The following is a 57,671-nucleotide window of genomic DNA, read 5'->3' as shown; positions in this document are numbered from 1 at the left end:
AAGGAAGCCTTGTCCGATTTAATGGGAAGGTGTCATCCGTAGCTACATCTGGTGCAAACTGGAATGTTACGTTTGTTGACGAAAACAACAAGTCAACAACTGTACGTGTAATGGATAAAACAGGCATCAAGGCTGATGAAGTGTTTGAGTCCGGCAAAAGCTATGCGTTAACCGGAATCGTTGGCCAGTATACAACTAATGCGACTCATGTCAGCGGATATCAGGTATTCCCGCGCGATATGAAGGATGTTACTGCACAGCTGGCTATCGATCATGAGCCAATAACAGAGGTATACAAAAATACTAATGTTGAGTTTGTAGCTAAGGCAAGCGGAGCAGAGAATGTTACTGTTTACTACCGCGCTGCAGGAACTGCAGATTATGTCACTCTTGAGATGACAGCAGGAAATGAGTCACGATATACTGCCGTGCTTCAGGCTGGAACTGTACCAGCTGATGGCTTCGACTATTATATTGAAGCAAAGGCTGGGGAAAAAGTTCAGAGTTCTGGTACGAAAGAAACACCACATCAGGTTAAGCTGATTGATGATGAAGTCGGACCACGTATCTATGGTGAAGCACCTGTTGGCGGAACGAAGGTTGAAAGTCCGCGTCCGGAGATTTCTGTTCTGCTTGAAGACCCAAGCGGTGTGAACCAGGAGAGCGTTAAAGTATGGCTAGACGGCGATGAGCTTACTAATGCTCAAATCAGCCAAAGCCAGGTGAAATTCACTCCTGAGTCCGATTTAACCCTTGGAAACCATACAGTAAAGGTTACTGCTAAGGATTTGAAAGGGAACAGCAGTGAATATGAGTGGACATTTAGTGTGGTTCCGCGTTTCGAAGGTGGAAACCATTATCGTGGTACAACCCATAATCATACGAAGATTTCTCATGATGGAGCAGGAGAACCTGAAGCTGCACTGAAGGCAGGACAGAAATACAAGTATGACTGGTTTGCTTTCTCAGACCATTCCCATGATATTGACCCGACCTTGCTTGGCCAGGATACGGTAGAACGAAATGGAATGTTGGAAAGAAGCGGCGGGGCAAACTGGCAGCTGACGAAAGATTTATCAGCCCAATATACGAAGAATGGCGAATACGTCGTATTCCCAGCATTTGAAATGACTTCTACAACATGGGGACACTCAAATATCTTCGGTACAGAAAATTTCATCGACCGAAACATCAACGGAAAAATGTATCAGGATCTGAATAAGTACTATGCATGGGTCATGACTTATGATGATGTGGTAGGACAGTTCAACCATCCGGATATGTCAAAAGATGCATTCAATAACTTCAAGCCATACAACAAGGATGTGGACAAACTCTTCACCATGCTTGAAGTCGGAAATGGATCCGGCCACTACGGCTATGCGAATGCTGAGAAGAAGTTCTTCTCTGTATTGGATTTAGGCTGGCATGTAGCGCCGACTTACGGTGAAGATAACCATGAAGGTACATGGGGGCAGACAAGGGCCCGTACTGTCATCGTTTCGGATGATCTCTCACAGGAATCTTTATTGCACTCTATGCGCAATATGCGTGTGTACATGGTAGAAGACCCTAACTTCACATTGGATGTGAAAGCGAACGGTTTCTATATGGGGTCAACAGTAGACAGCAAATCACTGAAGTTCAATATTTCGGGTAGCGATACAGTAGCTGAAAGCCGGTCAATGGCTGACTATAGCTATCTTGCTGCAGATTATAAGTCGGATGACCGTGTTGAAAAAGTTGAGTTGATTACAAATGGTGGCAAGGTATTAGATTCCTATTCTCCTATGACAGCAGATTTCACATGGGAGCCTTCTTATACAGTTACAGGCGGCCAGCAGTGGTTTGTCGTTAAAGTGACTCAGGCTGATGGCGAGCGTATGTACTCTGCTCCAATCTGGTCTAAAGAAGAAGCTGTCGATGTAAAAGTGAACGGAATCGACATCGTCGGTGATGTTATCATTGAAGGAAATCCTGCAACACTTAAAGCAAGCGTAGCTAACAATGGTACACAGGAAGTTAAAAACTTAAAAGTAGACCTTTATTATGACGAGGTCAAGGCAGATAACCTGATTGGATCTCAAGAAATCTCCTCTATTCCTTCAAAAGGAGTAGCGACGGCAACGGCTGTTTGGAATAGCCCGTTAAAAGGCGAACATAGCATCATAGCTGTTGTATCCTCTCTGGATGGACTGAATCTTGCAGACAACCAATTTGTATTGCCTGTAAAAATCAAGGAACCACTTGGTATCAACGTGGTAATTGATGCGAAGCATGGCAATGAAAATTCAAGTGGCGATAGCGGCACCTACAAGGATAACTTAAAAGCCTTCACAACGATGCTTCAAAAAGAAGGATATAGAGTCACTGAGAACACCGCTACTATCACAGATGCTGTATTAAGCAATGTAAAAGTATTGATCATTACGCACCCAAGATCAGCTTACACAGCTGAAGAAAGTGCAGCTATTGCAAAATTCGTGAAAGCTGGCGGATCCTTATTGATGGCAGGAAAGAGCAATCATAGCACGAACCCGACAATCAATAATGGAATGCTCGAACAAATGGGAGCAACTATCCGCATGGGAAACGATGGAGTATTTGATGACAGCAAGACCGGAAACTTCTGGAGCGATCCAAAGGTATCGCCTTTTGCAGTCCGAGTATTCCCTGAGTTGGTTTCCAACTACATCACGGACCGCGTTTCATTCCTTGATTATTACAGTGGAACTAGCTTATCGGGACCAAATGACACTGCACTCAATGGAAACGAAAAAGTTGTGATCCTTGCAAAAGGAAACGAAACGACCTACCAGGGTAATATTAAAGGCGGTTACACTTATGATGTCGTTTCTGACGCAACAGGCGGTTCTGCGATTCCGTTGATTGCTTCTGAAGAAATCGGAGAAAAAGGCCGTATCATCGTTTCCGGTATGAACATTTTCAACGATAAGCAAATCGATGAGTCATATGCACCAAAAGGAAACGATGAATTCATCTTGAATGCAGTCAACTGGCTCGCTCACCGTGATACAAAAATCACAAAGATTAGTGATGCAAGGAAGCTTGCGGAAGATTCCGATGCAGTGATTGAGGGTACAGTCACAACTGGAGCTGGAGTATTCTTCGACGCATTCTATGTCCAGGATGAAACTGGCGGAATCATGGCATTCCAGGAAGTGCCTGCTGGATCCATTAAGCCAGGAGACAAGGTCCGTATATATGGACATATTATTACATTCGATAACAACAAGGAAATCGAGTTTGCGAAATTTGAGCAGGATGTCATCAAGATTGGCAGCGGAGAACCTCTTGAACCTAAGCTGGTTCCTACAGGGGAGGCAACCTCTGAAGTTAATCAGGGTCTTCTTGTTAAAGTCAAAGGTAAAGTTGTTTCAAAGTTTGATGATAATTCTTACATCATTAATGATGGATCTGGAGAGGTGCTAGTATTCACAGATGGATACATTGTGAATCAAAGTGGTCCTGTCCCAGTCCTTGCTCCTTGTGATACGCTCGAAGCAGTCGGTTTATCCGGTGCATTTGCGCAGGGAGAACGTATTAGGGTAAGAGATACAAGAGAACTTCTAAAAATCTCCACTCTACCTGGAAGTGACTGCCCTAACCCAGGTGACGGAGGAACTGACCCAGGTGACGGAGGAACTGACCCAGGTGACGGAGGAACTGACCCAGGTGACGGAGGAACTGACCCAGGTGACGGAGGAACTGACCCAGGTGACGGAGGAACTGACCCAAGTGACGGAGGAACTGACCCAGGCGATGGAGGAACTGAGCCAGGTGACGGAGGAACTGAGCCAGGTGACGGAGGAACTGAACCAGGCGATGGCGGAACTGAACCAGGTGACGGCGGAACTGAACCAGGTGACGGAGGAACTGAACCAGGCGATGGCGGAACAAAGCCAGGCGATGGTGGAACGAAGCCTGGAGACGGTGGAACGAAACCGGGAGATGGTGGAACGAAGCCAGGCGATGGTGGAACGAAACCGGGAGATGGGGGAACAAAGCCAGGCGGTGGTGGAACGAAACCAGCCGACGGTGGAACCAAGCCTGCCAAGCCGGGAACAGTTGTAAAACCAGCTAATGGTGTAATTACGCCAGTTGGAATTCTCTCTAAAGATAAAAAGGCAATGAGTGTAGTGATTGAGGAAATCAATCTTGATGATGTGAAAAAGGGTCAAGTGGTTGTAATTAAACCACAAGATTCAAATATCACTGAAGTGCTTGAAGTGAAATTGTCTTCTAATGCACTTAAGAGCTTGATTGAAAATAATAGTGGATTAAAGATCGATAAGGCAGATGCAGATGTAATTATTCCGCCATCTATGCTTAAAATGATGATGGAGATGGCAAATGGAAAGGATGTTTCGATCACTTTAAAGAAAATGTCGGCTCCAGGAGCAATTGGATCTGTCTATGACTTTACAATCATTGCGGGTTCTAAAACACTTCACGACTTTAACGGCAAGAAAGTAACCATTGCTCTGAATGTCGATCAAGAAGCTGTAAAAGGAATCGATCCAAAAAATATTAAAATCTACTACTACAACGAAGATACTAAGGAATGGGAAGTGCTTGAAGATAGTGTTTACGATGCAAAAACAGGAATTGTAACGGCAACAACAACACACTTCAGTACGTTTGGAGTTTTCGAGGTAACAGAAAAAACAAAAGGAACTCCGGTTACTATTGATGAAGCAGGCAAGAAACTGCCAAACACAGCAGCGAATATCTACAATTATATGCTGGCAGGTCTACTTCTATTAATTGGTGGTACTTTCATTCTTATGCGTCAGCGCAGGAAAGCATAATTGTTCTACTAAACCTTATCCTCTTTTGAGGGTAAGGTTTTTTTTTGTCTGATCCCAGTTTCATATATGGATATGAACAGGGATCAGACAACTTGAATATGTTTAATCATTTTTAGGGCCTTTCTTATTTTGTGTGCTGATGACTGTTAAAAGTAAGAGTTTTTCCTCGGGACTCAACATGCTCCAGCTTCCAGCTTTTACTTTCATTTAAAACACTCCTTCTTAACTGTCTTATTTTTACTTTTGTAACTGTAATCCCTATATACCGCCTTTTTTAATAAATCAAACAACAAATGTTTCTACAAAATAATACAGACTTGTCCAATATATATGTTGATAAATAGGTCATTTTGATGAGAAGAGTCAAATTGGAGCTTTGGAAGACAGGGTTCCCTTCCAATAATTGGGCGTGTACGCAATTATCGGGATTCTTTGTGCAATTATCAATAAAGTTTACGCAATTAAAGAGAAATTTCTTTCAATTAACGCTGCTGATTGTGCAATTAACCCCATCGAATACGCAATTCCCAATGAACATCTCCAATAGAGAGCAATTTCACGATTTTCACTGGCTCAGTCTCAGGACCTAGATGACTTTACGGACCGAGTCTGTAGAAAAATAGCTTGTTTTGCAGTATTGTATAAGGGAGAAAACATTTTTTTACAGCGAATGAAACATTCTGTGCCTCCTATTCGTATAAATAGGAAGATTCTAAACAGGAGTCGATACTAATGAATAAATTCCTTTTACTTTTTATGCAAACAGGTGCTGCGATCCCATTTTCAGCTTTCATCTGGCTGCTGACATTTACAGGTTTTGACCAGACGTTTTGGATGGCTTCCCTATATGGAGTCATTGCCGGAGGCGTCATGTTTTTCGGACTGGGGCACTATCTGCAAAAAAGCTTCCTTGAAAAACACGGACTCACTAAGAAGGAATACAAATATATAAATCGAAATCTTAAAGAAGCGAATGCAAAGATCAGCCGAATCCAGAAGTCGCTTTTTTCCATTCGCCACATTCGTTCACTGAAGCAACGTATGGAGCTGGTGAGGCTCGTGAAAAATATCCAGAGGCTGAACACCCGGGAGCCAAAAAGATTTTACAAAGCAGAACGATTTTATTTTTCCCATCTTGATTCCGTGCTGGAACTCAGTGAAAAGTATGCGTTCCTTTCCTCCCAGCCGGGTAAAAACAGGGAACTGGAGCACTCATTGAACGAAACGCAATATACGTTAAAAGAGTTGACCAAAGTAGTTGAAAAAGACTTGAATAACGTGCTCTCTGACGATCTCGATCACTTGAATTTTGAAATTGACGTAGCAAAACACTCGATTAAAAAATTGAATGATATTCCTGATGAAACCAGGAGGTTAAGAAAATGACGGAAAAGAACCCAGACCTTTTAAAAAATAACGGAAACATCATGGATGATATATTGACCAACCCTTTTGGCGATACACCAGAGCTACAGGTTCAGCCTGTAAAACAAGAATCAAGCAGGCCGGTCAAGCTGATCGATGTGATTCCAGAAGAGAACCGGGCCCGAGCCTATCAATTGGCAGAGCAGATCGACCCAAAAAATCACCAGGCGATGATTCAGTACGGTACACAGGCTCAAGGCAAGCTTCTATCCTTTTCGCATTCGATGCTTGAGCATGTTCAGAAGAAGGATATCGGCGAAGTAGGGGAAGTCATCAGTGATCTGATGAGGCATCTTAACGATATGAACCCGGATGAGCTTAGCGTCGAGAAGCCATCCTTCCTGGCCCGCATGTTTGGAAAGCTATCGGGTTCTGTACAGGAAATCCTCTCCAAATACCAGAAAACCGGGGCGCAAATTGACCGGATCAGCGTAAAGCTGGACCGAAGCAAAAATGTATTGCTGTCTGACATCGGCATGCTCGAGAAATTGTACGACACGAACAAAGAGTATTTCAACGCGCTGAACATCTACATTGCTGCCGGAGAGCTCAAGCTGGAGGAACTGCATGAAAAGACGATTCCGCAGCTAAAGAAGGAAGCAGAAGCTTCACAGGATCAAATGAAGTTCCAGGAAGTCAACGACATGATCCAGTTTGCCGACAGACTGGATAAGCGTCTGTACGATTTGAAACTAAGCCGTGAAATCACGATTCAAAGCGCACCGCAAATCCGCCTGATCCAGAACACGAACCAGGCGTTAGTGGAAAAAATCCAATCATCAATCGTCACAGCCATTCCGCTGTGGAAAAATCAGGTCGCCATCGCCCTGACACTCATCAGACAACGGCACGCAGTTGAAGCACAGAAGCAGGTTTCCAAAACAACCAACGAACTGCTGCTGAAAAACGCTGAAATGCTAAAAACGAACACAATTGAAACCGCAAAGGAAAACGAACGCGGCCTAGTGGATATTGAGACACTGAAAAAGACGCAGGAGAACCTGATCACCACTTTGGAGGAAACATTAAGAATCCAGGAAGAAGGCCGGACCAAGCGGCGCCAGGCAGAGCAGGATTTGGCTTCTATGGAGAATGAGTTGAGGTTGAAGCTATTGGAGATAAAAGACAAATAAATGAATAAAGGTTCCAACCCCCGATATTTGCCAATAGGGTTTGGAACCTTTTTATATCCGGTATGAAATCGTTCATCTTTTTTTACGGGCTAAATTATTCCTCCCATACTTCATCCATCAAAGCTTCAACTTCCTTGCGCAGCTTTTCAGTTTCGTTTTTTAGAACCTTGCCTTGACCATTTTCTATTATCACTACATCGCCGGTGGTTGCATCCTTAGGGAAAATAGTTTTTGGATAATCTTTTGTTTGGCCATTAATCTCAACTACTGCAACTTCTCCTTCAAAACGGTCGATGATCCCCTTTATCATTTTACTTCACCGTCTTTACACTAAGTTTTGAACCATTAGTCGTGAAAATAACATGTCCGCTTTTATCTGTACGATATGTTTTTATATTATAGGCTTTCAACCGTTTAATAATCGTGCTTGTTGGGTGCCCATATCCGTTTTTTCCAACGCTGATAACCGCATAAGTTGGCTTAACAGCTTTTAAGAAATTACTGCCTGTAGAAGTCTTGGCTCCATGATGACCAACTTTTAATACATCTGCCTTCAGTGAATTTTTAGATTTTAACATATCAGCTTCGGATTTCGCTTCTGCATCTCCGGTAAATAGGAAAGATTTCTTGCCATACTTCATGTGCAGGACGGCACTCCAATTATTTAGATCACTTTTGGCATATGTTTTGATCGGAGCTACGAACTTAGCGGTGACTCCTTTTAATGGAACTGAGACATCGCTTTTTGCAGTCTTTATTTTTAAGCCCTCGCGTTTTACGGCTGTCAGGAATTCTTTGTATGCGATGGTAGTATGACTGACCTTTGGGGCATAGACGGATTTTACTTTGAAAGCATGTAGTACTTCATCTAGACCTCCAAGATGATCCGCATCAGGATGAGTCGCAATCATCACTTCAATATCTTTCACTTTTTGCTTTTTTAAATACGCAACTACATCACTGCCATCCTTATTACCTGCGTCAATAAGAATATCTTCCCCGGCTGCAGTTTTAATATAAACGGCATCCCCTTGTCCTACATTAATGAAATGGACCTTCATCTCCTTAGTAGCTGCTTGAGCGCTGGAAAACCCAAATAGAAGACTAATAGATAGTGTTAAACTTGTTATTACCTTAATCAACTTGTGTGTCATGTTAATCCCCCTCTGGAATCTATTTTACTTATTTTTCAAAATTATTCCAGAGTTTTTTGTGAGATCGGTGTATGATTAAAAATCTCATGCAAATGAGGGTTCTAAAGTAGGATGGTATAGGGGTGCCAGGAGTATGCATTCAACCGCGAAGTTGCATTAACCCAGACTTTAAAAGAAAAAAACAAAAAAAAGAAAAGATGAGAAGACCATTTCAACTGGTTTCTCATCTTTTTTTAGCCATCCAAAGTAAATATAACCATTTAGCTTTTAGATGGGGAAGAGTATGTGTTATTTTACCGGTACAAATTTAGCGCTTTCAAAGGCGTCAATTTTAACCGATGTGCCTTTTGAGGCTTTCCTTTTCAATTCTTTTACCACAATTGTGACGGTATGCTTTTTATTGGCTAGGTTTTTGGCGCTGAATACACTTTGTTTATATAGACGTTTCTGTGAATACAAGTCTACGCTTTTTACCTTTTTGTCATCCAAATAAATATCGGCATAGCCAGAATATTGATCTTTAAGGGCATATACTGCGACATCCGTCCCATTGAAGGTGTACTTTAACGATTTTTTTGATTTAGACGCAGATAGGACGGACCCTCCCGATGCCTTTTTATACTTTTTGACGGACCACTTCCCGGCTTTCTTAATGGAGGAAGCAGAGCTTTCAAGCTTTTTCACTGTTTTTACACTTAATTTCACACTATATTGTCCAGCCCCCGTCTTAGCATTGGCAACAAGATAATGTTGTCCTGTAATTTCCGGCTTAAAGACAATCCTCTCGCTTGCAGCAGACGAATCAGATTTTGCGTCCGCTTTTGTACCATAGATGGTACTTGTCCCTGGTTTAAATACACTTAAATCATAATCACTTCCTGAAGGACCAGTTAGCAGGACTTCATACGTTTGGCCTTTGACGAGTCGTTTCTTCCACACATCGTGAGTGTCAAGATTCTTAACATTTAAGTCGCCTTTTAGGGTACTGCCTACCCATGTTTGGGAGCTGCTAATATCATCATCAAGTTTATAGTTGATGGAGGAAGAGGATAATGGTGTCTCTTCTCCATCCATAACAATTGAAACTTTATACTGATAAGTTTTACCGGCCTTTGCTGTTTGGTCAACAAAAAATGCAGAGGAAGTTGTCCCCACTTGGGTAAAATCAGAATTTGATATTTCCTTTCTATAGACGTTATAAGCTTTAACGTCCCTCCAATCTACCGCAGACCATGATACTACAGGTGCTTTATTTTTGGTATTGTAAGAAACGGCCGGTTTAAGAGGATTACTCTTTACAATAAAACGATCAAGGTTAATACCAGCTGCACTTTTTCTGGCTGCTGGATCATTTTTTCCAGTCCAAACAATCTTAATCGTGTGCTTGCCATATGGAACAATCTTCTTATAGAGACTTTGCTGTGCCAGAAACTCAGGTGAATAGAGGGAGGCTGAGTTTTGCTTAACTCCATCTATGTAAATATCTGCAATTCCTTGAGCAGCATCCTTAAAGCCTCGCCATTCGATGCCATATCCTACAAATGAGAAGGAAAGCTCTCCTGGGGATTTAAGGAAATTGGCAGAAAACTCGGAATGCTCTGGTTCCATAGCTATTTCCCATTCTCCTCGATATTCAACAACAGGTGAAATGTCTTCGTAGCTGCCATCAAAATTCCCAACTGCAAGTTTATAATTTCCTTTCCCTTTGAACGCAAAAACGTCAATAAAGTAAAAGCCTGACATTGGTGCAACAAACTGAATTGCTTCTGTAGAAGTTCCGGGATTTTCCGAAAGTGCTACAATTCCATTCGCATTGTCGGCAGATTCGGCCTCTTGGCTATATACATACAGGTCAAAATCGGCACCGGCTGTTCCGTTTAATGACAGATTAAGTGCTTCACCCTCTTTTAATAGGATGGCATACACATAGTCTTTATTTGAGATACTGTCAAGTGAACCTGCCTCGATATTTTTCTTTAAGGGTAATCCCGGTATATTACTAGCTGAAAATGAATCAATATTAGCAGCTTTAATGACTTTGCCACTCTTAACCAATCCCGTTAGTTGCGGCAGTTTTTTACCTTGATGGCTCAAGTATAATTTTGTATAAATAGGATCCATATCTGGATTCATGCCCATGAATAATGCTGCTGTTCCTGCAGCATGTGGCGCAGCCATTGACGTTCCGCTGTAATAAGCATATGCCTGACTGTATTCAGAGACAAAGTCTAGAGCGAGTAATGTTTTACCCCCATTCGGAAAGAGTAAGTCAGCAGAAGGGAATAGTGCCCCATCATCCTCTACTTTAAAATTTTTGCCTTCATAAATGGAACCTTTTCGACCGGTTACATTCATATGTGGCGCCATATCAGGGTAAACTTTTAAATTTAGCATCGTCTTCACAAAAGTTGATTCTTCATTTCCCCATAGTGCATCCTGTCCAGAAAGCAACAATTTCCCGCCAGCTTTTAGATAGCTATCAAGCATGGCGATATCTTCGTCCATGAGTGTTTTCCAATCGGGAGTATTGATTCCAAGTCCGTGCCCTGTAAACCAGATAACCGCCTGATAATCCGCAAGGTTTTGGTCACCCAATGTTTCTTTTAGATTTGATGAGGAACGGATTGTCAGTAGGTCATATTGAGTGCCATATTTCGCTAATAATTCTTCATACACAGGAAGGTAGTCTTTAAAATAGTTTTGCAGCTCAGGCTCACCTTTGAATTCGCTGGCCATGTCATGTTCATCATCCTGAATTAAAAGGATTTTATCCGCCTGTTTATCAGATATTAAATAATCCATTGTTGTGTTGAAAGCTTCCTGCCGTTCTTGTCCCGAAAGCTTTTCAAAGCCAATTCCATCCATTATAGCCTTGAAATTATATTGGGTATTATGAATCTGTGCAAATGGACCAAAATCTCCAAACATCTTTTTCAATTCATCCACAGGAAACTTTGGTATTGTGCTCAGGATATCCATTCCAGGAGCAGCCACATCTACCGAATGTCTTCCATAGTTTGAAAAAGGGGCGAGCTTTCCCTGATTTGTCAGAGCAGCAACCGAAAGAATATTTGGCGTTTCAAAGCCAGCAGGATAGAAACCACCCTCATCGTTGTTCATAGATTCATTTCCTGCAGCTGCAACAAAGAGACAGTCACAATTAGCAATCGCTTCTTCCAGCAACGGATCATACTCGCCGCCGCCCCAGCTGTTATTCGAGATCTTTACTCCCATTTTTTTAGCGTATTCAATAGCGGCAATTGCCCCCGCTGTGTCACCGCCCCAAGGACCGAGAAATTTGATTGGCATGATTTTAACATTCGGTGCGACGCCAACTACACCCTTATTCTGGCTGATGTCTGATCCTTCCATGGCCGCGGCTATTGTTCCGGCAACGTGCGTTCCATGGTCATCTCCATCCAGTGGGTCGTAAACTGAGTTGTCATTATTATAAAAATCCCATCCATTAACATCATCAATGTAGCCATTATTGTCATTATCAATTCCATCGCCAGGAATTTCACCGGGGTTTGTCCAGATTTTTTCCTTAAGATCCGGATGGTTTAGGTCGACCCCTGAATCAATGACTGCCACTACGACTTCGTCAATATCTTTGAATTTACCCCATGCTTCAGGTGCATCGATATCGGCATCTCGAACTCCTTGCAGCCCCCTAATCGTTTGGCCGTTGTTATTAAGCCCCCATAACTGTTCATAGTAATTGGAAGCTGTATTCTCACCCGTCGAATAGTACTTATAGTTTGGTTGAACCGAATCTATAACAGGATTGTTTTTTAGTTGCTTGATAAAATCCTCCATCTTCTTTCCGGCAGGGATTTTCACTACTTCGGACTTGAGGGATTTGATTTGTTCCCCCTTCTTTAGGGAATATTTATTGTAAAGGGTACGAATGTTTTCATTGGTAGCACTCTCTTTATACTTAATGATCAATTCTCCGGGTACAACTTTTTCTTTTTTAGCTTGTTTGTTTTTCTTCTCTCTAAATTTTTCCGCCAGCTGATCCTTGCCTTGATTCCCTGGCAAAGGAACCTTGTAGCTGTTCTGCTTGATTTTTGTTTCGATCTGGCTTTTCCGGAGTTTATCCGTGGAATTCTTTTCAGCAGCATAGCCGAAGCTTCCCGCTGCTTGAAAAACACTAGAGAAGGCGAGCAGTGAGACAAGAGACATAGAAAGAAGCTTAGTCTTTTTCATTAGTTACCCCTTTATTATTTTAATAGTTTCATATGGAATTATATAACAATAGTTGAATTACATACATAAAAAGAATGTGACAAAAAATGTCGAAAAAATCATTAGAAAGAATTTGTAAATACCGTGTAGTGGAAGGTAACAAGAGGAGGAGGAAAATTAAGCAATGTTGATTTGTTTTTTCGTAAGAGTTTTAACATGGAAGAAAAGGGGTAAAATTCCCTACTTGAAAATGGTCAAAAAAGAATCTTCAACTGTGTATTGTATAGTAGATTGACCTTGGTGGGTATCAACGGAGCGATTAAAGTTTAAAACTTTTTAAGGGGGAATTACCTTATGAGGGTATTTATTCAGGCCAAGTATCATCTCCACCTATTTTTAAAGAAATATAACGAGGTATTAATTGAAGATGCATTATGTCACCACTTAAAAAGTAAATTAGAGCAAAAAGCGAGATACCATTGGCAACAAGCTGTTATGCTCCAAGCTAAAATATAAAATCTGCATTTGCTTCAAATATTAAACTAAAATTGCTTTAATAAATGGAAAAGTTACTTTAGATGAAATTATAATTTAGCATGATATGATCCTTGATCTTGGAGGATGTCATTATTTGAGGAAAAACGAAATTGTCACTCCAAAACAAAGATGTAATGTCGCCCTTAGTTATCAAATCTATCAAAAGTAGCAAAAAATTAACTTTTCATAAAAAAACACATAAGGATTTCCTTTGCTAGTGAGCAGAGTGAATCCTTATGTGTTTTTTAATGTAGGATCCCCCGTATAATACCTTACTATAGAAAATTAGTACTAGAAGGAGGAAGTTGTGAATTCCACAGTGACTTAATGAGGGTTGAGCAGGAATCACATATTTGGACTGATACTCTTTCATCGAAAGGATATATCATTTGTTATTGATTTTGTCATGGGGAAGCTTGATAGAAGCACTTAAACGTGTGAAGAAGAACAAATCTACGTATGGTGGTGGGAGAGGTTAGGGGTTACATCTCATGACTATTTTACTATATTGTAAACAAGTCCAATTACCTATATAATAAATAATGGAAATATATTCTTTTTATTATCTTTAAAAAAGCCGTTTAATAAGATTATCTTATTGAAAAGACTTCGAATCTAAATGGTATGAAAGGAGAATGCAACAACTCAGTGAACAGAAAAGAACTTAGGTAATAAAAATACACAGGGGGTATAAGTTTGATGCAAAATATTAATAAACATAAAATGTGGAGATTAACTTCAGTATTTGCATTGGTTATTTTAATTGGATTGAATCTTTTCTCTATTCAGGCTAAAGCAGCTGAAGTGAATTTACCCTTTAATACTAAGGTAGAAGGGCTTTTAACAACTGCGCAGGATAGTATCATTTATAAAATTCAGGTAACTAAAGCTGGGAGAGTCACGTTTGATATTAATTCCTTTGTTGACTCAGGAACTTATATTAAACTCTCAGATAGTTATAATAATGTGATTTTTGATGACGGTCAGACAAGTAGTTCACAAAATCCAGCTAAATATTTTAATGCAGTCGACTTGGAAGCAGGGAACTACTTCTTAGAAATTTACGATGGTAATTATAATGAATATACAGGGAAATTCAATGTAACACTCGGCTTTACTCCTGCAAATAATAACGAATTCGAGCCTAACAATGGTACGGTCCAAGCACAGCCTTTATCATTTAATACATTAGTAAATGGCTATCTATCATGGAATGATAAGGTCGATGTTTATAAAATTACTGTTCCAAAATCGGGAAGAGTATCCATTGATTTATCATCGTTTGTCGATAAAACTACCTATGTTTCTTTGATTGATAATAAAAATAATATAATTATAGATGATTATATAAATAGTAGTTCAATCAACCCTGCTGCTTATAAGGAGCAGAGAGATTTAGAGCCAGGTACATATTATTTGAAAATTTTTAACGGTGATGAATATTCAATCAATACAGGCAAATACCAATTAAAAGTTGGCATATTGTTAGCAAATAGTGATGATAAGGAACCGAATAACGGTACAGTAAATGCGCAGCCCCTAGCGTTTAGTCAGCAAACTTCAGGATTTCTTTCATGGAATGACTCGGTAGATGTCTACAAAATCACTGTGCCGAAATCCGGAAGGATTTATTTTGATTTTTCATCATATATAGATACTAGAGCGTCTATTACTTTACTAGATAGTTTTAATAAGGTAATTGCGGACGATATAGTATATGGAAGTTCAGCAAATCCCGGGAAATTTAATGGATACAGTGACTTGAGTAGCGGAACATACTATCTAAAAGTAGAAAATGACAATTACTATGATTTACACTCTGGTAAGTATTTTATAAAAATCTCAGCTCCACATTTATTAGCACCGCTAAACATGGGGCTGGTTAGTGATAAAACGACTGTTATAACAGGAAAAACGAGCCCTAATTTGCTGGTTACTTTAAAAGTTTCCGATAAACTATACAAAAAGAGTGCGGACACAAAGGGTAATTTTAAATTTACTATTCCTAAGCAAAAGGTCGGGTCAAAAATTGAGGCTTTCGTTACGAATGGTTATGGAACAAAAAAGGTCATTGTTAAGGTAGTAGATAAGACGCCTCCTGGCATTCCAACAGTAAATAGGATTGCGGATAACCAAACGGTAATCAAGGGAAAAACCGAACCATACGCAATAATGTATGCGAAGGTTGGCAAAAAGCAGATTGGTTATGGAAAAGCAAATGCAAAAGGATATTACACCATTAAGATATCAAAACAAAAAGCAGGTACAAGTATTAAGGTATATGCAAGAGATAAGGCGAAAAACATTGGGCCCGAAAAAACGGTAAAAGTATTGGACAAAACAGCACCATACAGTCCTAGGATAACTGACGTTTTCCCTGAAATATCAGGCAATGCTGAAAAAGGATCAACAGTTTACATCTATAATGGTAAAAAATTATTAGGGAAACAGAAGGTTACAAACAAAGGTGAATTTTCTATTGGAGTAAAAGCCCAGAAAAAAGGCAGTACACTAAAGGTATATGCTCGTGATAAAGCAGGTAATAAAAGTAGGTCAATAACCATAAGGATAAAATAATTACCAATTTTATAAAGGGAATAGAAAATTTTAAGTCGCAAGATGACGACCTTTAGTTATTTATCTCAGTATACTATCAATATAAAGGGTTTATTTTATAGAGGCAATTGGGGTTATTCATGGTGTAGAGGTTCTTAAGCATTCGGTGTGATATTTCATCGAATGCTTTTTTCTTTTTATTTAGCTTCAAAAAGGGTGAGCTTTTAAGGAAATAAGGAAAATTATAGATTTCTATATCCACTCCAAAATAAAACATTTACAATATTTACTAGATAGAGATTAGTAAAGGAAATAAGGGGAGAATTAATCAGTGAAAAAGCACCTCATTGTTTTAACAGTTTTGTTTTTGGTATTTCCATTAATAATACCTGAAAGTCAGGCAGAAGCAGGAGTCATGACATCTTATCAGGAATTTAACCAAAATCTTCAAAAGGAACTAAGTAATTACTTAAGAAAATCAGGAGGAACTGTCACACTTCATTATCATGATCTTTTGACCGGTGATGAATTCAAACACAATAGTACTGCTCCTATGAGGGTGGCAAGTACAATCAAACTTCCGCTTGCCTTATACATAATGGAACTGGCAGCAGCTAATAAAATAAACTTAAATCAAAAATTGAGATATAGGCCGCATCATTATTATGGCGGCAGTGGAGTGATCCAGTACGACAAGATAGGTTCGAAGTACACAATCCGGGATTTAGTTAAGAAAGCAATGGTACATAGTGATAATATTGCTTTCATCATGCTTAAAGAGAAGGTTGGAAGAAGTAATTTTAATAAATATATGAAAAAGGCTGGGGGTGAGTATGCATATCCGAGGGGGCAAAATCTTACATCATCTAAGGACCTGGTTACATATGCAACTCGCTTATACGATTTTTCGGAGAAAAACAAATTAGGCAAAGAATTAGTCAGCTACCTGATGAAGACCGATTACAATACGACAATTCCTAAAGGAATCAAAGAGGCGGAAACAGCACATAAAGTAGGCATGATTCCAATGTCGCTTATTTATAACGATGTCGCTATTGTATATGACAAGAATCCATTTGCATTGGCAGTAAGACAAACAATATTAGTTATGCAAAATTACAAAAAGTTATTGCAGACATAGCGGGAATCGTCCATAGGCAACATAAAAAGAAGAATAATGTTGCGTATTTGAAAACGAAGAAAAAGACAATCATTTACCATGATAGTACAGGAGAACTTCAAAAGGCAGGGAGCCTGGAGAAAAGACAATCATTCAAGGTGATAGCGAATAAAGGAACTTGGTATCAGGTGCAATTTGGAAAGAAAAAAGGCTATGTAAAAAAGTCAGATGTAACGGCTTATTCCATAGCCCCCTCAAAAGGTTTTACGAATAATAAGGGAAAGTCACAAGGAATAATTACAATTAAGCGTTCAACCTCATTTGTAACAACTCCTTATAGTAATGGGGAGAAAGTTGCAACGATTTTTAAAGGGGCGGAGACCTCTATTTACTCTACCGAAGGTACATATTATAAGGTTATATTTGGTGGAAGAATAGGATATATTTTAAAGTCTGCAGCTCAATTGGAATACTCTAATGAAATTAAATATATCCAGGTAACGGAACCGGATGCAGCGTTATATAGTATAAAAGATCACCGGTATATAAAAATAGGGACAGTAGACAAGGACCGTGTATTTTTGCGAGGAAATGGAAATAGCAAATATAATGAGTTGCTTCTAGGGTCTGAAAAAGTATATATAGCCAAAAATGATGCCAAACCTCTTTTATCTACTAAAATATCAAACTTCATTGTAGAGAGTAAATCTAATGGAATAAATATCTTAACACAAAGCACGGTGGTATATTTACAGCCAGACGAAACCAGCGCAACAGCAGGAACCCTTTTGGAAGGACAACATTATAATTATATATCTAAAAGTGGGGACTGGTATGAAATCAATTTCATGGGCAGAAAAGGATATATACTAGATTCCAATTTGAATTAGACAGCCAAAGGAAACAGTCTAGAATTTTTTTAATAAACGCATTTTCCAACCGATATATATATAAAGAGTATATCGCTGAGAGAGGGAGTCGGCTATGAGGTTTCTTGCAACATTTCTATTTGTCTTTCTAATTTCAACGTCAGCTTTTGCTGTGTCTGGAGCAGAATTTAGCAATGACAAAAGTGGAAGCAGCTTATTTGGTGACGATAAACAATACAATAATAGGGAGTTAATTGTTAAGTTCAAATCAACAGTTACTTCCGAAGAAAAGGAAAAATTAATATCCTCATTAAACGTTAAAGAAATTTCAAGTATTGATCAAGGAGACATCTCTCTGCTTACAGTTTCGAAAGTTTCTGATTTATTGCCGTTAACCAAAGAATTGTTAACAAGGAAGGAAGTAGAATTTGCAGAGCCCAACTATAATATTGAAACTGCCTATATTCCTCAGGATCCCGGTTATACAAAGCAGTGGTACTTACCGAGAATTGGGATGCCTGCAGCCTGGGATTTGACGAAAGGTAACTCTGCAATCACTGTAGCAGTCGTAGACAGTGGGGTTCAGATGAATCACCCGGATTTGAAAGGGAAAATAACATCGCCAATTAATATGTTGACAGGAAGTCCTGATACTTTGGCAGATGAGCATGGGACTCATGTAGCAGGAATTATAGCTGCATCACTTAACAGTTCGGGGATTGCTGGGATTGCTCCGAATGTAAAAATCATGCCAATCAACGTTTTCAGTGGTGACTCTGCAACCGTATTTAATATTATACGCGGCATTTATTATGCTGCAGATCATAAAGCGAACATAATTAATCTCAGTCTGGGCGGAACTTACTATAGTCAGTCCCTAGAGAGTGCCATTAATTATGCAAGGACTCATGGCGTTTTACTGGTAGCTGCTGCAGGCAATGACAGCAGCAATATTACAACATATCCAGCGGCTTTTCCTGGCGTTATTGGAGTAAGTGCTACCAATAGCAAGGATGAAATGGCTTCATTTTCGAATTTTGGGAGTTATATTGATATTGCAGCACCTGGCGAGATGATCTACTCGACAATAAGTGGAAGTTCATATAATTATATGAGCGGGACCTCCATGGCCGCTCCAGTAGTATCTGGTGTTTCAGCATTGATCTTATCTAAGAATCCTTTTCTAGCCCCTGAAGAAGTTGAGACTATTTTAAAAAGATCAGCTTATGACTTGGGTTATGCAGGGCGGGATGATTACTTTGGTTATGGACGTATAAATGCTTCCCTGGCATTGGAAAATACTCCAGAGCCCTATTCAAAGATCAAAGCCTCTACAAGAAATTTCAAAATTGAGGGTGCAAATAAACTAGATGTATCATTGGATATTTATAGAGGTACAAATATTGCAGCATATGTGCAAAATTATAAGGGAGCTATCATTCAAAATCTTGGGGATAGCTATAATTGGGCTGGAGGCAATTACTCTTTAAACTGGGATGGAAGACAAAGAGATGGTAAGTATGTTAAAACCGGTAAATATAAACTTGTTGTTAAAATTACAAATGACAAGGAAACAGTGTACAGATCCATTTATATAAATGTTACTAACTCAGTCACACCGGTAGTAAAAGTGAACAAATCATCTACCTTTTCACCGACTTTGGAGAGTAAATTAACAATTCCCTACAATGTAAATAAAAGATCCAAAGTAACAGCCCTGATCTATGACGGGCGTAATAAAAAGGTTAAACAACTTTCCTCAGGCAAACTTGTAACAAGCGGAAAGCAGTATTTGTACTGGAACGGTAAGAACGGTGCAGGTAAAAAAGTCAAAGATGGTAAATATAAACTTATAATCTATACAGTAGATTCACAAAAGAGAAAGAGCACGACTAAACGTATGGATATAATAGTTGATTCTATCAAGCCATCTGCAAAAGCAACGGTTACCACTCCAGTTTTTAAAATGGATGGAAAATCCAGAGCAAGGATGAAGGTTGAAGTAAAGGAAAGTGTAACAATCAACGTTTATATACTTACAGAAAAAGGTACCAGGATTAAGAAAATTGTATCTACTAAAAGCTATAATCCAGGAACCCATATTATAAAGTGGGATGGGAAGAATTCCAAAAACAAATACGTAACAGATGGTAAATATAAATACAAAGTTGAGGTTACAGACAAGGCAGGAAATACTAAGAGATTATTCAGTAAAAACCTCTCGCTTCAGGACTGGCGCATGCCTTCAGTAGAAGGGAAGTCCGTGGTTGAGTATAGTGCTCTGGGATCAACCTCGTATACCTTTACACTAAATAAACCAGGATATGTTAAAATTGAACTTTTCCAAGATGGAAAAAGAGTAAGGACATTATATACTTCTAAATGGAAAAGTAGTGGCAGCCATATATTTAAGTGGAATGGTAAAAATAGCTCGGGTGAACTTTTGAATGGGAATGTCTTTTACAAAATTACACTCACGGACCTTCATAAGAAACGTGCCGCATTTACTGGTACGATTAAAATCGAACTAAATTAGGTTAAGAGTCTAGAAGGGAATACTTGCGTGGTAAGCGGGTAATACAATGTATACAAATGAGCATTTAATTAATCACCTCAATATATTAAAAAGCAGGCCTTTCATCATTAATGAATGGGGGCCTGTTTTTTTTACCTGATCAAGGTTATTGCGTAAAAATAAATGTTACAAATTAACTAAAATATTTACAATAAAAGGCAAAAAAATACAAATACCATGATATAATACAAGCAGGGGTTTAAAAATATTTAATCATAAGCAGGTGGACTAATGGAAGAAATAATCAGTTTAAGAGATTTACTAGGAATTCTAAGAAAACGATTAATACTAATTCTCTCAATTACCTTTACCACAGTATGTATTAGTGCTATAGTAAGTTTCATTTTTTTAACACCAGTATATCAGGCATCCACACAGATTTTAGTGAACCAGTCCAAAAATGATCAAAATGGCTACAATGCTAGTGATGTACAGACAAATCTACAGTTCATTAATACATATAATGTGATTATTAAAAGCCCTGCAATTCTTAACCCAGTGATTGATAAATTAAATCTTAACATGACTTCTGCACAGCTAAATGAAAAAATCTCCGTTGGCAGCGAAAAAAATTCACAAGTAGTAAACATAACAGTTCGGGACGAAAAGGTAGAAAATGCCGTGAAAATTGCAAATACGGTTGCAAAAGTCTTTAAAAGTGAGATTACTGATATTATGAGCGTGGATAATGTAAGTATTCTTTCACCAGCAACAGCAATAGAAGGACAATCGCCAATTAAGCCGAGACCTTTAATAAATATCAGCATTGCCCTGATAATTGGTATGATGGCTGGAATCGGACTGGCATTACTACTCGATTACATGGACAATACGATTAAAAACGAACAAGACATTGAAAGATTTTTGAGGTTGCCTGTGATAGGCATCATTGCCACTATTGACAATAATCAACTTGATTATAGAGATAGCGGTCGGAAGACAAGAACATCCAGAACAAGAGGTGATTCAGTTGGCTTTTAAGAAGGATGCGAAAAAAAGAATAATGGATCATCGCAGAAAACTCATATCTGCGCAAAATAGCAAGTCCCCCATTACTGAACAATATAGGACGTTAAGAACAAATCTACATTTTACTTCGATAGATAAAGAGTTAAAAACCCTTATGGTAACCTCAACAGGGCCATCTGAGGGTAAGTCAACAACTGCCGCAAATCTTGCTGTGGTATTTGCTCAACAAGGCAAAAACGTACTACTAGTAGATGCTGATTTAAGGAAACCCACAGTTCATTACACCTTCAACTTAACAAATACCTCTGGTCTTACAAGTATATTGACGAGACAGTTATCGTTAGATGAGGCCATAGTAGAATCAAAAATATCAAGCCTTTATCTACTTCCAAGTGGTCCGATTCCGCCTAATCCGGCTGAACTTATGGCTTCTGGAACTATGGAACAATTTCTCGAGAATGCAAGCCGAGAATTTGATTTGGTTATATTCGACACTCCACCTGTAATGGCAGTTACTGATTCCCAAATATTATCTAATAAATGTGATGGTACAATCCTTGTGGTTTCCTGTGGAAAAACATTAACAGAAGAGGCAATTAAAGCAAAAGAGTTATTGGTTTCGGCAAAGGCTAATGTTCTTGGTGTAGTGCTAAATAATAAAAAGTTAAAAAATCCAAGTTATTATTATTACGGAAGCTAATTTCCATCCTCATCAAAATTAGGCAACTCACTTTCCTGTATTTTTTGGAATGGTAACAATTCAAAAGACTGAAAAATTTTACAATTTATTGATAGGATGGTTGCTATGATAGATATACATTGTCACATCCTCCCGGAAATTGATGACGGACCTAAAAGCATTGAAGATAGCGTTTATTTAGCAAAAGTAGCAGTAGAGGAAGGGATTCATACCATCATAGCCACCCCTCACCATAAAAATGGCCGCTACATAAACCCAAAGGCTAAAATACTTGAAAAAGTCATTGAATTAAATGATCGACTTAAGAATGAAAAAGTACCATTGACGATTCTTCCAGGACAAGAGACAGCCATACATGGAGAAATGTTAGAAGGGTATGAAAAGGGTGAAATTCTTACACTGAATGCCACCCAATATTTATTTGTAGAACTCCCTTCCACTCATGTACCTCGGTATACAGAACAATTGATTTTCGACCTACAGCTTAAAGGAATTATACCCATCATTGTTCACCCAGAACGAAATCAAGAAATCGTTGAGCAACCAGATCGTCTTTATCAGTTAGTTAAGAAAGGAGCTCTTGCACAGATAACAGCATCTAGCGTTGTTGGAGGTTTCGGGGAAAAAACTAAAGGCTTTTTCAGAGCAATTAATGGAGGCTAATCTTATCCACTTTATAGCCTCAGATGCTCATAATGCGGTTAATCGCAGCTTTCTGATGAAGCAAGCATATAAACATATACAGAACCGTTATGGTTTGGATATGGTTTACTATTTGAAAGAAAACGCAGAATACCTTGTGGAAGGTAACACTGTATATAAAGCTATTCCATCTAGGGTCAAAAAGAAGAAAATTCTTGGATTGTTTTGAGTTTCAGGTAAATATTTTTAATTCATCTGTCAGAGATGGAAGAATTGTTTATGTGTAAAATGAATAAGAGAACTAAAGATAAAGAACTGCTACTGATAATGTTTTGATAATATGTTATAAAAACATCTGGAAAACGGCCGGCGATACATTTGCCGGCTCTTTTTTGTGCCAAGGGGTAATATAACCAATCTCAATTTATATATATATAGTAATCGGACAATCAAAGATATATAAATTTTTCGGGTATGAATTAAATCAGCAGGATTTAATTGGTTTAATATAGAAATTTATGGTATGATTTGTAATTCCTTTTGAAGACATCCTACTACTATTATTACGAGGTGTTGTGCTCATGATTTATGCTGAAATTTTAGCTGGAGGAAAAGGAACACGGATGGGCAATGTCAATATGCCAAAACAGTTTTTAATGTTGAACAGCAAACCGATCATTATACACACCCTTGAAAAGTTCTTATTAAATGACCGATTTGAAAAAATTATAGTTGTATCGCCGAGAGAATGGATGTTTCATACCAAGGATTTAATTAAGAAGTATATTGATTTTGATGAGAGAATCGCTGTGGTAGAAGGTGGTTCAGATCGTAATGAATCAATTATGAAGGGTATTGATTATATTGATGAATACTATGGAATCCGTGATCACGATGTCATTGTTACACATGATTCAGTCCGTCCCTTCCTGACTCACAGGATTATTGATGAAAATATTGATGCGGTCCTTGAATATGGAGCGGTAGATACAGTAATTGAAGCAATTGATACCATTATCCAATCAATTGATGGCGAATTCATTTCAGAGGTTCCTGTGCGTGACACGATGTACCAGGGACAAACTCCACAAAGCTTCAATATTAAAAAGTTGGTTGACCATTATCAATCTCTGACAAAAGAACAAAAAGACATCCTCACAGATGCTTGTAAAATCTTTGCTTTAAAGGGTGAAAAAGTTAAGTTGGTCAAAGGTGAAGTATTCAATATTAAAGTTACTACTCCTTATGACTTAAAGGTTGCCGAAGCTTTTATCCAGGAGAGGGTTTTAAAATGATTAATCAAGTTTATCGGTTAGTCTCACCTCGGCAGTTTGAGGTTACTTATAAAGATCGCTCGCTGAAGTTTGACGAGGATTTTGTAGTCATTAGGCCAACCCATCTTTCAATTTGTGCCGCGGATCAAAGGTATTATACGGGGACTAGAGGTTTTGAAGCACTTGCGAAGAAGTTGCCAATGGCATTGGTTCATGAAGGCATCGGTAAAGTGGTGTATGACCCTAGGGGGGAGTTATCCTCAGGAACTTTAGTTGTGATGGTACCAAATACCCCGCTGGAGCAGGATGATATTATTGCGGAAAATTACTTGAGGAGCAGTAAGTTCCGATCCAGCGGATATGATGGATTCATGCAGGACTACGTTTTCTTAGGAAGAGACAGGATTGTTCCTTTGCCTGACAATATCAACCCTCAGGTAGCAGCTTTTACTGAGTTAATTACCATCAGTACGCATGCGATTGCTAGGTTTGAACGAAAATCTCATTTGCGTCGTCAGGTTTTCGGTGTTTGGGGAGACGGAAATCTAGGGTTTATTACAGCCCTCATTTTAAAGAAGAAATACAAGGACAGCAAAGTAATTGTTTTCGGGAAAACGGAGTATAAATTGGACAACTTTACTTTTGTGGATGAGGTTTATCAGATTGACAGAATACCGGAGGACCTTTGGATTGATCATGGTTTTGAGTGTGTTGGCGGCCAAGGAAGCCAGTTTGCCATCAACCAAATTATTGATTATATCCAGCCTGAAGGATCGATCTCCATTTTAGGAGTCTCGGAGTATCCAGTCGAAATCAATACAAGGATGGTTTTGGAAAAAGGAATCACTGTGATTGGCAGCAGCAGAAGCGGCCGTGAGGATTTCGTTCAAACAGTTGATTTCATGAAGGAATACCCAGATATACTTGAGTATTTTGGAATATTGGTTGGGCACGTTTGTGTAGTGAAAACAATACAGGATATTATCCATGCTTTTGAAAAGGATCTCACATCCTCCTGGGGCAAAACGGTTATGGAGTGGAGAATATAGTTTTAAACGAACCAATCTGTTAACTATAGCAAGAACAAAACGCCTAATAAGATAGGCGTTTTGTTTTTGTTCAGTCTATGATTCGTTTATATACTTTTTCAGAAATACTGGATCCAGTCCAGTAATCAAAAAACTTTTGAGAATATTGCTCCTGTTCATCTGTTATCTTGTATTTATTAGAGTCGATTCTTTTTATCGTATTAATTAAATCAGGAATATTAGTGACAACAGGGCCAATTTTTTGTTCGGAAAATTTCATGTAACCCTCTTTGTATTGTGTTTTATAGAAAGTTTCATAATCAAATTGTGTAAAGATAACTGGTTTTTTCATAAAGGCGAAATCAAAGAAAACAGACGAGTAATCGGTAATTAACAAATCGTGATCGATTAATAAGTCCTGAACTTTAACATTTTTATTATCAATAACGCGAATAAGCTCATAATCGGTTTTAAATAAATGCAAAAAATCTTGCATTTCATAATGAGGGTAAAAGTTTAGAACAGCATTATGATCTTTTAAGAATTGATGAACATTTTTATTCCTTAAAACTTCATTATAAAACTGAAAGTAATCTGATTTTATAAATTGGTCTTCAGAAGCGCCGTTCTGTTTGCTGCTCTTTAAATAAGATTTATTGGCTAATGTGCTGCGCCATGTCGGCATTAGTAATATTTGTTTTTGTTTATTTTCTTCTAATGGCTCATGCCTGATATATTTTGATAATCGATCGTATCTGGGAAGCCCTGTCTTGATAATTTGATCATCTTTATAGTGAGCGTCCTTAATGAAAAATTCAGATTCGTGAGTATTGGATGAAATGACTAAATCATATGCGGTCCTAAACTTGGAGGCTGCCATAGATATATCATTGTATACGATCCCGTGTTGAAGAAAAATTCTTTGATATTTTAATAAATCACCAAACTTTTCAAGAAAACTCCACTTTGAATAGCCAGATGGAACCATGTATGACTCTAAATCATATGAATTTACTAGCTTATTAGCATGCAGTAAATATAAATAATGCTTTATTGAATCAAACTTAATTACATTTCCGTATTTTTTCGCCTGTTCATAATCAGGTGAAGTTTTATCTATGACGTAGTGCCAATTAGCGTCATTATGATGATTTCTCACATACTTAAAAAGGTGAGAGGAGTTATCCTGGAAGGTATCTTTGCGCTCGCCAATCAATACAATATTTTTCCGCGCAAGGAATGGATAGGATAACCAGTATAGAAGTCTTAATTTCCCTCCGACTTTCAATCGCAGTTTCTTCGGGTTAATGATTTTTTTAAACTGAGAAAAGATCCTTTTACTTAAAGATCTCTTACTCTGCATGTAAATGCCTCTTTTATTATATATATCAAGATAGGCGAGGGATGTATTTTTATCCTTAACAGGTCCCTTAAATCTATGCAAGGAGGTACTGGCAATGACCTTCCTCGTTATGGATTGATTCGTCTTAAAATCATACATTTTCGTTTTTAGCAAAAAGTTATGATTCTGTAACTGTTTAACATCCCTTAATGGGATTAAAACCTTTATCCCGTGATATAAAGCCTGACTGTGAGAATGATAATCCTTCCTTTGGGTGAATATTACATCGTAATTTCCTATTGAATCCTTGGTTTTTGGATTCTCAAAGTAAAAAGTCATCTCGTTTTTCAATTTATCTCTTATTGCGATATTCGCCGAGTTAAATAGTCCATAAAAAACAAGGTGATCACCTTCAATTGTTAAATAATCAATCCATACGGACCAGTGACATGTGATGAATTCCTTACTGGTAACGTCCCTTTTTAATGGGATATAGGATTTATGATCTTCGATAGAAATGTAATTCTGAATTGTCCTTCCTTCCAAAAACAATTCCAATTTATTCTCTAATATAGAGTAATAGATCAAATTTAGAGATTGATTGGCAACAAAGTTGGAAAATAAGTATAAGGGAATCTTTTTATACATTTTTTGAAGTCTATAAAAAATCCCTATCTTTTCTTCCGTAGTGAGAACTTCTTTATGTTTGCCCGCCATAGCTGTTAAAAAACCATTGTACGTTCTAATCATGTATTTATATATAGATTCTTGTTGGTGGAGTGTCGCATCCCTGGGAATTAAATTCCATAGCCTTTCATTAACTACTAGATGATCAAAGTAATTTTTTGGCTTAACGTAGATATTGTCCATTGTAGATGTGCCTTCTTCTCTTTTGCGATAATGATAGACTGCTTCATCCAGTATAGCGATTGGTGTTTCATCCAACATTAAAGGAATGATGGCATAGGCATCCTCGAATGTTAGCCCTTCAGGGAAATGAAAATCCTTTGACCTGAGGTAATCCATATTAAATATTTTATTACATGGAGAAGGGCCGAATATTAAATCGGGAGTATCATATATATCATTAATAATGAAATTTCCTTTGCCAAAATACTTTTTCCACAAGTAATTGGGGGTTCTTGATGGGAAGGTTTCCAAGTCTCCAATCACTAATGGACAGTTAGTTTCTACAGCCATAGAATACAAGCTGTGGCAAGCATTCAATGGTAATACATCATCTGAATCCAGGAACATAACATAAGGAGTATCAACTAATTTTAAACCATAATTTCGGGCGGTTGACTGCCCGCCGTTCTCTTTACAGTAATAGGAAATATTTTCATGCTTTTCTGCATATGCTTTAGCGATTTCGCTGCTCTTGTCGGTTGATCCATCATCGATTAAGAACAATTTAACTGAATTAAAAAATGTTTGGCCGATTACGGATTCTATGCATTCCTTAAGGTATTTTTCTACATTATATATAGCGACAATAATACTGACTTGGTATTCCATGGCTTGGGTCCTTTCTAATCAATTAAACTTAAACGTTTTAAAGTGCGGTTTATTAGATTCACTTCGTTTAATAGGTAAGTGCGGTTAGAAGTTTTAATTCCGAATTGGAATTTATACCAATTGATTGGAACTTTTGCCTCGAATCCTGTATTCTCATAATCTCTTATGACAGAACCCCATATGACTCTATTTTTATAGGGCAAATTTTCTTTGGGTAAATAAATTGTTTTATTATCTCTTTTAATAAATAACTGATCATCTGCTTTCATTTTGTATACTTCATTGATAAATAAACCTTGTATTTTCCAATATAAACCACGGTATTTTGAGTACAGCAATTTTACGTTGTGTTGTCCTAATGATTTTTTCGCTGGTTGATAAGGCCAACCGTTTTTCCTTAAGGACAATAAATAATCTTTATAAATTTTACCCATGTCCTGGATTTTTATATATTTGGGCTCTAACGTTTGTAATAGCTCTGCGAGTAATTGAAAAAACTCTTCTTGCTCTTTCTTATCTAAAACCTTAAATATGATTCCATTATTCTTCGGGTATAGAAATAGTTTTAAATGATAAATAATTAAAAATTGAGTATAAGGGATGATTCTTTTGAATAACCTTAAGCTTTCATTAATCATGCCCTTGTAGCACTTGCGCAACACATCGGTATATCTAGATTTTTTATACCAAGCCAAATCAACCAGTGAATCCTTTTCAGACCGTTTTCGATAATAATATTTGGGTTCTGCGATCACTCCGTATCTTTTTGAACGCATTAATAAGGTATTGATTAAATATGCATCCTCCCAAAACATCAAATCTTTTCGGAAACGATATTTACCCTGACCGACAAATTGCTGACTCTTAAAAAAGCATCCCCCAATATGAAATTGGATTGCTTTATACTCTTTTGTAATATCAATAACACGAGTGCCTTTTTCAAAGCGATAATTAAGCCGATGTGGTGTGTCGGTGTTTTCAAAGTGATAGATAGGAATAACGGCTAATTGCACTTCGGTATTCTTATTGAAAAAGGAGGATACCTCCTTGAGTGTATCTTCAGACAGATAGTCATCTGCATCAAGAAATCCAATATAATCGGTATCTTCAGAAACTGCTTCCAGCCCTAGATTCCTAGCGTTTCCAGGTCCGAAATTTTCACTATAAATATATTTAATATTTCCTGGATATAGGTCTCGGTAGCTTTTACAAATTGCGCCAGTCTGATCAGTGCTGCCGTCATCGACAATAATGACTTCACAATATTGTGTAAAATCGAGGGTTTGGTTTATTAGACTTTCAACTGCTTCTTTAATGTATTTCTCTGCATTAAAGGCAGGAATAATAATGGTGAATTTCATGCTGTAGTAACCCCCTTTGTTAAATAAAAAATTTTATTTTACCTATGTCAATTCCCTTAACCTAGTATGAATAATCGTTAAGTAATCAATAACTTAAAGGTAATATAATAGTTTTCTGGGGAGTTTTTCAAAATATTGGTTTATATATACAAAGAAGGACTTTTGTGGCTGGTTGTAGAAACCTAATGTATGAATTTTCCTTTTGTTTAATCAGAAGTTTTTGAAGGAGTTAAGGAAAAGGCAGTGGCTGGAACAGGGACAAGTTTTTATCCTTTTTTCAGAAAATGATCAGGAGGGGTTCTTTAATAATCAGTAGATATTAACGTATATGGATCAACTTCTGCTGCAAAAAACAGTGTTGGTGAGTAAAAGATAAAATATTTGAAAGGCAGGCGAAAGAGTGGGGTCACTTAAATATGCTTCGACTATTATTACAAAAAAGGTCCTTCAAGTTGTACATTTCTCGTCTTGTCTGCTGTTTAAAGTAAATAAGAATAAAATTACTTTTGCTTCATACCGTTCTGATGAATTATCAGGTAATCTTCTGTATCTTTCAGAGGCTTTAAAAAGAAAGTACCCTGATAAACAGTATGTGACTTTAATGAAGAGGTTTGACAGCTCAGTGACTGGAAAAGTGAAATACTTTGTTCATTTAATCAAGGCAACCTATAGTCTAGCTACCTCGGCATATTTTATAATCGATGATTTTTATATACCCGTGTATTTTGTTCGGCCAAGGGAAAATACAGAAGTGATCCAGTTATGGCATGCAGCCGGGATCTTTAAAAAATTTGGCCTTAGTACTGTCGGGAAACCATTTGGACCACGCCCTGACTATTTAAAACATGTAAAGATTCACTCCAATTATTCAAGGCTATATGTTAGTTCAGCAGATGTTGTGCCTTACTATGCAGAAGCATTTGGAATGGACGAGGATAGAATTTACCCATTGGGATTACCAAGAACAGACTATTTTTTTAGCAATTCAAATACTGCATTGAAAGAGCGCTTTTTCAATGAATATCCCAATCTTAGAGGAAAAAAGTTATTACTCTATGCTCCAACTTATCGGGGGAAAAGCCATTATCAAGATGACTTTCAAAGTCCTATAGATTTTCAGATTTTGGAAGAGAAGTTAGGGGGCGAATACAGGATCCTGATTCACCTGCACCCTTATATGAGAGTTACGGATATATCAGATCAAAAATTTGTTTACCACATTCAAAAGGAATACAGTATCCTGGAGCTGATGAGCCTGGCTGATATTTTAATAACAGATTATTCTTCAGTCATTTTTGATTATAGTCTTTTAGGGAAACCGATGGTTTTTTTTGCACACGACCTTGAAGACTATAAAAGAGAAAGGGACTTTTACCTTGATTATAAAGAGATGGTGCCAGGACCTGTTTTTGCCCAGACAGAAGCACTGGCAGATTGGATTAAAAATGAGGACTTTAATTTAGAAGCTGTAAAGAACTTTAAAAAGCGTTTTTTTGATTTTCATGATGGGAAGGCTTCAGAACGTATTGCTATGCATATCATGGAAGATAAAACAGGCGGATGAGGGAGATACCAGCCTTTTTCTTGTAAAATATATATCTGGATACGCAAATTAGTTGGAGGAATGGAGTTACTTGCATGCTTTCAAAAGTAAAGAGAAAGATAAAGAGAATGCTAAGCAGAAATAAAGCAGTCCAATTGAATGGAACGGCCGCGATCGAGTATGGAGATTTCACTGACAAAGCCGTTGTCTTTGAAGAGGACCGAATAATCATTCAAAAAGATAGCTTGGGAGAATCTATTCCTTTCATCAATGAATTGGCTGGGATCGACGAGAATTTAATTCCCCGCCGAAAAATCACCGCACTTCAATGGAATGGTCCTATCCTTGAGATTAAAGGGTATTATTACTTAGAAGGTATATCATTATTAGAGGATGATCTTGTTAAGAAAAGATTAGTATTATTAAATAATACGTCAGGTATCAAAATCACCATTCCATTAAAAGACAAAGCTATTGATGAAATGGGACTTGTAGAAATTGAAGACAAATATTACTGGGCGGGTTTTCATGGAAAAATCAATTTTGCAACATTGGACGAAAATGCTCCCATTCCCCATGGGGAATATCGAGTATATATCGAATTGGAAGTACATGTACTGGGAGATAAGCATTATCGAAAGAGCTTCCCGCTGGGTAATATAGAGGGATTTTTAAATAATGGATTTCATTCTGCTAAAATGGAGTACTTTACTGCCAAGAAAGAAATGAAATTCAATTTACTGGCAACCTATGATTTGCCCCGAAAAACCCTGAAAATTACATCCAGCAAATTAAAGGATATGGATCCATCCGAAAGTGGCCTGGATGCAGTTGAAAATAAAAGGAGTATTTTCTATAAATTTTTTTCAAAGGCAGTATTTAACACTCTCTATCGTTTGTTTTGCTTGTTGCCTCTGAATGAGAAAAAAATCTTGTTTGCATCTGATAGCCGCACTGAAATGAGTGGGAACTTTAAATTTGTATATGATGAACTCGTCAGCCATGATTCAAATTATGAGATCCACTTCATGTTAAAGCAGGGAGTCGAAGAGAAAAAAACGTATAAGGAAATGGTAGAGCTTGCATATCTTATAGCCACATCTAAATTTATTCTGCTTGATGATTTCTATCCAATGGTCTATTCACTTAAAATTCGGGATGGAGCCGAGCTCGTTCAGCTGTGGCATGCCGTGGGAGCGTTTAAAACGTTTGGATTCAGCCGCTTGGGCCGGCCGGGGGGACCTTCTCCAAAATCTAGGAACCACCGTAATTACACAAAGGCAATTGTAAGTTCGAAGAATGTAGCTAAACATTACGCTGAAGGCTTTGGAATCGAGAAGGAAAAGGTGATTGCAACAGGTATCCCCCGGACTGATATCTTTTTTGACAAAGAATATCAACTTTCTGTCAGAGAAAATTTATACGCGGAATATCCTTTTTTAAAAGGAAAGAAGGTCATTATGTTTGCGCCAACTTTTCGTGGCAATGGGCAGCAGTCTGCCCATTATCCAATGGAAGTTTTGGATCTGGCAAAGTTATACGAAGAGCTGCATGAGGAATATGTCTTCTTGTTCAAGATTCACCCTTTTGTAAAAAATGATTTTAGCATCCCTTACCAATATAGTGACTTTTACTATGATTTTTCATCTTACAGGGAAATAAATGATCTTTTGTTTATAACCGACATATTGATAACTGATTATTCCTCTGTATGTTTCGAATTCGCCCTGCTGAACAAGCCGATGCTTTTCTTTGCATTTGATGTAGAGGAATATGTCAGGACAAGAGACTTTTATTATGATTTTCATTCATTTATACCTGGCCCGCTTGTTCGATCAGCGGAGGAAATCATAGGTAAAATCCAAAGGCGCGATTTCAAACTGGAGAAAATTGACCCATTCGTTCGTTATTTTTTTGATGAGGCGGATGGTAAATCAAGCAAGAGGGTAGTGGATCAAATTATCCTTGGAAAGAGTAATTTAAGATAAAGTCAAAAAAAGGAGCAAACAGTTTCTAAACTGTCGGCTCCTTTCTGATTTAAAGTGCATACATTTGCTATGAAGTTATTAAATATACTTTTGGTCGAACTATTTCAACTCTTGAACAACAAAGCTTGAACTTACCCACCCTGTTCTGCCATCTGCTAGCTTCACGCTATACCATGTTCTTGAAGAATCCATAACAGGGCTGCCACTTTGATCTAGAATGATATGAATATATTCATTCAGTTTAAAACTAGAGATTGGAGACTGAGAAGTTGAAGGAACAGGACGTACATTCAAGGTGTCCGCAGTCACTCTGCCAAGGTTTTTGACACTGATGAACTCCTTATACCGATCAAACTTAATATCACTTGTCCAATATTCCTTATTATTAAGCTTAACCTTAACCCAGTAATCATTATGCTTTTCGCTGATTTCGAACAGCGTATCCTTCTTAAGGGTAGTAGCCAGGGTTGTACTCCCTTTTTGATTTACTAGTTTAATATCTTTGTTGGCAGCTGCCTGGATCCCGACAGGAAATAAATCTATTCCTGCAGGTCTGGTTGGAATAGTAAAGATGGTGCTATTTACGGCAGCCTTATCATATTCAGCTTTATTGTAAGGAAGTATGTTCTGCATATGTGAAGCAATCTTTTGCCCCCACTTTTCATCGCTTGCATAATAAAAATTCATGCCTTCACTGTTGGTATCAATTCTTGTCCCACCAATTACTGTCTTCGTACTGAATCCTAAATAAGCGCCTTTATACTTCCAGTTTCCTGGATTCAAATAAGTTGCCTTCATTTCTTGTGCAATATAATCAATATTCTGTTCGATGGAGGCAAATCTGACTGCTCCTACAAAAGGAGTAGCATCAAATGCCCCGAATCCAAAGAGATTGTATTTGCCTAACGAGATATTGGATGTACCGTAACCGCTCTCCAGAATAGCGTGAGCTGCAAGGTAAAGAGCATTCACTCCATATTTGTTTCCTGCATCCAGAAAAACTTGTCCTTTATTAGCAAGGACGCTAGCCTTCCCGGTTCTGGCTGCATAATTATTGATATAATTATTGATTTGCGCAGCCGTAACCGTGGAAGGTTTACGTAAATCGATAAATTGATAGCCTTCCCTGTGCATAGGATCCCCTGTAATGACTTCTTTAATATATGTTCCTGATAAATAGCCGGTTTTGCCATTGTATGCAACTTTATACCACCCATTTGATACTTTATGGGTTGGAAATACAAATGTTCCGGTTGGGATGACCTGTAAAACTTTAGAGTCTATGTTAGCTGCTTCCCTTTGATTTAGATTCGTTGACGTTACGAAAGTCTTGCCACTGATTGCTGTCTCAGTCAATACCTGCTCTGGCTTGAGTTCCGGTTCTTGCTGTGAGTCAGGGTTGATTTCCGGCTCAATCGGTTCATTAGTCTCCGGCTCAGTTGCAGGAGTCTCTGCTGGTGGTGTATATATGGCTAAATCAGTGGAGTAGACATAACCCGTCTTACCACCAAATGATAATCTATGCCAGCCTCCCACACTTAAACTGGAAGTGAGTATAGTATTCTCTGGAATTTGCACAAGTTGGTTATATACATTTCCGTAAGAAGCATAAAGATATGTAGCTTTAGTTGAAATAAACTGACTCTTAGTGAATGTTTCAACAGGAGCAGCTATTGCATCGTTAGCCGGAATGTAAGCCTTCTTTCCATTAAAGGTGACTTTATACCACGTTTCTCCCAGACTGTTAACGACCTTCTGTGTAGAAAAAAACCCATTATTCGCCTCAATGTTAAATAATGAATTTTTCTTCCGATCAGGTGTCGGATATAGTTGAGTTGAATTCTTTGAAAAGTAATAAGTCTTTTTGATGGCAGTATACTGGTAATATTCCTTTAAGTATTTGCCGCTAACCCACCCGCTAACATTTACTTTTTTTCCATTAGAAGTGTAGGTATAAGTAACTTTGGTCCACGCGCCATTTCGTTCTGTTGAGGAGACGATTCCTCCTTTAGGAATTGTTTTAACAACCTTAGCTTTAGAACTGGCAGTGGAGCGAATATTTAAATTCACGCTTGTTTTAAACAGAGTTTTTGGGGTTTTGGTTGTACTAATTACAGATGTACTTTTAGCTAAAGTAACATTTTTAAGATATGCACCCGCAACCCAACCAGATTTGGTAACCTTTTTTCCGTTTAATGTATAGCTGTATGAAACCTTGTACCAATTACCATTCTGCTCGAAAGCAGTCACTTGCTTTCCTTTTGGGATCGTTTTAATGACTTTATAGTTCGTTCCAGCACCAGAACGCATATTCAGGTTGTTTGTAGTCTCGTAGGGAATATTATTTAGTTTAACTACAGCAGCAGCCTGAACGCTTGATGAATAAATAGACGTAACTGGCAGGGACGACATACCTACTAGAATACCGGTTGACAGAAACAGAACTTTCCCGACTTTTTTCATATGTTTCACTCCTGATTAATAGTATAATAGGCCTAATTAGTATTTTCTTAAGACAGACAGAAGATAGCATTAGATGCTCTATCAAATGATTTATAATATTTATCGGTTAATAGGGTAATTTATCAATAGATCGTCTGTGGTAAATAGTGGAATAAAACAATATTATTTTTTATTTTGGATATAAATTACAGTTAAAGAATAGATAATGTATGGTAAAATTAGACTGTCATTTTAAGTATATTGTAATTTTTTGCTGAAACGTAACAAATTGTAAGATATGCTTAATGAAATTATAATATTTTATAGAAGAATATGTCGATAGATGTTAAAATTTAAACTGATTTTAAGAATTTACTAATTTAAGGGGATAAAGGAATGCAAGAGGAAATAAGTTTGCGTGAAATAATAGAGGTTATTTTAAAAGGGAAAAAGCTAATTATTGGGATTACAATAATTGCTCTTATTATAGCTGCTATCTTAAGTTACTTTGTTATAAAACCATCATACGAAACAAAAGCAACAATCTTAGTCAATAACAATAGCTTTCAGCAAGTGGCAGGGGAGGAGCTTACTTCCTATTTGAATGAAGTCGTTTCTACTCAGGTTTATAGTGAGAGGCTTAAATCCCAGCAATTATTAAATCGGGTCATCAAAAATCATGAATTAAAGGATTGGACATTTAGAAGCCTGCAAAAAAACCTAAAGGTAGACACCGAAAAGGATTCTAAACTAATAACAATAACACTAGAAGGTAATGACCCTGAACTTATTTATAAGACATTGAACGCGATTATAGTGGAATCAAACACTTTTACTGGTGAATCTATTTCAAATCGATTATCAGCAGTTTCAGATCAATATAAAGCGCAACTGGGAGAGGAAAAAGAAAAACTGGATGCTGCTCTTGAAGATTATAACAAGGCTCAGGTGGCAGAAGGGTTGCCTGCAATTGTATTACTTGATGCCCTTACAAAAGAAGGAAAACAATATTTAATTGATATTGATGAAAGGTACTTAGATGAACTTCAAAACCTGGATAAAAATAAACAGGTGGAATTCCAAAAACTAAACAATCAGGTTAATGCCCTAACTAGTCTTTATAATAAATACAACGAAAAATATGAAGAAGCAAGAAGTCTTTCAAAACTATTTAACCTAGAAAATGTACTAACCATTGTTTCAGAACCAGATTTACCAGAAGATCCAGTTTCTCCAAATAAAGCTTTGAATATGGCATTTGCAGTTATTGTTGGAATTATGGTTGGTATTGCGGTTGTAATTTTTCAGCATTATTGGAATGAAACGAATAAAGGCTCTTAATAGAGCCTTTTCATATGGAATTTTTTTCTAAACGATAGTTGAAAATTCTACTTGCCAAGAAAATAAGGAATAAAGAAGGGATAATAATTGAGCTATAAAAAACGGGTTCCTTTGTTGATTTTACTGGATTCAGTAATCGTGATATCTTCTATTTTTATGGGTTTTTACATATTAAATCCCTACATGAATGTTTATACTGTTCCCATGCTGTGGATTAGTTCAATTACTCTATTGATTAGCCATCATGCATTCGCCTTCGCTTATCGGCTGTACCAGAAGGCTTGGGAATACGCAAGTGTTGGGGAGTTGTCAGCTATTGTAAAGGCAATCACACTCTCTGTATCCCTCGCAGGTGTGGTCCAGCTAGTGTTAAATCAGGATGTTTATCTGAGAGTTTTGGGGATCACTTGGATGCTCCATGTAATATTGATTGGAGGTTCACGCTTTTCTTGGCGTGTTTTTCGAGATCGATTTATTTCACCTAATCCGAATATGAAGCGTACCTTAATCGTTGGAGCGGGGTCAGCGGGAACAATGGTTGCAAGACAGTTATTACGAAATCCAGATGCTGATTTATATCCGGTGGCGTTTGTGGATGATCACCCTAAAAAATATAAACTCCAGATTTACGGTATTGAAGTCCAAGGAACAATCAAAGATATACCTCGTTTAGCTGATGAACTAAACATAGAAAATATTGTAATTGCCATTCCTTCATTGCAAAAACTAGAAATGAATAGAATATTTGCTGAGTGTTCTAAAACATCTGCTAAAACAAAAATTCTTCCGCTGATTGAGGACTTGGTAACTGGCAGAGTATCTGTAAGTCAGATACGGGATGTCCAAGTAGAGGATCTCTTAGGCCGTGAACCCGTAGAACTGGATTTAAGCAGTATTTCTGAGAAAATTTCCGGTAAAACAGTTCTTGTAACAGGAGCGGGAGGTTCAATTGGATCAGAAATTTGTCGGCAAATAGCTAAATTCTTGCCTCAAAAAATGGTTCTCGTTGGCCATGGTGAAAACAGCATATACTCGATTGACATGGAATTGAGAAATCAATACGGACAAGTAATTGAAATTGCTCCAATCATTGGTGATGTACAGGATAGGAATCGGATGTTCGAAGTCATGCAGGAACACAGTCCTAATGTAGTCTATCACGCGGCTGCACATAAACATGTGCCTTTAATGGAATATAATCCACGAGAGGCTGTTAAAAACAATGTTTTTGGGACAAAAAACGTTGCTGAAGCTGCAGACACATTCGGAGTTGAAACGTTTGTCCTTATTTCTTCAGATAAAGCAGTAAACCCAACAAATGTTATGGGTTCAACAAAGAGAATTGCTGAAATGATTATTCAAAAGTTAGACCAACACAGTAAAACAAAATTTGTAGCAGTAAGATTTGGGAATGTATTAGGTAGCCGAGGGAGTGTAATTCCACTATTTAAAAAGCAAATACAAGCAGGTGGACCGGTTACTGTTACACATCCCGAAATGACCAGGTACTTTATGACGATTCCGGAAGCCTCCCGTTTGGTAATCCAGGCTGGAACTCTTGCTAGAGGCGGTGAAATCTTCGTATTGGATATGGGTGAACCAGTAAAAATAACAAATCTTGCCCAAAACTTGATCAGATTATCTGGTTATACAATAGAAGAAATAGGTATTAAATATTCTGGGTTAAGGCCAGGCGAGAAGATGTATGAAGAGTTACTGAATGAGAAAGAAATACATCCTGAACCAATCTTTCCGAAGATTTTCATTGGCAAAGCTGTATTAGAACAAGAGGATGAAGTGAGTTATCTTCTTGATCAATTTGACCAATTTACTTCTTCACAAATAAAAGAGTATGTAATAAATCTAGCTAATCGAAAAAAAAACAAGATTTTTTTAGTGGCAAAGTAACAAGGGGGCAACAAAAATGAAAAAAGTTCGAAAAGCAATTATACCGGCAGCTGGTCTTGGCACTCGCTTTTTGCCAGCTACAAAGGCTATGCCAAAGGAAATGCTTCCCATTGTTGATAAACCTACCATTCAATACATTGTTGAAGAAGCAATTGCTTCAGGAATAGAAGATATTATCATTGTCACTGGGAAAGGAAAACGGGCAATAGAGGATCATTTTGATTTTGCCCACGAGCTTGAACAAAATTTAATAGATAAGAATAAGCTGGATCTACTTGATAAAGTTCGTTATTCAACAAATCTTGCTGATATTCATTACATTAGACAGAAAGAACCTAAAGGATTGGGTCATGCTGTTTGGTGTGCAAGGAACTTTATCGGTGATGAGCCGTTTGCTGTCCTACTAGGTGATGATATTGTGCAAAGTGAAACGCCTTGCTTAAAGCAGCTAATTAATCAGTATGAAATGACTCATTCATCAATAATAGGGGTACAAACTGTACCTGATAATGAAACGCACCGTTATGGAATTGTCGAACCTTCTGGACAAAATAACAGAAGATATCAGGTTGAGAATTTTGTGGAGAAGCCAGAGCAAGGAACAGCACCTTCGAACCTTGCAATTATGGGTAGATATATTCTTACACCTGAAATATTTATGTTTTTAGATGAGATGGAAACAGGGGCAGGTGGAGAAATCCAGTTAACCGACGCCATTCAGAAGCTGAACCAGATTCAAAGGGTGTTTGCTTATGACTTTGAAGGAAAACGTTATGATGTCGGCGAAAAAATAGGATTTGTAAAAACGACAGTAGAATTTGCACTGCAAGACGAAAACCTAAGAACAGAGTTGCTAGATTATCTAATGGAGATCACTGAAAAATCCAAGGTTAAAGGAAACTAATGGACGTTGCCCCTGTCCATGTGAAAGTTATTGGACAAGGGCTTTTTCTTTTTGGTGCTAGTAGTACAATTCATAATTAAAGTTGGTGTGTTAATAGTTTGTTTGAAAAGTTCATATTAGTATTCTAATAAAGTATTAACTTACTGACATAATAAGAGGGAGTGAGCAACTTTGTATAGAAAAGTAAAAAGGTTGTTAGATATTGTTCTTTCATCGATTGGATTAGTTATTCTTTCTCCAGTTTTTTTGTTGATTATAGTTGCTATTAAAATGGAATCAAGGGGACCTGTCCTATTTAAGCAAAAGCGAGTTGGTTTAAATAAAACTCACTTCTATATATTAAAATTTCGGACAATGAGAGTTGATACTCCTAAAGATACACCAACACACCTACTAGAAAATCCAGAACAATATATTACTAAAACAGGGAAATTTCTCAGGAAAACTTCCCTTGATGAACTTCCACAAATTTGGAATATTTTCGTTGGAGAAATGAGTATTATCGGGCCAAGACCCGCTTTATGGAATCAGTACGATTTAATTGCTGAAAGAGATAAGTATGGAGCTAATGGTATATTGCCTGGGCTTACTGGTTGGGCTCAAATTAATGGACGGGATGAACTACCTATTGAGGTTAAGGCTAAGCTGGATGGAGAGTATGTAAGAAATATCAGCTTCTTGATGGATGTTAGGTGTTTTTCTTCAACAATTATCAGTGTTGTAAAAGGTGAAGGCGTGCTTGAAGGTGGGACCGGGAAGATGGGTAAGAAAGAGGTTGCTACCAGCAAGGAGGCTTCTAAATGAAAAAAATACTAATAACTGGCTTGAATAGTTATATAGGTATCAAACTAAAAGGGTGGCTTGGAAAATATCCAGATCAATATATTGTGGATGCTGTCAGTGTGCGAAATGAATCGTGGAAAGGGATTGATTTTTCTTCCTATGACGTCGTTTTTCATGCAGCTGGAATTGCGCATGTTTCCACTGACCCTAATATGAAAGAACTGTATTATAAGGTTAATCGGGATCTGACGATTGAAGTAGCAAAGAAGGCAAAGGAAGAAGGAGTATCACAGTTTATTTTTATGAGTAGTATTATTGTATATGGAGATAGTACTGTAAGTGAAAGAGTAATCAATCAATTCACAGAACCTTCACCAAGCAATTTTTACGGAGACAGTAAACTTCAGGCGGAAAAAGGCATTGCATTGATAGAGAGCAGTGAGTTTAAGGTCGCGATAATCAGGCCACCTATGATTTATGGGAAAGATTCAAAAGGGAACTACCCAAAATTATCAAAAGCAGCAAGAACACTTCCTGTATTCCCGGATATGGATAACAAACGCAGTATGCTTCATATTGACAATCTATGTGAATTTATAAGACTAATAATAGATAATGAAGAAAGAGGACTTTTCTTCCCTCAAAATAAAGAATATGTGAGAACAAGTGAGATCGTACAAAGAATAGCAAGAGTTCATGGCAAAAGAATTATCTCTACCAAGATATTTAATCCAGTGCTTAAAAGCTTAGTTCCAAGATTTAGTATTATAAATAAATTGTTTGGGAATTTAGTGTACGACCAATCATTAAGTACCTATAAAGAAAATTATCAAATTAGGGATTTTAGCGAATCAATTGAGTTAACTGAAAAAAAGTAAAGGGTGGAGAAACAGTTGAAAAAGCATATTTTGGTTATTGCACAGTATTTCTACCCTGAGCAATTTCGTATAAATGATATTTGTACTGAATGGGTTAATAGAGGATACAAGGTAACAGTTATTACAGGAATTCCAAACTATCCACAAGGGAAATATTATGATGGTTATGGATTGTTAAAAAAAAGACGAGAAGTATATAACGGTATAGACATTATAAGGATTCCGCTTGTACCAAGAGGAAATAGCTCAGTCATGCTTGGGTTAAATTACTTGTCTTTCGTAGTATCAGGATTTTTTTGGAATTTGTTTACTAAGATACAAGCTGATTATGTATTTGTTTTTGAGGTATCACCAATGACTCAAGCATTACCTGGAGTTTGGTATGCAAAAAAAAGAAATATACCATGCTATCTTTATGTTCAAGACTTATGGCCTGAAAACGTTGAAATAATCACGGGGATTTCCAACAAATACTTCATAGGCTCTATTGGTAAAATGGTGGATTATATATATAGTAGATGTACAAAAATTTTCACCACCTCAAATAGTTTTGTGAAGGCAATTGAAAAACGTGATGTCCCTCGAAAAAAAATAGAATATTGGCCGCAATATGCAGAGGATTTCTATTTACCTTTGGAAAAAAGAGAGATACCAGAGATACCAAATGATGATGCATTTAACATAATTTTTGCTGGTAATATTGGAACTGCCCAAGGGTTAGATATATTGCCATCGACTGCTATGATTATTAGAGAAGCTAACCCCAATGCTAGGATTAGGTTTAACATAGTTGGAGACGGCAGATTTAAAGAGACATTGATTGATATGGTTCGTTCAAGTAATTTAGATGAGATGTTCAATTTCATTCCTAAACAACCTGCTGATAGAATACCGGAATTTATGGCGGCTAGCGATGCAGCCTTTTTATGTCTAACGGAGGGTCCTTTGTTTTCAATGACTATCCCAGCGAAACTTCAATCTTATATGGCTTGTGGCATCCCTATACTCGCTTCTGCTGACGGGGAAACAAAGCATATTATTGAAGAGTCAAACTCCGGATTATCAAGCCCGGCTGGCAATGCGGAGAAGCTTGCAGATATAATCATTGACTTATCAAAAAAGTCCAAAATGGAATTGAAACAACTAGGTAATAACGCGAGAGTATACTATGCCGAACATTTTGATAAAGAAGAGTTGTTAAATAGAATGGACAGAATATTTAAGAGATGTTAAGAGCGGAGGAAATTAAATTGTTTAAAGATAAAACCCTATTAATTACTGGTGGCACTGGTTCGTTTGGCAATGCAGTCATGAAAAGATTTTTAGATACAGACATAAAAGAAATACGAATTTTTTCTCGAGATGAGAAAAAACAGGACGATATGAGAAAGTTGTATAAAAATGAAAAACTAAAATTTTATTTAGGAGATGTTCGTGATTTAGCGAGTGTAAAGAATGCAATGTACGGTGTAGATTTTATTTTCCATGCCGCTGCTTTAAAGCAAGTTCCTTCGTGTGAGTTCTTTCCGCTAGAAGCTGTAAAGACTAATGTAATGGGAACAGATAATGTATTAACTGCAGCGATTGAATCTGGAGTAGAAAAAGTTATTTGTTTATCTACAGATAAAGCAGCTTATCCTATTAATGCAATGGGAATTTCAAAAGCTATGATGGAGAAGGTATTTGTAGCGAAGGCGAATACTGTCGACTCAAAAAGGACCCTAATATGCGGCACTCGATACGGAAATGTTATGGCTTCTAGGGGATCAGTTATCCCGCTTTTTATTGAACAAATTAAAAATGGGCAGCCATTAACAGTGACAGATCCCAATATGACTAGATTTCTTATGAGTTTAGAGGAAGCAGTAGAACTTGTAGTCTTTGCATTCCAAAACGCTGAAGCAGGAGACATAATGGTACAAAAATCTCCCGCTTCAACCATTGGTGATCTAGCTCTAGCAATTAAAGAACTCTTCAACGTGGACAATGAAATTAAAGTTATAGGAACACGTCACGGTGAGAAACTATATGAAACATTGTTAACTAGAGAAGAGCATGTAGTTGCAGAAGACTTAGGTGGATTTTATAGGGTACCAGCAGATAAAAGGGACCTTAATTATGATAAATACTTTGTAGAGGGTGACAAGAAGTTATCTGTTGAAGGAGAATATAATTCTCATAACACACAGCGTCTAAGTATCGAACAAGTGAAAGACAAATTGTTAATGCTTGAATATGTCCAAGAAGAATTAAGAAGATGGAATCAAGTATGAAAATATTGGTCACGGGTGCAAAAGGATTTATAGGTAAAAACCTGATAGCGGAATTAAGAAACCGCCAATACAAAGACATATATGAATATGCGAAAGATACTGACCCTGATTTACTTCATGAATACTGTAAGGATGCTGACTTTGTTTTTCATTTGGCAGGTATTAATCGTCCAAAAGATGAATGCGAGTTTATGGAAGGGAATTATGGTTTTACCTCAAAACTCTTGAAAACTTTAAAAAAGTATAATAATACTTGTCCTATTATGATTTCTTCATCTATTCAAGCAAATCTAAATAACCCCTACGGCATTAGTAAAAGGGCTGGGGAGGATTTATTATTCAATTATAGTAAGGAAACAGGAGCGAACGTTTTAGTTTATCGTTTCCCTAATGTATTTGGTAAATGGTGTAAACCTAATTATAATAGTGCGATAGCAACGTTTTGCCATAATGTTGCTAATGACTTGCCTATCACTGTAAATGATCCTAATGCTATTATAAATTTAGTATACATCGATGATGTTATAGAAGAGTTAATTCAATCTTTGGAAGGGAAGGGGAATTTTGTAGGTTCATTATACGAAATTCCAATAGTTTATACCAAGACCCTGGGAAGTATAGTCGAATTAATATATTCTTTTAAAAATAGCCGTGAAGAGCGGTTTATTCCTGATATGTCGGATTCCTTCACGAAAAAATTATATAGTACGTACTTAAGCTATCTTCCTAAAGATAAGTTTAGTTATGATCTTAAGATGAATGTAGATAATAGAGGTTCTTTCACTGAGTTTCTAAAAACTCCAGAAAGAGGACAGGTTTCCGTTAATATTTCGAAGCCGGGGATTACAAAAGGAAATCACTGGCATCACACTAAAAATGAGAAATTTTTAGTTGTAAGTGGGAACGGGGTTATTCGGTTCCGGAAAATTGGAACTGAAGATATTATTGAATATTTCGTTAGCGGAGATAAATTAGAAGTAGTAGATATTCCTACTGGCTATACTCATAATATTGAAAACCTTGGAGATAAAGATATGGTTACTATTATGTGGGCTAATGAGTTCTTTGACCCTGAGCGGCCAGACACTTACTACTTGGAGGTATAAATATGAAAAAATTAAAAGTTATGACCGTTGTTGGTACTAGACCTGAAATTATACGGCTTTCTGCTGTTATAAATAGATTAGAACAATCAAATGCTATTGATCATGTATTAGTCCATACGGGGCAGAATTATGATTATGAACTAAATGAAGTATTTTTTAAGGACTTTAACCTAAAAAAACCTGATTATTTTCTCAATGCAGCAACTGGAACTGCAGTAGAAACAATCGGAAATATACTAGTTAAAATTGACCCCATTTTAGAAGATGTCAAACCAGAAGCACTTTTAGTATTAGGAGATACCAATAGTTGTTTGTGTGCAATTGCTGCTAAGCGAAGGCAAATACCAATCTTCCATATGGAAGCTGGTAATAGATGTTTTGATCAAAGAGTTCCAGAAGAAACAAACCGCAAAATTGTAGATCATATTGCTGATATTAATCTTACGTATAGTGATATTGCTAGGGAATATTTGCTAAGAGAAGGGCTACCAGCAGATAGAATAATTAAGACCGGAAGCCCAATGTTTGAAGTGCTTAACTCTAGAAAAGACGACATTAATCAATCAGATATTTTAGAAAGATTGGAACTTAAGGAAGGACAGTTCTTTGTTGTTTCAGCCCATAGAGAAGAAAATATTAACTCAGAAACTAATTTTCTAGATTTGGTGGGGAGTTTAAATGCGATAGCTGAAGAATATAATCTTCCTGTTATTGTGAGTACACACCCGAGAACTAAAAAAATGATTGAATCCACAGGTGTATCTTTTAACCCGCTTGTTAAAACGTTAAAACCACTGGGTTTCAATGATTATGTAGAGCTTCAAATTAAAGCTAAAACTGTACTTAGCGATAGTGGAACAATTAGTGAAGAATCATCAATCTTAGGATTTAGAGCGCTTAATATTAGAGAAGCTCATGAAAGGCCAGAAGCAATGGAAGAAGCTTCAGTTATGATGGTAGGACTAAAAAAGGAAAGAATCTTACAAGGTCTAGAAATATTAGAAACCCAAGAGGATGTATCATTAAGACCCGTAGCGGATTACAGTATGCCGAATGTTTCAGATAAGGTGCTTAGAGTTATATTATCTTACACGGATTATGTTAATAGAGTTGTATGGAGGAAGTAATAGATGGAACTTTTAGTAGCAGCGGATTCTTTATTTCTTAGAACACCAGATGGCAGGTATTGGTGCAAAACAATATATGGGTATAAATTTTGGGTTCGTTATTTGACAGTTTTTGATGATGTTGTCATTGTATCCAGAACCAAGTCTGCAGACTTTAGTGAAGTAGAGGGGTACCTTCAAGTAAATGGGCCTCATGTAACTGTAGCTGAATTACCATATATGCGAGGGATGAAACAGTATATTACGCATTATTTCAAATTTAGAAAAGCTGCTAGAGATGCTGTTAAAAATGCAGAATGTGCATTAATACGGTTACCATCTGTTTCTGCTTTTATGGTATTAAAGTATTTCAAGAAATTAGGAAAACCTTATGCTCTTGAAGTTGTTGCTGATCCATTTGATGCTTACGCTTCTAATAAAATTGCTCAGTTTCTTTATACCTGGAAACTCAAGGAAGCAGTAAGAAAGGCGAATGGTGTTTCTTATGTAACACAAAAGTATTTACAAAGTAAATATCCCTCTTCTGCTAGTATATACGGAAATAGCAACGCTTTTTTTGAAAGTTATTACTCTACTATTGATTTGCCTGTCACATATTTAACTCATCCTAGAGGTTATACAACTGAGAAAAAAGAGAATTTCACCATTGTTCATACTGCAAATAGCATAAATAATGATAATAAGGGTCATGAAACATTAATTAAAATATTGAAAAAACTAAGAGAAAAAAAATATAAAGTTAATGTAGTATTTATAGGTGATGGTAGTAGAAGACCATATTTTGAGCGGATTTCTGAGGAACTAGGTGTTAAAGATCATATTACTTTTACAGGATTATTATCATCATCACAGAAAGTAAGGGAAACCTTATTACAAGGTGATTTGTTCGTTTTCCCAACAAAGGCAGAGGGTTTACCCAGAGCAATTATAGAGGCTATGGCGGTAGGTTTACCTTGCCTTTCAACACCTGTAAATGGGATTCCCGAATTATTGAATAAAGAAAACTTATATGATCCGTTGGATGTCGATGGTTTTACTAACAAAATTATTGAATTGCTAAATTCTCCTGAAAAACTCGAATTAATGAGTAAAGAAAATGTTGCCAAGGCTAGAGAGTATACTATAGATAAGATAACTATTAGAAGAAATGAATTCTATGAAAGTTTAAAAAGATTAGCAATAAAAATCAATAACTAAATTATGTTTATTATACTTTTAATACATTTTTGGGGAATAGAGGAGAGAATCTAGTGGAGCGTTTGCCGTATATAATTATACTAGTAATAATAACTCTTTTAATATTTATTTCGGTGCGTCTTTCGCCCCCAAAAACAATCGCATACGGTAGTAATAAGGTTTTTCATTACAATATATTAGGAAATTATATTTTATTCCAAAGTTATTTGGTATTTATACTTTTTACTGTATTCCGCTTAATTGATGAGGGATATGGTGGAATCGATGCAATGGCTTATAAACTCTACTTTATCGGTTCAGAAGGGACCTGGATTGAATCATTAAACTTCCAAAATTATGAGTTTGGATATGCCACAATGATTTGGCTGGTTAGAAATTTTACTGATGATTATAAGGTTGTACTATTCTTAATTTATACAGCGTTGTTCTTAATGCTTGTGAAATATGCCAAATACATGACAAGGAATATTTCTACCTTATTCTCATTATTTTTATTACTAGCATTAATAATAAATAGTTTTAACACAACAAGAGTTATAATAGCGGTATTTATCGGATTGATGGTCTATATTTTAATATATAAGGAGAAGTATGTAAAAGCTGTAATTCTATCATTGTTCGCATTAAGTATTCACATATCTTCAGTAATTTTGTTACCAATGATAGCAATAAGTATGATGTTGAGAAAAAAAATGAGCTTTACTCGATTGATAATATGGGTATTATTAACAACAATATTAGCGTTTATTTCAATAAATGTTGTAGAAACAATCATAGGTAATGGGAAATACTATGTATATATAAATTATAAAGAAGGTATTGCTTTACAGACATATTTAATTATCTTTATAGTTTTTTTACTTTCTGTATACAAGTATAGGGAATTAATAGAGATTAATTCATTTAATAAAACTTTAATTACAATTCTTCCATTAGCCTTTGTTATAATCCCTTTACAACTGAAGTACTCAATTTTATATAGAATGCTTTTATATTTTTTACCCATTGTATATACCTTAATACCTTCTCTGCTAAAGGCTTATTCTGTAAGAAATTTCAATTCCATTTATTATGCCCCTATAAAGATCGGGTTGATCACTTATTTAGTCCTAAAAATATATATCTTTATTAATGTGGAATTAGCCAGTGCAGGTTTGCCGTATGTCAATGTACTATTTGATTAATGTTTTTAATAACGTAGATGCTTACGTAGTGGCTTTAGTAATTGATTAAACTTATGAGCTAATGGTAACTAGATGTGAAATTTAGAGGTGTGATAGTGAAATATTTACATTTATTTTCAAGGGATGAGAACTGTAAGTTTTCAACCTCATATTATTATTTTATTAAAAATAATTTTTGTCTATTTGACCATAATTTTGTAGTAATAAATAAAAATGAAAGTATAGGCTCTGAAAAGAATATTCAAGTGTTATCATTAAAGTTCCATTCTATCTTCAGGTTAATCAAGAAAATGTATATGGCAAAAAGAATATATCTTCATGGTTTAGATTTTTACATGATATTGTTGCTTCTTTTTCAACCATGGTTTCTTAAAAAAACCAACTGGATAATATGGGGAGGAGACTTATATTTTCATATTCTAAAAAAGAGAAGTATTAGAAACACAATATATGATTTTACCAGGAAACTCATCATAAAGAACGTGGGCGGAATGATTACCCAAGTAAAAGGTGATTATGAATTAGCTAGGGAGTGGTACCAGGCAAAAGGAAAATATTATTACTGTTTTTTATATCCTAGTAATTTATACAAAGACATTGATCTAAGTAAAATAACTAAGGAAAAAGACAAGCTTTATATACAAGTAGGGAACTCAGCTTGTACTACAAATGAACATATCGAGGTTTTTGAAAAGTTAGCTAAATTTAAAAATTCTAATATAATTATTATATGTCCATTATCATATTCAGGGGAAAAAGATTATATTGATAAAGTCATACTTAAGGGTCTTGATATATTCGGAAAAGAACGCTTTTTTCCTATAGTAAACTTTATACCATTTCAAGATTATGTGAATTTATTAGGTAAAATAGATGTAGCAATCTTCAATCATCGAAGACAAAGGGCATTAGGGAACATTACAACTTTACTTGGGCTAGGAAAAAAAGTATATATTCGCACTGATATTACCACTTGGGATTTTTGTGAAAACCATGGATTAGTAGTTTATAGTGCAAATAAAGAATTTAATGATATATTTGATCCAATTTCAATTAAAGACAAAGAATCGAATAAAAGGATTATGAAGGAAGCTTTTTCAATGGATAAACTAGCTTCGGATTGGGGAAAAATTTTTTCTGCATGAAGATTAAAACATGAGAAAAAGGAGGAAATATGCGGAAGTTGCAATGGGACTCTGATTTTTGGGGTGTTAATGTGTATCACCTTAATAATATCGAGACACTAGATTTAAAGCAGTTAAATAATCAATGCTATTTAGTTCAAGCATTGGTCAATGTTAGGGACATATCCTTTATTGGTGAATTGGAAGATAAGGGGTTTGGATTTAAAGAAAGTAAAATTACTCTATTTAAAAAAAACAAAAGAAAAATTATTAAAATTCCACATAACTTTAAAGTGTTGTCGCTATCAGATTTAGAACCATACGAACACATTTTTTTTGAGCTGTATGGAGTGTACACTAGGTATAATATTTTTCCTTCTGATAAAGTAAATAAATTTTATTATACTTGGTTAATTAATAGTATAAGAGGACAAATGGATGATCAGTGTATAGGGTATTTTATTGACGACGAACTTGCAGGCTTTATAACATATAAAAGAAACGATAGCCATCTAATAATCGGCCTTTTAGGCGTTTTGCCTAATTTTAGAGGGAGAGGTATTTCTCAGTTACTATTAAATTATGTAGATAATGTTGCATTTAAAAGTGGACTAGATGGTATTAAGGTCTCTACTCAAGGGACTAATATAATTGCACTAAACGCCTATATTAGAAATGGCTATACAATTAACAGTATTGATCATTGGTATTACTTAACTAAGGGAGAATTTCGATGATTCCATTTAACAAACCACCTTTTATTGGAAGAGAAATAATGTTCATTGAAGAAGCAATTGTGAATAATCAAAAACTTAGTGGTGACGGCCCTTTTACTTCACGTTGTCATGATTGGTTTGAATCAAACTTTAAAACCCCAAAAGCTCTTCTAACAACGTCTTGTACCCATGCATTAGAAATGGCGGCAATATTACTTGATATACAGCCTGGGGATGAAGTTATTGCTCCATCATATACTTTTGTTTCAACAGTTAATGCCTTTGTTCTTCGTGGAGCTAAAATAGTGTTTGTAGACATAAGACCAGATACAATGAACATTGATGAAACTTTAATCGAAGGTGCTATATCAGAAAAAACTAAAGCTATTATCCCTGTACACTACGCAGGAGTTTCATGTGAAATGGATACAATTATGGATATAGCAAAACGTTATAACCTTTATGTGGTGGAAGATGCAGCACAAGGTGTGATGGGAGAATATAAGGGAAAAGCTCTAGGAACTATTGGAGACCTTGGTTGCTTTAGTTTTCACGAGACCAAAAATTATTCAATGGGGGAAGGAGGAGCTCTCCTTATTCAAAACGAAAAGTTTTTGGAACGAGCTGAGATTATCCGAGAAAAAGGAACAAATCGTAGTAGGTTTTTCCGTGGGCAAGTTGACAAGTACACATGGGTGGATATTGGTAGTTCATTTCTTCCAAGTGAATTAAATGCTGCATTTTTATATGCACAATTGGAGAATGCCTCTAAAATAAATGAACATCGACTAGAAGTTTGGAATGGTTATTACAAAGGGTTGAAAGAACTTGAAGAGAAGAGTTTGATAGAGTTACCAATTATTCCAAACGAATGTAAACATAACGCACACATGTTTTATATTAAATGCCGAAACCTTCAAGAGAGAACGAAACTTATTGAGTACTTAAAAGAAAGTGAGATTCAAACAGCATTTCATTATATTCCTCTCCATACTGCAGAAGCAGGAATGGTATATGGAGAGTTTAATGGCGATGATAGGTATACTACATGCGAGAGCGAACGCTTGTTAAGATTACCAATGTACTTTGGTCTTAGTACTAATGATGTTCAAACGGTGGTAGAATTTATTAAAAAGTACTATTACAAACAGGAACAATAAAAAAGTAATTTACCCTAGGGTTATGAAAAATCGGTACAGTACTGATTTTTACCCCGAATCCTGGCCACAGAAGAGGGGATAAGTAGTGAGGAAGCTTAATAAGTTGCTAGAAAATCAATTTGCTAAAAATATTTTAATGGTAACGAGCGGTACAGCTTTTGCTCAAGTATTTACTATTGCTATGTCTCCTATTATTACAAGAATATATACCCCAGAGGAGTACGGAATTCTTTCAGTCTATGCTTCGTTACTACTCCTCTTGAGTATTGGGGCTTCGTTAGATTATCAAAAAGCAATTCCAATTGCAAAAGATAATTCTTCGGCTAATAACTTAATTGTAGGTTCCTTTGTCATTTTGCTAACATTTTTTGTATTATTTACCCTGGTAATTTCACTTTGGGGAGATCAATTGTTATACCTATTAAAAAGCGAGTCATTAATAAGCTATAAATATTTGATTTCTCTAGGTATTCTTTTTATTGGTGGGTACAATATTCTTTTACATTGGGCTTTGAGAGTTAAAGACTTCAATGTAGTAACTAAAACAAAAGTTACTCAAAGTGTGTTATCTAATATAAGTAAAATAGGTTTAGGACTGTTGGGTATTGGGTCTCTGGGGTTGGTTCTTGGTCAGATTATTGGTCAAAGCAGTGGGATATTTAAACTTTCTGCACCAATAATAAGAGAGAGAAGAAACTTCATAAAAACGATAAAGTTAAATGAGATAAAAAAACAATTAGTACGATATATTAAATTCCCATTATATTCTGCACCAAGTAATTATGTTTATACTGCAGGAGATCAAGCCCCAATTATATTTTTAACGTTTTTATTTGGTACTTCAACAGCAGGCTTATATGGATTAGCAAATTCTATTATTAGTTTGCCTATTAGTTTACTTGCTATATCTGTTTCACAAGTTTTTTATTCAGAAGTCGCTAGCATAGGAAATAATAATTTTAAAAAAATTAAGAAATTATCAATGGAACTATCCAAAAAACTAGCTTTAATTGCCCTTATTCCTTTATTAATTTTTGTTACTTTTGGCCCTTTGTTATTCAGTCTTGTGTTTGGCTCATATTGGTATGAGGCGGGGGTTTATGCTCAAATTTTAGCTTTTGTGGCCTATGCGCATTTTGTTATTCTACCCTCGGGTCGTATTTTCGAAGTAATAGAGAGGCAAAATATCAGTTTAGTTTTGAACATATTTAGACTACTATTAATTTTTCTTGTTTTTATTTGTTCTCATTTTCTTAACTTTAGCCCGATTGAAACAATCATCTTATATACCATTGTAAGTACATTGAGTTACTTAATTATGTTTATAGTGGTTCAAAGGGTATTATCTCAATATTCTTGAACTATTTTAATCCTAACTTTTAGCCTTTTTATAGTTAGGGTTCGCATTAGGGATAGTTTAAATAAACTAGGTCAATTCGTCTTCAAAAGGTTTCCCACATAAATTATTACAAATATGTTCAGTAGGATATTTCGTGAATATAAAGTAACGAAAAGGTCAAGTAACTTCTTCTAATTTAATGATAGTTTCTTCTGTTTAACATAACAAGGGGGAAAAGTAATGAAAGGTATTATCTTAGCAGGTGGATCCGGGACGCGTCTTTATCCATTAACAAAAGCAGTGTCAAAGCAAGTACTTCCCGTTTATGACAAACCTATGATTTACTATCCATTGTCTGTTTTAATGTTAGCAGGCATAAGAGAGGTTTTAATTATCTCCACCCCAAGGGATATTGGGGTTTTTGAAGAGATGCTTGGAAATGGTAGTGATATTGGGATGTCATTTGAATATGCTATACAAGAACAACCCAACGGACTCGCAGAGGCTTTTATTATAGGTGAGAAATTTATTGGTGATTCCTCTGTAGCACTGGTTTTAGGAGATAATATTTTTTATGGCTCAAATTTTGGAAATCGTCTCATGGAAATTGCTAAGTTGAAAAATGGAGGAGCAACAATATTTGGATGTTTTGTGAAAGATCCCAGAGCATATGGAGTCGTCGAAGTAGATGATAATGGTAGGCCAGTGACAATAGAAGAGAAACCGGAGAGACCTAAATCTTCTTTTGCGGTGCCGGGCTTATATTTTTTTGATAGTAATGTAGTAAATATAGCTAAGAAGGTGAAGCCTTCACCTAGAGGAGAAAAAGAGATAACTTCTGTTATAAATTATTATCTAGAAAATGGAACACTAAATGTTGAACTTGCTGGTCGTGGATTAGCATGGCTAGATACGGGAACACAAGAATCACTTCTCGAAGCATCCAACTTTGTTGAAGCAATTCAAAAACGTCAAGGACTTTATATTGCCTGTATTGAAGAGATTGCATTTCGAAAGGGTTATATTGGAAAGACACATCTTTTGAAATTAGCCCAGCCATTACAAAAAACTGATTATGGGCAATATTTAATGGAAATAGTTGAATCAGTAGATAAAAATGAGGTGAAAATTCAATCGTGAATATATTAGTCACTGGTGGAGCAGGCTTTATTGGCTCAAACTTTATAAGGTATATGCTTATAAATCATAACTATAACATTGTTAATTTAGATAATTTAACTTATGCGGGTAACTTAAAGAACCTATTAGAAATTGAAGGTCTTGAAAGGTATACCTTTGTTAAAGGTGATATTTCTGATCGGAATTTATTGGTTAAGATTTTTCAACAGCAAGATATTCAGGTGGTTATAAACTTTGCTGCCGAATCTCATGTAGACCGAAGCATTCTAAATCCAGAAATCTTCCTAAAAACAAACGTCCTAGGAACACAAGTCCTACTCGATGTAGCTAAAGATTATTGGAAGGTAACTCCTACGGATAAGTATAGTCGTAAATTTAAACAAGGAGTAAAGTATATCCAGGTTTCAACTGACGAGGTATATGGTACATTAGGTCCAACCGGTTATTTCACTGAAGAAACTCCTCTTGCACCTAATAGTCCTTATTCAGCATCGAAAGCTTCTGCAGATTTAATTGTTCGGGCATACCATGAAACTTATGGGATACCTGTTAACATTACCCGTTGTTCAAATAATTACGGACCATATCAATTTACTGAGAAATTGATCCCGTTAATGATTAGTAATGGGTTAATGGGAAAGGAATTACCTATATATGGAGATGGTAAACAGGTTCGGGATTGGTTACATGTCGAGGATCACTGTAGAGCTATTGATACGGTTCTTCATAAAGGAACTAACGGAGAGATCTATAATATTGGTGGTAACAATGAAAAGGAAAATATTGAAATAGTTAAACTGATAGTAAATTCTCTTGGAAAAAGTGAAAACTTAATAAAACATATTCAGGATCGATTAGGACATGATCGAAGATATGCAATTGATAATACAAAAATCACTAGTGAATTAGGTTGGTCACCTATGTATACGTTTGAAGAGGGAATCAAGCAGACAATTCAGTGGTATACTAACAATAAAGAGTGGATGAAAGAGATATTGTAAGGTGAGTATTTAAGTTATTACCAACCAGAAGAAAAAATAAAATAAAGCTTAAAGAAGCTCCTTCTGTATTTAAAAAACAAAGGAGCTTTTTCTTAAAAAAAGTTATGCTAGTCAATTGAATTTTTTTGAAAATCAAATTTTATATAAACGATAGAGTAAAGGACGTAATAAAAATGTACAAAATAGCAGTGGCGGGAACAGGATATGTTGGTTTGGTAGCCGGTGTTTGTTTTGCGGAAGTTGGCCACCAAGTAACCTGTGTTGATATAGATGAAGAAAAAATAAAATTAATGAAATCTGGTGTTTCTCCAATATATGAAACTGGTCTGCAAGAATTAATGCAGAAGAATTTTGAAGAGGGAAGGATCGATTATACTACTGATTTTAGGTCAGCTTATAAAGATGCAGATGCAATCTTCATTGGTGTTGGCACTCCTGAACAGTCTGACGGCTCTGCTAATCTATCGTATATAGCAACCGTTGCAAGACAAATTGCTGAATCAATAGAAAAGGACTGCCTTGTAGTAGTGAAATCAACCGTACCAGTAGGAACTAATGATAAGGTAGAACAATTTATCAATGATTTTTTAGTGAACAATGTTAGGGTAGAGGTGGCTTCTAACCCCGAATTTTTGGCACAAGGATCTGCCGTTCATGATACACTGCACGCTGAAAGGGTTATTATAGGAACGGAAAGTAAATGGGCTGAAAGTCTATTAATGAATATATATGAACCTTTCAATTTACCGATTGTATCTGTGAACAGAAGATCTGCTGAAATGATAAAATATGCATCAAATGATTTCTTGGCCTTGAAAATCTCATATATGAATGATATTGCAAATCTATGTGAATTAGTAGGCGCTGACATACAAGATGTTGCTCGAGGAATGAGTTTCGATGCCCGAATTGGAAGTAAGTTTTTAAATGCAGGGATTGGTTTTGGGGGTTCGTGTTTCCCTAAAGACACCAAGGCCCTGGATAACATTGCTAAACAATATGGTTATGAACTTAAAACTGTGCAGGCTGCTATTGATGTAAACCAAAAACAGAAAACGTTGTTGTATAAAAAGGCAAGCGAAAGACTTATTACTTTTAATGGATTAAAGGTGGCAGTGTTAGGGTTGACTTTCAAGCCGGGAACAGATGATTTGAGAGAAGCAGCATCTCTTGAAAATATTCCCTTATTATTAAAACAAGGGGCTGATATTTTTGCTTATGATCCTGTTGGAGCAAAAAACTTTGCTCAGGTTCATCCTGAAGGAAAAAACGGAAAGGGAAGTATTACTTATGTGGGCAACATTGAACATGCATTAAAAGACGCTAATGTCTGTTTTATTTTTACGGAATGGGGAGAAATTAAAGCAGTAAATCCAGAAAATTATAAAGAATTAATGAAGACTCCTTTGGTATATGATGGTAGAAATATATATAACGTTAAAGAAATGGAACAGGCAGGTGTAGAATATTATTCAATTGGTAGAGCTCCTGCTAAACGTGGATTATTAAAGGAGACGAAAAAAAATGCAGTACAAGACATTAAATCCTGACAAATTATATTTAATAACAGGAGCAGCAGGTTTTATTGGTTATTATCTTTCAAAGAACTTATTGGAACAGGGTTGTCGGGTAATAGGGATTGATAATGTTAATGACTATTATGATATCAACCTAAAATATTCTCGTTTAAAGAAACTTGAACCATTTGAGCAATTCTCATTCATTAAGGGAGATATCTCAGATAAAGAGTTTATAAATGGAGTATTTAAAGAGTACAAACCTAATATAGTAGTGAATCTTGCAGCTCAGGCAGGAGTAAGGTATTCCATTGAAAACCCTGATGTTTATATCCAAAGCAATGTAAATGGATTTTATAATATTCTAGAAGCTTGCAGGCATAATCCGGTTGACCATTTAGTCTACGCTTCTTCCAGTTCGGTGTATGGATCGAATAAAAAGGTACCGTTTGAAGAAACGGATTTTGTAGATCAACCAGTTTCGCTATACGCATCAACAAAAAAAACAAATGAGTTAATGGCTCATACTTATAGTCATCTGTATAAAATTCCGGCCACCGGCCTACGTTTCTTTACAGTATATGGACCGATGGGAAGGCCAGATATGGCTTACTTTGGTTTTACGGATAAATACTTTGCTGGAGAGCCAATAAAAATTTTTAACAACGGCGATACTAATAACGACCTTTATCGGGATTTTACTTATATAGATGACATTGTAACAGGTATCGAGCGAGTGATAAGCAATTCACCTGCAGATACAGTTCCGCATAATTTGTATAATATTGGGAATAACAAGCCGGTAAAATTAATGGAGTTTGTTGAAACCTTGGAAAAGGCGTTAAGTAAAGCACTTGGTAAAGAAATAATGTTTGAAAAAATTTATGAACCAATTAAACCAGGAGACGTCCCAGCTACTTTTGCATCAACGGAGAAATTACAGAAGGATGTAGGATTTAAACCTAAGACCCCAATAGAGGTAGGGTTACAGGAATTTGCTGACTGGTATGTAAGTTATTATCGAGTTAAATAAATGCCATTTTTTTTGTGAATTGGGAAGAGTGATTATAAAATTCACTCTTCCTTATTTAATTTAAATTAGCTTTCTTTTTGAATATAATTTATTCTATATTTTAGTAGCTATATAAATATAAAATACGAAATATTTTTGTATAGGAAGGTTATTAAATGGCAAATGAGAATAAAATTTTTAATGCAAAGTTATGGCTAATGTCTTTATTACTTACATATCTTACATTTAGTAAATATTATTTAAAATCAGTTGGTAATCCAAATGGAATATCGAATGAAATTTATTTAATAATATATTCATTATTCTTTATATTGATTTTCATTTTGATTAGGCGGTTGAAAATTAATATAAAGAATAACTACCATGCTATATTTATTATTCTCATAATTATTTTTAATTGGGTTTTAGATAAATTTTATGTTTTACCTAGATATGATTACATTTTACAACAGAGCTTAAATTATTTTCTTATATTTATTATAAGTTATATAGGATTTTCCCTTATAAGAAGCAATATATTAAACGAAATTTTGAAGCGTTATTACTTTATTGCATTTATAGTTGGAGTAATTTTTTTAATAATAGTTGAGCTTGAAGTTATAGATAGAAATGTAATATTGAATGAGAATACTTGGGGGTATTTTCTAGCTCCCTTTTTAATTTATTTATATATTAAAAAGGAAGATTCTCTGAAAAAGTTTATTGTATATGTTATAGGTATTGTTTTGATTTATTTTACAA

General features: G+C 36.2%; 40 protein-coding genes and 1 pseudogene (1 of these 41 running past the window's edge). 35 read left to right on the top strand and 6 right to left on the bottom strand.

Annotated elements, in window-relative coordinates; genetic code table 11:
* The 3 genes from EJA10_RS10595 to EJA10_RS10585 form a co-directional block, all read left to right on the top strand.
* A protein-coding gene (locus EJA10_RS10595) for a DUF4350 domain-containing protein (protein ID WP_125479980.1) crosses the window boundary here: on the top strand, positions 1–4,832 show its 3' portion. It extends 1,600 nt beyond the left edge of the window; only the last 4,832 of its 6,432 coding nucleotides appear in the window; its start codon lies beyond the left edge, outside the window; it ends in the stop codon at positions 4,830–4,832.
* Positions 4,833–5,564: 732 nt separating this feature from the next.
* Complete coding sequence (locus EJA10_RS10590) at positions 5,565–6,218, top strand: 5-bromo-4-chloroindolyl phosphate hydrolysis family protein (protein ID WP_125479979.1); 654 nt, start codon at positions 5,565–5,567, stop codon at positions 6,216–6,218.
* The gene (locus EJA10_RS10585) at positions 6,215–7,390 is read left to right on the top strand and encodes a toxic anion resistance protein (protein WP_125479978.1); all 1,176 of its coding nucleotides are present in this window, start codon (positions 6,215–6,217) and stop codon (positions 7,388–7,390) included. The genes EJA10_RS10590 and EJA10_RS10585 overlap by 4 nt, the downstream gene beginning before the upstream one ends.
* 94 nt (positions 7,391–7,484) lie before the next feature.
* On the opposite strand, the gene EJA10_RS10580 is transcribed toward EJA10_RS10585, so the two are convergent.
* The 3 genes from EJA10_RS10580 to EJA10_RS10570 all read right to left on the bottom strand — a co-directional run bounded on the left by EJA10_RS10580 (position 7,485) and on the right by EJA10_RS10570 (position 12,756).
* The gene (locus EJA10_RS10580; RefSeq protein ID WP_125479977.1) at positions 7,485–7,700 is read right to left on the bottom strand and encodes a DUF3006 domain-containing protein; all 216 of its coding nucleotides are present in this window, start codon (positions 7,698–7,700) and stop codon (positions 7,485–7,487) included.
* Position 7,701: 1 nt separating this feature from the next.
* On the bottom strand, positions 7,702–8,544 hold the full coding sequence (locus tag EJA10_RS10575) for a ComEC/Rec2 family competence protein (RefSeq protein WP_125479976.1): 843 nt from the start codon (positions 8,542–8,544) through the stop codon (positions 7,702–7,704).
* Positions 8,545–8,832: 288 nt separating this feature from the next.
* The gene (locus EJA10_RS10570) at positions 8,833–12,756 is read right to left on the bottom strand and encodes a S8 family serine peptidase (protein WP_125479975.1); all 3,924 of its coding nucleotides are present in this window, start codon (positions 12,754–12,756) and stop codon (positions 8,833–8,835) included.
* A 333-nt stretch (positions 12,757–13,089) separates the two neighbouring features.
* On the opposite strand from EJA10_RS10570, the gene EJA10_RS23340 reads away from it, so the two are divergent.
* The 10 genes and pseudogenes from EJA10_RS23340 to EJA10_RS10525 all read left to right on the top strand — a co-directional run bounded on the left by EJA10_RS23340 (position 13,090) and on the right by EJA10_RS10525 (position 25,026).
* A complete protein-coding gene (locus EJA10_RS23340) occupies positions 13,090–13,251 on the top strand; it encodes a hypothetical protein (RefSeq protein ID WP_170169111.1) in 162 nt (53 codons plus the stop codon).
* Positions 13,252–13,971: 720 nt separating this feature from the next.
* Complete coding sequence (locus EJA10_RS10565; protein WP_246017766.1) at positions 13,972–15,849, top strand: Ig-like domain-containing protein; 1,878 nt, start codon at positions 13,972–13,974, stop codon at positions 15,847–15,849.
* 310 nt (positions 15,850–16,159) lie between these two features.
* A complete protein-coding gene (locus EJA10_RS10560; protein WP_125479973.1) occupies positions 16,160–16,969 on the top strand; it encodes a serine hydrolase in 810 nt (269 codons plus the stop codon).
* A 47-nt stretch (positions 16,970–17,016) separates the two neighbouring features.
* Positions 17,017–17,838, top strand: a complete 822-nt coding sequence (locus EJA10_RS10555; RefSeq protein ID WP_125479972.1) for an SH3 domain-containing protein — start codon at positions 17,017–17,019, stop codon at positions 17,836–17,838.
* Positions 17,839–17,932: 94 nt separating this feature from the next.
* Positions 17,933–20,353: a S8 family serine peptidase gene (locus EJA10_RS10550; RefSeq protein ID WP_125479971.1), complete on the top strand. Its 2,421-nt coding sequence runs from the start codon at positions 17,933–17,935 to the stop codon at positions 20,351–20,353.
* 270 nt (positions 20,354–20,623) lie between these two features.
* Complete coding sequence (locus tag EJA10_RS10545) at positions 20,624–21,373, top strand: YveK family protein (protein ID WP_125479970.1); 750 nt, start codon at positions 20,624–20,626, stop codon at positions 21,371–21,373.
* Positions 21,374–21,395: 22 nt separating this feature from the next.
* Positions 21,396–22,061, top strand: coding sequence for a CpsD/CapB family tyrosine-protein kinase (locus EJA10_RS10540; RefSeq protein ID WP_125480246.1), 666 nt, complete (start codon positions 21,396–21,398; stop codon positions 22,059–22,061).
* 105 nt (positions 22,062–22,166) lie between these two features.
* Positions 22,167–22,932 (top strand): annotated as a pseudogene (locus tag EJA10_RS10535) (tyrosine-protein phosphatase).
* Between the two features lie 352 nt (positions 22,933–23,284).
* On the top strand, positions 23,285–23,998 hold the full coding sequence (locus EJA10_RS10530) for an IspD/TarI family cytidylyltransferase (protein ID WP_125479969.1): 714 nt from the start codon (positions 23,285–23,287) through the stop codon (positions 23,996–23,998).
* Positions 23,995–25,026: a ribitol-5-phosphate dehydrogenase gene (locus EJA10_RS10525; RefSeq protein ID WP_125479968.1), complete on the top strand. Its 1,032-nt coding sequence runs from the start codon at positions 23,995–23,997 to the stop codon at positions 25,024–25,026. The genes EJA10_RS10530 and EJA10_RS10525 overlap by 4 nt, the downstream gene beginning before the upstream one ends.
* Positions 25,027–25,096: 70 nt before the next feature.
* Here EJA10_RS10525 and EJA10_RS10520 read toward each other — a convergent pair whose 3' ends face one another.
* Positions 25,097–27,865, bottom strand: a complete 2,769-nt coding sequence (locus EJA10_RS10520; protein ID WP_125479967.1) for a bifunctional glycosyltransferase/CDP-glycerol:glycerophosphate glycerophosphotransferase — start codon at positions 27,863–27,865, stop codon at positions 25,097–25,099.
* Between the two features lie 14 nt (positions 27,866–27,879).
* Positions 27,880–29,226 carry a glycosyltransferase family 2 protein gene (locus EJA10_RS10515; protein ID WP_125479966.1) on the bottom strand — a complete coding sequence of 449 codons (1,347 nt, stop codon included), beginning with the start codon at positions 29,224–29,226 and terminating at the stop codon, positions 27,880–27,882.
* A gap of 400 nt (positions 29,227–29,626) precedes the next feature.
* Here EJA10_RS10515 and EJA10_RS10510 point away from each other — a divergent pair, with 400 nt between their 5' ends.
* Together EJA10_RS10510 and EJA10_RS10505 are read left to right on the top strand one after the other, a co-directional pair.
* Positions 29,627–30,790, top strand: a complete 1,164-nt coding sequence (locus EJA10_RS10510; protein ID WP_125479965.1) for a CDP-glycerol glycerophosphotransferase family protein — start codon at positions 29,627–29,629, stop codon at positions 30,788–30,790.
* Between the two features lie 74 nt (positions 30,791–30,864).
* Positions 30,865–32,757 (top strand): CDP-glycerol glycerophosphotransferase family protein, encoded by a 1,893-nt coding sequence (locus EJA10_RS10505; RefSeq protein WP_125479964.1) that lies wholly within the window; start codon positions 30,865–30,867, stop codon positions 32,755–32,757.
* A 99-nt stretch (positions 32,758–32,856) separates the two neighbouring features.
* Here the strand turns inward: EJA10_RS10505 and EJA10_RS10500 are convergent, their stop codons facing one another.
* Positions 32,857–35,220, bottom strand: a complete 2,364-nt coding sequence (locus EJA10_RS10500; RefSeq protein WP_125479963.1) for an SH3 domain-containing protein — start codon at positions 35,218–35,220, stop codon at positions 32,857–32,859.
* Positions 35,221–35,595: 375 nt separating this feature from the next.
* Between EJA10_RS10500 and EJA10_RS10495 the strand changes: the two genes are divergently transcribed.
* The 20 genes from EJA10_RS10495 to EJA10_RS10400 all read left to right on the top strand — a co-directional run.
* Positions 35,596–36,540, top strand: coding sequence for a Wzz/FepE/Etk N-terminal domain-containing protein (locus EJA10_RS10495; protein ID WP_125479962.1), 945 nt, complete (start codon positions 35,596–35,598; stop codon positions 36,538–36,540).
* 87 nt (positions 36,541–36,627) lie between these two features.
* Positions 36,628–38,448: a polysaccharide biosynthesis protein gene (locus tag EJA10_RS10490; RefSeq protein WP_125479961.1), complete on the top strand. Its 1,821-nt coding sequence runs from the start codon at positions 36,628–36,630 to the stop codon at positions 38,446–38,448.
* A gap of 16 nt (positions 38,449–38,464) precedes the next feature.
* Positions 38,465–39,352, top strand: coding sequence for a UTP--glucose-1-phosphate uridylyltransferase GalU (gene galU / locus EJA10_RS10485; protein ID WP_125479960.1), 888 nt, complete (start codon positions 38,465–38,467; stop codon positions 39,350–39,352).
* Positions 39,353–39,523: 171 nt separating this feature from the next.
* Positions 39,524–40,156 carry a sugar transferase gene (locus EJA10_RS10480; protein WP_125479959.1) on the top strand — a complete coding sequence of 211 codons (633 nt, stop codon included), beginning with the start codon at positions 39,524–39,526 and terminating at the stop codon, positions 40,154–40,156.
* Entirely contained in the window at positions 40,153–41,013 is an 861-nt protein-coding gene (locus EJA10_RS10475) for an NAD-dependent epimerase/dehydratase family protein (RefSeq protein WP_125479958.1), read from the top strand. The genes EJA10_RS10480 and EJA10_RS10475 overlap by 4 nt, the downstream gene beginning before the upstream one ends.
* 15 nt (positions 41,014–41,028) lie before the next feature.
* Entirely contained in the window at positions 41,029–42,246 is a 1,218-nt protein-coding gene (locus tag EJA10_RS10470; protein ID WP_125479957.1) for a glycosyltransferase family 4 protein, read from the top strand.
* A gap of 17 nt (positions 42,247–42,263) precedes the next feature.
* Positions 42,264–43,286, top strand: coding sequence for a polysaccharide biosynthesis protein (locus EJA10_RS10465; protein WP_125479956.1), 1,023 nt, complete (start codon positions 42,264–42,266; stop codon positions 43,284–43,286).
* Complete coding sequence (locus EJA10_RS10460) at positions 43,283–44,392, top strand: capsular polysaccharide biosynthesis protein CapF (protein WP_125479955.1); 1,110 nt, start codon at positions 43,283–43,285, stop codon at positions 44,390–44,392. The genes EJA10_RS10465 and EJA10_RS10460 overlap by 4 nt, the downstream gene beginning before the upstream one ends.
* A gap of 2 nt (positions 44,393–44,394) precedes the next feature.
* Positions 44,395–45,519: a non-hydrolyzing UDP-N-acetylglucosamine 2-epimerase gene (gene wecB, locus EJA10_RS10455; RefSeq protein WP_125479954.1), complete on the top strand. Its 1,125-nt coding sequence runs from the start codon at positions 44,395–44,397 to the stop codon at positions 45,517–45,519.
* Positions 45,520–45,522: 3 nt separating this feature from the next.
* Entirely contained in the window at positions 45,523–46,716 is a 1,194-nt protein-coding gene (locus tag EJA10_RS10450; RefSeq protein ID WP_125479953.1) for a glycosyltransferase, read from the top strand.
* Positions 46,717–46,769: 53 nt separating this feature from the next.
* Positions 46,770–47,900 (top strand): EpsG family protein, encoded by a 1,131-nt coding sequence (locus EJA10_RS10445; protein ID WP_170169110.1) that lies wholly within the window; start codon positions 46,770–46,772, stop codon positions 47,898–47,900.
* A gap of 95 nt (positions 47,901–47,995) precedes the next feature.
* Positions 47,996–49,045, top strand: a complete 1,050-nt coding sequence (locus tag EJA10_RS10440) for a TDP-N-acetylfucosamine:lipid II N-acetylfucosaminyltransferase family protein (protein ID WP_170169109.1) — start codon at positions 47,996–47,998, stop codon at positions 49,043–49,045.
* A 29-nt stretch (positions 49,046–49,074) separates the two neighbouring features.
* On the top strand, positions 49,075–49,761 hold the full coding sequence (locus EJA10_RS10435; RefSeq protein WP_125479950.1) for a GNAT family N-acetyltransferase: 687 nt from the start codon (positions 49,075–49,077) through the stop codon (positions 49,759–49,761).
* The gene (gene rffA / locus EJA10_RS10430; protein ID WP_125479949.1) at positions 49,758–50,900 is read left to right on the top strand and encodes a dTDP-4-amino-4,6-dideoxygalactose transaminase; all 1,143 of its coding nucleotides are present in this window, start codon (positions 49,758–49,760) and stop codon (positions 50,898–50,900) included. The genes EJA10_RS10435 and rffA overlap by 4 nt, the downstream gene beginning before the upstream one ends.
* An 85-nt stretch (positions 50,901–50,985) precedes the next feature.
* Positions 50,986–52,260, top strand: coding sequence for a lipopolysaccharide biosynthesis protein (locus EJA10_RS10425; RefSeq protein ID WP_125479948.1), 1,275 nt, complete (start codon positions 50,986–50,988; stop codon positions 52,258–52,260).
* Positions 52,261–52,479: 219 nt separating this feature from the next.
* Positions 52,480–53,379 (top strand): glucose-1-phosphate thymidylyltransferase RfbA, encoded by a 900-nt coding sequence (rfbA, locus tag EJA10_RS10420; protein ID WP_125479947.1) that lies wholly within the window; start codon positions 52,480–52,482, stop codon positions 53,377–53,379.
* Positions 53,376–54,380, top strand: coding sequence for a dTDP-glucose 4,6-dehydratase (rfbB, locus tag EJA10_RS10415; RefSeq protein ID WP_211340554.1), 1,005 nt, complete (start codon positions 53,376–53,378; stop codon positions 54,378–54,380). Before rfbA ends, rfbB begins: the two co-directional genes overlap by 4 nt.
* A gap of 173 nt (positions 54,381–54,553) precedes the next feature.
* Positions 54,554–55,930 (top strand): UDP-glucose dehydrogenase family protein, encoded by a 1,377-nt coding sequence (locus tag EJA10_RS10410; RefSeq protein WP_125479945.1) that lies wholly within the window; start codon positions 54,554–54,556, stop codon positions 55,928–55,930.
* Complete coding sequence (locus EJA10_RS10405; RefSeq protein ID WP_125479944.1) at positions 55,905–56,930, top strand: GDP-mannose 4,6-dehydratase; 1,026 nt, start codon at positions 55,905–55,907, stop codon at positions 56,928–56,930. The genes EJA10_RS10410 and EJA10_RS10405 overlap by 26 nt, the downstream gene beginning before the upstream one ends.
* A 155-nt stretch (positions 56,931–57,085) precedes the next feature.
* A partial coding sequence (locus EJA10_RS10400) for a hypothetical protein (RefSeq protein WP_142999660.1) occupies positions 57,086–57,671 on the top strand: 586 nt, incomplete at its 3' end.

Source organism: Mesobacillus subterraneus, assembly GCF_003937825.1.
GTDB classification, from domain to species: domain Bacteria; phylum Bacillota; class Bacilli; order Bacillales; family Cytobacillaceae; genus Mesobacillus; species Mesobacillus subterraneus.
This window is presented reverse-complemented; position numbering and strand designations above follow the sequence as displayed.

Coding starts and splice junctions, on each gene's coding strand:
- rfbA (WP_125479947.1), top strand. CDS start 52,480: ATGAAAGGTATTATCTTAGCAGGTGGATCCGGGACGCGTCTTTATCCA.
- EJA10_RS10590 (WP_125479979.1), top strand. CDS start 5,565: ATGAATAAATTCCTTTTACTTTTTATGCAAACAGGTGCTGCGATCCCA.
- rffA (WP_125479949.1), top strand. CDS start 49,758: ATGATTCCATTTAACAAACCACCTTTTATTGGAAGAGAAATAATGTTC.
- EJA10_RS10525 (WP_125479968.1), top strand. CDS start 23,995: ATGATTAATCAAGTTTATCGGTTAGTCTCACCTCGGCAGTTTGAGGTT.
- EJA10_RS10540 (WP_125480246.1), top strand. CDS start 21,396: ATGGATCATCGCAGAAAACTCATATCTGCGCAAAATAGCAAGTCCCCC.
- EJA10_RS10545 (WP_125479970.1), top strand. CDS start 20,624: ATGGAAGAAATAATCAGTTTAAGAGATTTACTAGGAATTCTAAGAAAA.
- wecB (WP_125479954.1), top strand. CDS start 44,395: ATGAAAAAATTAAAAGTTATGACCGTTGTTGGTACTAGACCTGAAATT.
- EJA10_RS10495 (WP_125479962.1), top strand. CDS start 35,596: ATGCAAGAGGAAATAAGTTTGCGTGAAATAATAGAGGTTATTTTAAAA.
- EJA10_RS10450 (WP_125479953.1), top strand. CDS start 45,523: ATGGAACTTTTAGTAGCAGCGGATTCTTTATTTCTTAGAACACCAGAT.
- EJA10_RS10585 (WP_125479978.1), top strand. CDS start 6,215: ATGACGGAAAAGAACCCAGACCTTTTAAAAAATAACGGAAACATCATG.
- EJA10_RS10515 (WP_125479966.1), bottom strand. CDS start 29,226: ATGAAATTCACCATTATTATTCCTGCCTTTAATGCAGAGAAATACATT.
- EJA10_RS10505 (WP_125479964.1), top strand. CDS start 30,865: ATGCTTTCAAAAGTAAAGAGAAAGATAAAGAGAATGCTAAGCAGAAAT.
- galU (WP_125479960.1), top strand. CDS start 38,465: ATGAAAAAAGTTCGAAAAGCAATTATACCGGCAGCTGGTCTTGGCACT.
- EJA10_RS10405 (WP_125479944.1), top strand. CDS start 55,905: ATGCAGTACAAGACATTAAATCCTGACAAATTATATTTAATAACAGGA.
- EJA10_RS10520 (WP_125479967.1), bottom strand. CDS start 27,865: ATGGAATACCAAGTCAGTATTATTGTCGCTATATATAATGTAGAAAAA.
- EJA10_RS10410 (WP_125479945.1), top strand. CDS start 54,554: ATGTACAAAATAGCAGTGGCGGGAACAGGATATGTTGGTTTGGTAGCC.
- EJA10_RS10460 (WP_125479955.1), top strand. CDS start 43,283: ATGAAAATATTGGTCACGGGTGCAAAAGGATTTATAGGTAAAAACCTG.
- EJA10_RS10565 (WP_246017766.1), top strand. CDS start 13,972: ATGCAAAATATTAATAAACATAAAATGTGGAGATTAACTTCAGTATTT.
- EJA10_RS23340 (WP_170169111.1), top strand. CDS start 13,090: ATGAGGGTATTTATTCAGGCCAAGTATCATCTCCACCTATTTTTAAAG.
- EJA10_RS10530 (WP_125479969.1), top strand. CDS start 23,285: ATGATTTATGCTGAAATTTTAGCTGGAGGAAAAGGAACACGGATGGGC.
- EJA10_RS10575 (WP_125479976.1), bottom strand. CDS start 8,544: ATGACACACAAGTTGATTAAGGTAATAACAAGTTTAACACTATCTATT.
- EJA10_RS10475 (WP_125479958.1), top strand. CDS start 40,153: ATGAAAAAAATACTAATAACTGGCTTGAATAGTTATATAGGTATCAAA.
- EJA10_RS10500 (WP_125479963.1), bottom strand. CDS start 35,220: ATGAAAAAAGTCGGGAAAGTTCTGTTTCTGTCAACCGGTATTCTAGTA.
- EJA10_RS10435 (WP_125479950.1), top strand. CDS start 49,075: ATGCGGAAGTTGCAATGGGACTCTGATTTTTGGGGTGTTAATGTGTAT.
- EJA10_RS10580 (WP_125479977.1), bottom strand. CDS start 7,700: ATGATAAAGGGGATCATCGACCGTTTTGAAGGAGAAGTTGCAGTAGTT.
- EJA10_RS10570 (WP_125479975.1), bottom strand. CDS start 12,756: ATGAAAAAGACTAAGCTTCTTTCTATGTCTCTTGTCTCACTGCTCGCC.
- EJA10_RS10550 (WP_125479971.1), top strand. CDS start 17,933: ATGAGGTTTCTTGCAACATTTCTATTTGTCTTTCTAATTTCAACGTCA.